This is a genomic window from Paraburkholderia fungorum (assembly GCF_046027605.1).
GTDB lineage: Bacteria > Pseudomonadota > Gammaproteobacteria > Burkholderiales > Burkholderiaceae > Paraburkholderia > Paraburkholderia fungorum_F.
In genome coordinates this window covers 1-57,671 of record NZ_JAQQEF010000021.1, presented here as the reverse complement: position 1 = coordinate 57,671, position 57,671 = coordinate 1, and the positions used below count along the sequence as shown (strand labels likewise).

Genomic DNA, 57,671 nt, shown 5'->3' with positions numbered 1-57,671 from the left:
CGATACCAAAGCCTGTACTTCCACGAGTAATTTTCAGGCAGATCGTAGATCCCAACGTCATGCATCATCACGATCTGCCGACGAACGAATAACGGGCCCATATTGCAAAGGCTGAGAAGCGTTCGGCCGCCAGCCGCGAACGGCAGCGCCAGTTGCTCCCACAGGGAACCTTTCAACCACCGGCCGACTGTTTTTGCCTTCGGCAAGACAACGTCAGTCCGTGCGTTGGCAGGAATCAACAATGGCAGTTCGGCATCCTCAGGAAACAGGCGCTGGAACGCCATCGCGAGTTCATAACCAACACGTTGCACCCCTGTTATGCGTTGAGACGCAAACTTGCCATTAATTGCAAACCCAGCGGAGGGACCTTGCCACTGAGAGTATTGCGCCGAGCTAGCGTCGGCCGGCAGCGCGGCGTCAACAACAGCTTCTTCCTGCCGCGCGTTGGACGGCTCCACTAACTGTTTCATCAGATATCGCTCCGGTATGCTGGTCGACGTGAGCATCGAGAAAAGGCTGTCAGCCGGCACAAGGTGCCCACACTGTGCAAGTTCTTCGACGTACCGCTCCCGGACCCGCTGAGTCAGATGCTCACACTACTCGGCTTTTCAGAGCGGCGTTTCACTCGCCAAGGTAGCAGGGAAATTCGCGCGAGAAGGTTTCCTCGACGCGCGGAATGCAAGTCATGGTGCAGTGCCTGCTGAAGCTCAGGGCGGCGGACCGTCGCGGTGCCCAATTTAGCAACGACGATGCCTGCCGCGACATTGGAAAGCACGACTGCTTCGTCCAGTGGCATACCGGCACCGAGCGCGGCACTTAGCGTGGCAACGACGGTGTCCCCCGCCCCCGTCACGTCGAACACCTCACGCGCGCGCGTCGGCAAATGCAACGGGGCATGGCCGCGAGCAATTAATGTCATGCCTTTCTCGCTGCGGGTGACGAGCACCGCTTCGAGTTCAAACGCGTCGCAAAGGGCGGCGCCTTTCCGTTCGATAGTGGCGTCACTCTCGCAGCACCCGACGACCGCCTCGAACTCGGAAAAATTCGGGGTAATGACAGTGGCGCCCCGATAACGCTCGAAGTCGGTTCCTTTCGGATCGACGATCACGGGTTTTCCTGCACGCCGGGCGGCGGAAATCAGGTTCTTTGAATCGTGCAGTGACCCTTTGGCGTAATCGGACAAGACGACGACATCAACTTCGCACAACTGCCGTTCGAACGCGAATATCAACTCGTCACCGTTCCGTTCGGGAAAATGGTCCTCAAAGTCCGCCCTGATCATCTGCTGATGGCGAGAAAGAATGCGAAGCTTCGTAATCGTCTTGCTGCCCACGACGCGTTGGAGCAAGCAGTCGACACCGCCTTCGCGCAGCAACTCTTCAATCCGATCGGCGTGCACATCCTGCCCGGCCAGGCCGAGAAGACGAACATGAGCCCCAAGTGCCGCCGCGTTCAGCGCTACGTTTCCCGCTCCACCGACACGCGTCTCTTCAGTTTGCACATGGACGACAGGAACGGGTGCCTCTGGCGAGATCCGGGAGGTCGAGCCGTGCCAGTACCAATCGAGCATGACATCGCCGACGACCATTAATTGAGCGCAGTCGAAATCAGGAGGCGAAAGCTTCACCGGCGGGTTTCTTGTCATGGCGGCCTAGATTGATCGAATAAACTTCACTCAAAACGTCGGCGACAGAAGCGACGCTTATTTTTTCCATCACGTACTTCGCATTTCTGGGGTATTCGAACCCGAGGTTCAGGAACATTCCGCCTTCTCGCCTGGACACCGCAATGACTCCAAGCTCTTTGTTGACAGGACCCCATCGAAACGGATTCGTAGGACCGTGCAGACTGATCATTGGGGTATCCAGCATGGCCGACAAATGCATGATTCCGGTATTGACACAAACTATGCACTCCGCCTGCCTTACGATCCCAACCACCTCAGTTAAACTCACCTTGGCTGCTACGCTTACGACCTTCTGGCTATCGATGAGGTCAACCAGTTGCTGAGCCCGTGTGGCGTCTTCCGGACCGCCGGTTATTACAATGGCATAGCCGTTATCAATCAATATACGTGCAAGGTTGCGCCAGTACTCCATGGGCCATTCGCGCATTTCGAAATTTGTTCCAGAGGCCCATGGATGAAAAACGATATATCTATCGGCAATGACGAATGGCAAACCAGTGGGGCGGATATCTTTGGTTATTCTCGGATATTCCGTCGACTCAATTCCTAGGGGGCACAATAGTCTTCTGAAATTATCGAGCTCATGAAGGCCGTCGCTATGTTCAATGCTGGCATCATAAGCATAGTGGCGAAATTGACGCCTCGTCTTGAAGCCAATAGTGAATTTCGCCCTCGTAAAAGCCGCCAATATGGCCGAAATCCTCGGCCATTGCGAAGTATCGATCAAGACATCAACTTCGTACTTTCTTATTTCCCGGAGCGCATCCAACGGGCTGGTCAAAGGGACTATTACAATTTCGTCGAGGCCATCGAACAAATCATAGATGCGTGCGTTGCTTCGCGATGCAAATATCACCACTCTGGAAATATTTTTTACTTTCTTCAGGTCAGAAATAATTATCGACGACAAAATCGAATCGCCGATTGCAGCGAAGGCAAAAATTCCTGCCGTCGCGCACTCGGTCGGCAGGCGTCGCTTTTTGCGGAACGCCCCTAACATGTACAGGAAGGCGCCACCAAAAATCAGGTCGACGCGCTTCAGAAGGTTCTGTCCACGCTCATTTTTCATCTCAGACCCGGCAACATTTCAACCCAGGAATCCTTTGACTCCCGATAGTCGTGACGACCTCGTGCTCGGGCAGATAGCCGTTGCGTGCCACCGCGCGTTTGTCGGCCGGTGTCTTCACGTTCTCGTACTGTTTGAGCAATGTCGCCAATTCCGCCTCGATCGCCTGCTGGATGATCTGACGGGCACCGCGCTGGATCAAGTCATCCAGGCTGCCCAACGTTGCTGCTGTAGATAGCTTTGAGGCATTTACACGCCAGAGCAGAAGGTCACAACGATCGGCGACGTCGAGCGCCGACAGCCTGCAATGGTCGATGATGCAGTTGACATGATCCGTGCAGGAAGGTCCGGTGTCTGTGCGGAGCCGAACGTTCGAATGTCCGCGTGAAAGATCGCGCCAATGGCCGTATATGACCGAGGTTGTGTCAAAACAGGAAATTCCCCGGTTTTCGGGAGCGCGTGCAAAACTGGGAGCCTCCCCAAGGTTTTGCGCGCCCTTCGCGTTCCGCATGGTCCTAAATCAAAGTCTGTGGGCGGTATCGCACAGAGGGCGGCAGTTTTGAATTTTAAGCTTCGTGCGAACACCATTCGCCGGCGTTTGGTTTGTGTAAGTTCTCTGTAAAGCCAGGAGCAACGTTGGGCACGTCCATCGCTGAGAGCGCGGTAGCCGAGCCGCATTAGCCAAACACGCGCCGACCGTCTGCACATAAGGTTCGGAAGAGCTGTAAGGCCAGGGCTAACTTGCGGCTTCGAGACTGCCCGACATGGACATCGTATCGAAGCCGAAGATTCGGAACGTTACCCAACGTAACCTTTGATAGATCGAGGCGTTCAAATGCTGCATACCTTCTTCTTCGATACCGCAGCTAGCCAGCCCGAGAGTCCGGCGCTATGGGTCGACGAGCGCCTTTACGAATACGGCGAAATTGAATCCCAGGCTCGTCGCGTGTCGGCAGGACTGAGAGCGGCCGCTCCGGCCGGGGGCGCAAACCGCTGTCTGCTGTTCGCTTATCGCACCGTCGACGCCTACATCGGCCTGCTGGGCATCCTGGACGCCGGCATGGCATATGTGCCGCTTATCCCAAAGTGGCCGGCCGCGCGGATCGCAGCAATCATCGAGCAATCCGGTGCTTCGATGATGCTTGTCGACCGCCGCTGCGTTGCCGCGCTCGATGAAGTGCTGTCCTTGCTAGATGAGTTCCCGCGGATTTTCCTGCTCGACCAGAACGCGGACGATCCGCACCTACCGCCCGTTGCCGATGGACTATCGCGGCTGCAGGACACGTCGTATGTGCAACATGAGGGCACGCCGCAGAGTCTCGCCTATATCCTCTTTACTTCCGGCTCCACGGGGGTTCCCAAGGGCGTACCGATCTCCCACGCGAACGCCGATGCGTATGTGCGAGGCCAATTGCAACTGGAAGATAAATACGAGAAATGGCCCGAAGCGCGCTACGTGCAGTTCTGCGAGTTGAGCTTCGATCCGTCTGTGCACGACATGTTTGTCTGCTGGGCGAACGGCGGCTGCCTGTACGTTCCTGAAACCGTCGATCCTGTCTATAACGCAGGCTTCATCAAGACTCACGCGATTACACATTGGAATAGCGTGCCTTCTGTGGCCGGCTTCATGCATCAACTGCGCAAATTGGGGCCGGGTGAATTTCCGAGTCTGCGTTTCACGTTGTTCGGCGGCGAGCCCTTGTCTCGCTCGCTGGCACTGGCATGGATGCGGGCCGCACCGAACAGCCGGCTCAGGAACATTTACGGGCCGACTGAAGCGACCGTATCCTGCACTTCCTTCGAGGTCACCGCCGAGTTCCTCGACGATCCGCGGCAAGTGTCCATACCGCTCGGCTGGGCGGTCCCGGGTATGGAGCTGGTGATAGTGGATGCCGAACTCGAACTGGTCGCCGCCGGGCAGACGGGCGAGTTACTGATCGGTGGCCCGCAGCTTGCTGCTGGCTACCTGCTACCCAGCGAAGCCGGTAACGGTCGGTTTGTTGCGAAGACCTTTCTGGGCCGGCGTGCACAACGTTGGTATCGAAGCTCTGACGCCGCGCGCGAATCGATGCGTCACGGAATCGTGTTTCAGGGACGACTCGATACGCAGGTCAAGATTCGCGGTAACCGGGTCGAACTGGAGGAAGTCGAACATGTCGTTCAGGCGTGCAGCCATGCTGCGCTATGCGCGGTAATCCCATGGCCGCTCGGTGAAGTCGGCAGTGCTATCGGCCTCACCGCCTTCGTGACGAATCCTCGCGTCGATAGCGTGCGGATTCTGCAGGCGTGCCGGCAGCACTTGCCGGTCTATGCCGTACCTGAACGGATTGTTGTCGTCGACACGTTACCCCTTAACGTGAACGGCAAGATCGACAGGAAGGTCCTCGCCGCACAGTACCTGCGCGACCAGACTGTCGGCTAACTGTTCAGCGGCCGAAGCTTCCAGGCGACATTGCAGCACATGGCATTTGCACATCGATCCTATGAACAGCGTTGGAATTTTTGGGAAGAAAGATGAAAGCCGACTTGCGCCGCGTTCTCTCGGAAACGGCATGCCTGAACGTTCCAATCGAGACCCTCAGCGATAGCGACGATCTCTACGCTGCCGGCTTGTCATCGCTTGGCTCGGTCCGCCTTGTGATGGCTATCGAAGAGGTGTTCGACATAGAGATGCCGGGTGAGTCGATTACCTACGACCTCTTTCGGAGTATCGATTCCCTCGTGAACACGATCGGGCAAGTTCGTGCCGGAGAAGTTAGGGGCGTGGAGGCAACCACGCGCCGGTGCGCCGACAAACCATGACAGGCAATCCAACAACGACGCCGGTAACGTTCAACGGCTGTTTGGGCTGGCTTCACCGGCCGGCAAACTCTCGGGCCACGATAGGCGCAGTGTTGTGCAGTCCTTTCGGCTACGAGGCGCTCTGCGCTTACCGTGGTTGGAGCGAGCTTGCGGAAGCACTGGCGGCGGGCGCTGGCATTCCCGCGCTGCGCTTCGACTATCCCGGAACTGGCGATTCGAAAGGCAATGAGGAAGACCCTCACCTCTTTCGCGCATGGATCGACAGCATCAAGGCCGCGGCAGCGTATCTGCGGGCCGCTACCGGTGTCGAACGCCTTATCTTTTGCGGTGTGCGCCTTGGGGCAACGCTGGCGGCCATCGCAGCGGACGAAATGGGCGGCGTCGACAGCCTGGTTATGGTGGCGCCCGTAATAACCGGCAAGCGTTATGTACGGGAACTGGGCATGCAGCATCAGAGCTGGCTCAGCACTCCCAACGGCCTCCAGGTCGCGCAATCGAATGACGACGGGCGCGCTGTTGGCGCCTATGGCTTTCAGTTGTATCCGGACACGCTCGAACAACTGGCCGCTGTCGACCTTGAGAAACACGCCGGGCATGTCGCGCGGCGTGTGCTGCTCCACGATACGTGGGACAACCCACACATAAACCGGCTGCTCGAGTGTTACCGTCGTCAGGGTGTCCAGGCGGACCTGCAGATCTTTCCCGAGTATGACAAGTTTCTGGTCGATCCCTGGTATAGCGTGCCTCCCAGGAATGCGTTCAACAGCGTGCTCGCGTGGCTGGGCTTGCCTCCCGGCATGCAGGCCCAGCCCGCGCTCGACGTGCTCGCACCCGCAGCCGACGCAAGAATCGATTTCGCGGCAGGCCATGAGACGCCTGTGGTGTTCGGCGGCGCGCGCTACGTCGGCGTGTTCTGCCGGCCTCGCCGCGCGCTCCGGGGCGCCCCTGCTGTGTTGTTCGTCAACACGGGCGGCGTTCATCGCATCGGCGAAGGACGTGTGGCCGTACTGATGGCGCGCCGGCTCGCCGCGCAGGGTATCGCCTCATTACGTATGGACCTGGGCGGCCTCGGCGATAGCCAGCGCCGCGACGATTCGCCGACGCTCGGCGTCGTGTACGCCCGTCACGGCGTCACAGACGCGAAGGCCGGCGTCGACTGGCTATTGGCGGCCGGCTACCCGAAAGTCGTCATGTTCGGCGTGTGCTCGGGTGCCTACGTCAGCATTCATACGGCCTTGGCGCATCCCGCCGTAGTGGGCTGCATGTCGGTCAATTTACCGTTCTTCGTGTGGCGCCGCTCGCAAATGCGACCGGGAGCCCGCCCTGTCGAATCCAGCCTCGTCTACTGGCGCTCAATCCGCGACCTGCGCAAGTGGTGCGGACTGCTGACGGGCCACGCGAACGGGATGACGATCTTCCTCGAGCTCGCGCGCCGTTGGTGTGCACGCGTAATTGCACGCACAAGCGGCCCGTTCGAACGCTGCATCGGCTTCACGACCTCGACCGGCGCCATCCGCCGGCTCGTGACGGGCCTTGAGCACAAAGGCGTGCAGACGTCGCTGGTATACGGCTCGCTCGACGCAGGATTAGAGGAGCTGGCGATTCATTTCGGACCCAACGGCAGCGAATTCGAGGAGCTGACGAACGTGACGGCGAAGGTGCTGGAGCGAGTGGATCACGCGCTCTTCTCGCGCTCGGCGCGTGAGGCGGTGATCAGTCATTTCGAGCAATTTCTCCGCGAGAGAATTCTCGATGCTGAGGACGTTGACGCGTTGTGCACTGCCGTTTTGCGCGCGAGTTAGCCGCAACGGTGGTGGAGCGTCATGAACGTCATCACGGCGGCCCTAAGTTGCGGCCGCTGCGCGGCCCGGTCTTGTGAGGAGTCGAACCCAAGCGGGGCGTCGGCGCCATTTTTGAGGACTTTTTTGGTGCGACGTGAGGCCGCACGTTTTTTGTTTTAGTCAACTTTCATCATCGGTATTTCTGGCCCTCACGCCGACACCGCACACAAAACACACCTTCGCAAACGCGCGCGCAGACTCCCGCCTGAAGCCTGTCAGCAGGCCGAAGCGGGCTGCGAGGCCGAGCAGCATCATGGAAAGCGTCGCCTCACTGATCACCCGCGCCAACGCCATGCCCATCGCACCATGTCGAGGAGCAAGATAGAGCGCCGCGGCGAGATTGGCGAGCCCGGACGTCACCCCGGCCAGAGCGAGCGAGCGGTCCTTTTCTAGCGGAACGAACACGTAAAAACTGATGAATTGATTGAACGCGGCAAAGGGGAACATCCACGCAAAGCACTGCAACACAGGAGCGCTCGGCGCGAACGCCTCGCCGAGAATCAGTGGCAACAGTAATGGCGATAGCGCGAGCGCGCCACAAAGTGCGAGCAGTCCGTAGCCGATCAGCAATGCACCACCCCGACGAGTCGTCGCCCGCGCGCCGTCATGGTCGTCTTGCGCAAGCTGCCGCGAGATGGTTGGAACGAAAACCTGCGCTGCCGGCCCCATGAGGCTCAGTCCAATGGTGGCAAAGCGCTCCGCAGCACCGAAGTAGCCGACTTGCGTCGGCGTCGACAGAAGCGTCAGAAGATAGGTGGAAAACGACATCAGAATGACTGATCCCGTGGAGTAACAGAACAGCATGGTGGAGCTACGGATCAGCTGACTGACCCCATTCAGTCGGATTCGCGGTAGTCCGATGTCGAAGATCGTCAGCCCATACGCAATCATCGAAGAGCTCACGCCTGCGATCAGCAGACTTCCCAATACCCATGACGAATCCAAAGGACTGCGGACGATCGACAACACTAAAACGAGACTCAGCGCGAATCCAACGACCTCAAGTATGATCGGAGTGCGGAATCGATGCCGCCCCTGGAAAAGCCAGCCGAGATTCGACCCGGAGACGATGCCCAGTACCGTCGCGAGGATACCAATAGTCGGACGTTCTGAAAGAACCGGGGAGCAGAACGTGGCGACCAGACCCACTATCCCGCCGAGTAACCCCATCAACACGCGGGCGCTCACTTGCAACGAAAAAATCGCGTTGTATTCGCAACGCGTGTGCGCTTTTGACACGTCTCGCATGCCGACAACGGTAAAGCCGTAGCTCACGAGCATCCAGATCACGTTCATCAGCGACATCGCCGCCAGCACGCGACCGTATTCGGTCAAACCAAGTACGCGCCCGTAGAAGGGGATCACAACAATGAGGTAGACGTACCTCATGATGTATCCGGCGTACACGAATACCAGTACTCGAGTATTCTCCGTCTTTTTCATAGCGGTTTCTCTCAAGCCTCTCCGAGTGTCCAGGCATGCCATAGCAAGCGCTGCCGCGACGACGAACAAGCAGGTTCGAAATATAGCGGACCGCGTGTTTCGAGACGGGCGAGCCGGAGAGGAGGTACTGATTGTGCAAAGCAATTTCTGCGTGCAGCACAGCGAGATTGATCGACAATATGCGCGCCACCCGTTGCATTAGCGCGCCGCTCGACCTCGGCGCACAGGCGTGGCAGCTCGTTCGTGGTGAACGTGAGCGTGGCGCTGTCGGCGTGCTCGCGGGTCGCCATGGCGGTCACAGTATGCAGTTGGGCATTGGCCAATTCGACGGCCCATTCGCGTAGTTCGTCGGAGTAGGGGACCTCGCCGAGACCGCTACTCTTATCCCTATCAGCATCCACAGCAAATTTTTTCGCGATTGCACCCCGAATCGGAAGCGACCTGGGAGTAGTCGATATGTCGTAATCGAAGCGCTGAATGATCGGCTCCGCAACCGAACGGCTTTGCATAACTGCTATCTCATTGGACAAGGATGGAGTCGGCGGCAGGCTTTGCCGGTCCAACGGCGAAACCCCAAGTTCATTGAGGTCGGGCGGATCCACACGGACGGGCGCGTCGGTCGTATACATTTGCGTTGCAAAAAACCACGTAGGCACTTGCGAGCGCAACCATTAGCACGGTGACAGCAGCAATCTCCGCCTAGCAATCACGCATCCGCTTCGCCATTTCGCGGGCAAATAGATAAGGACGTTCACTGTCCGATCGGACTGCAATCGAATGGGAAGGCAAGTAGTCCATCGACGTATTCCTCAAATTGGAACGGTGTTTCGTCTGCTGACTACACAAGTGCCCTCGCGAAAACGCATTGAATCAACTCGCTCGGCACTACGAGCGATTGCGACGTCTTAGATCAGGCCATTGAACGGGGCGAGAGCATGCTCAACATGCCTGCAGCGAGGAAATTGGACGGCGTTGCCGTTACCGGAACCTACTCGCCAGCACTTCATGCGTTTCCACGAAGATAGCGAGACGCATTCAGCCACACTGTGCGCAAGCGCACGCTCTCCAGCAGCATCGCTGAGTCCGCGGTGAATCAGGTAGTCAACTATGGCCAAGAAGCGACAAATGCGCTGGACTGACGGAAGGGGCGCACTGCATGGCGCAGGTCAGGGTAGTGTTTTTGAAAGGGGAATTTTCGCCCCGCCGCATCTCGGCGTTCGGGATAGGCGCCTCGCGTCACGGCAGATGGATGGGGGCAGCATAGCCAGGGCGGCACCGACCATCGAACAGAACCGACTGTGCAATCATGCCGTAAGCCAGCGCGGCCTGACGAAATTGACATCCCCAACTTTTGCACGCTCACGCCCGCCAACTCCTTGCGCGTCCCGAAGAAAGAATTATTTATCGTCTCGTGGCGTTCTGGACCGTGCGACACATAATGCGCATACAAACACGCCAATGAGCACACCGAATATGAAGCATAAGAAATGTGTCAAAACGCTCAACATTTACTTTGTCCTTTCAATTGAGGCGAGATTGACTTTATAACGATTCACCTCCTTCGCGATCTAGCGGAAACCACCGCACGCAGTCGGTAGCGCAACGTGCCGAACGTAAAGGACCCACGGGCAGGCGCGATGGCATGACGCTGCACTTGTCGCGCCAAACATCATACTTTACTAGAATCGCGACCAGGTCGAAAAACGGGCACTACTGAAGCAGTGCGTGTAGGGCATGGCATCGGCTGCGACAACGGACTCCAGCCGGGACGCGGATGATAGCGCCAGTTGGAGATCACAGCGGGAAACCAGCCGCGCATACGAGCATGGCAAAATTTGCAAAAGCGAGGATGTAGTGCGACGCGAGGCAAGAACCGCAGGCCGCCGCGGACCGATATAACGATACGTCGGGCTCGATTTGAACGATCGCGTGCAGCCGAACTTCATGGATGCGTTCAAGACGCGCTAACGAAGTTGGCTAAAGCGTGTTAGGCACTTTTGCGTCAGACCAGGTATCCTGGCGGCATGAGAAAAGCAGGCGGCAAAGAGGATCCGCGCGATGTGTCGGACGAAGACTGGAGCTTCGCGGTACGGTATCTGACGCTGATGGACATCGGCGCGCCGCAGCGCAAATATGAACTACTCGATATGTTCGATGCGTTACGCTGGATGGCTCGGGCCGCCGCCCCCTGGCGGATGCTACCCAATTACTTCCTGCCGCGCGGGAGTTGGTGTGCCGGCAGCCCCAACGTTGATTACAGGCAGGCTGTGTTGAGCACATGGTCTGCGACCTGCGCGAGATAATACGGCGTGGCACAGGGACGGCAGGGGTAACCCCGCGCCGTCATCCTGGATGGCCGCACAGTGCAGACCTGTTGTGATCAAGAACCAGCCGGCGTACTCTCCGCCGCGCTGCCTCAGCGCGTGACTTCCATCGCCGTGATGCGTGGCAATAGCCGGTCGAATTCGCGTCTGACGATCTCGTAGCATTCGCATGCCCGCGCCTCGAGCCCGGTTCGATCGACGATCCGGACATGGCCACGACTGTGATGGATGAGGTCGGCTTCGCAAAGTTTGCCAGACGCCTCAGTCACGCCTTCACGACGCACGCCGAGCATATCTGCAATCAGTTGCTGCGTCACTTGCAAATCACTTGTGCCCGAACGATCGATGTCGACCAGCAGCCACCGGCACAATTGCTCGTCCAGTCGATGCAGCCTGTTGCACGCCGCCGTCTGTGCGACCTGGGTGAGGAGAGCCTGCATGTACAACAGCATCAGCGAACGTAGAGAAGCACAATTGCGCAACGCTTCGCGCAGTGCTTTTGCGCTGATTCGATAAGCAAAACCCCGGCATTGAGCCTGAACGCTGGCTGGCATGGTGTCTCCGCCCGTCAGGATCGGTACGCCTGTCGTGCCATCCCTGCCGATGGCGGCGATTTCCACCGAACTGCCGTTTTCCATGGTCTGCAGCAGAGAAATGATCGCGGTGGCCGGAAAATAGACGGTTCGTATGAGTTCGCCGGATTGCGACAGCAGTTGTCCCGGACTTAATTCGACGAGTTCAAGATGAGGGGCCAGCACTTCCCATTCATGCGTCGGGAGCGCCTCGAGCAGACGGTTACCACGGTGGTACGACTGGAATGTCGTCATCATTTCCCTCACGTAAGTATCGCAGGGCGCGCCGGGTACGGCAGACCTTCGCCCGAATCGAGAAGCCAATGACGATGCATTACCATCACTCGCGAGGTCAGCAAATAGAAGCGGTAATGGAGACGATCAAAGCTTCGCATTGGTCCGCGCGTTACCTTCGCTGATGCAGTGCAGCGTAACCTCCAGGGGGGGCGCGCCAATAAAGCTGGCGGGATAGCCTGCACGATCGGCGGAATTGAGAGGAATAATTTGCGTTGAACGTTCGTTGCAACGCTGGACGCGCGGCTCACTTTGTTGTGGTCGAGTAGCCGCCGACGCTACCTGAAATGTCAACCAGGCGCAGTTTGAGATAGCAATATGTCCACTTTATTAAGGATTTCTATGGGACGAACTTCCGCGAGCGCGATACCTGGCACCACCGACTCGAGTCGGTGGGCCCGTTAGCCGGCACCATGAATCGCGGCACATGAGTGGGTCAGACAGACGGCAGGATGATCGTTATCCGGTTCGTACGCTGCCTGCGAGCGACATCTGATCGAAGCGTAACTATCGAACTGCCGCGCAACGCCTTGAGTTTTGAACACTTACGACGTTGCGCCTGGGGAAGGAAAAATTAACAGCGTTGGAGCGGTGACATTCAAATACGGATGGCATAACATTGACGCGTCGCATCTTGTTCCAGCCGGCGCTTCGGCAGCAGCTTTCGGTCCAGGCCGCCAGGTTTGCAGTCCTGCGTGCTCGCTAATTTGAAAATTTATCCAAGGGGCGATTATGTCGAACAATCTCTTTGATCATGTCGTCGCGAAGCTGGGGAAAGAGGATTCCACTGCATGCAAGATTTGTGGTGGCGCTGCTCAACCATTCGATTTCGTCGATTTCAACAAGACATGCGATAAGAGCCTCTATCCAAGCGGGCTGCGCGGAATTCCGGTTCTCTACAGGAAGTGTACCGATTGCGGTTTTATTTTCACGGATTTTTTCGACGACTTCACACCAGATCAGTGGCGAACTCATGTCTACAATGATGATTATGCAAAAGTTGATCCGGACTACGACAGTAAACGCCCTCGAAGCAACGTTATAAAAATAAACGTCCTTCTGATTGGTCGTAAAAAGAAAATCATCGGTCTGGACTATGGTGGTGGGAATGGAAAAACTTCCGCTCTTCTAAGAGCGCAGGGATGGGCATTCGATTCTTACGATCCGTTCGGCCACACCGATATGTCGCCAGAACGGTTAGGTCGCTACAATTTTTGCTCGGCAATGGAAGTTTTCGAACACTCGCCAAATCCAGTCTCATCGCTTCAGGATATCGTTGGGAAAATGGCATCCGGGCGCGCAATGATCGTGATCGGAACGGGTATACATGACGGCATCGTCTCGGCGCAAACAAGGCTTTCCTGGTGGTATGCTGCGCCGCGCAATGGGCACATCTCCCTCTTTTCGCGCAGATCAATCGAAATCCTGGCATCCAGATTCGGCTTGTCCTATGCGAGCATTTATCCGGGCACACACTTACTCACGCGGGATATTGGAAAGCGCGAGACGTTAGCGATGCGATCGCGCCTGAACCTGGTTTGGCGCGTACGGCACCCGCTCGGATCTGACCAATGAGGTGAGTGCCAATGCAGCCCTACAGCTATGTCTGGAGGGGAGTGTGGGGTCACGACGGCTGGTGGCTCCAGTGGAAAAGCGGCATTAGACGACGGCACAAGGTTGAGCGAAATGGTCAACTGGGGATGACCCGCGTCAACGGACACCCGTTAGCGCATCTCGTCATACGGCACTCCATCGTCCCGTCAGGATACGGTCCGAGCAGAAGTTGACATCGTTCGGCCAAACCACCGATGGCCAGATTTTGTTTGCCGAGAAACGCGCCTGTGTCGTCGCGATGATCGCTGCGACCTTCATGTTTTGCGGGAAACGCACCTGCCGATGTGCATCGAGGCGCCGCATGCTTGCGCGGACCGAACAACGGATTATTTATCGTCTCGTGGCGTTCTGGAGCGTGCGACACATAACGCGCATACGAAAACGCCAATGAGCACGCCGACTATAAAGCATAAGAAATGTGTCAAAACGCTCAACATTTGCCTTGTCCTTTCAATTGAGGCGAGATTGAATTTATAACGATTCACCTCCTTCGCGATTTACCGCAAACCATCGCATGCAGCAGGTAGATCAACATGCCGAACTTAAAAGACACACGGGCAGCGGCGATGGTATGACGCGGCGGTCGTCGCGCCAAACATCATACTTTACTAGAATCGCGACCAAGGCGAAAAACGAGCATATCTGACGCGTTACGTGTATGGCGTGGCATGGCATGCGGCAACGCATTCCAGCCGGAACACGGATGATCGCGCCAGCTGGGATTCACCGCGTCAAGCCAGCCGCGCATACGAGCATGGCGAAATAGGCAAAAAGCGCGAATGTTGCGCGAGGCGAGGCAAGAACTGCTGGGCGGTGACAATTAGCCCACACGATCGGCCGAATTGAGAGGACTTATTGGCGTTGAACGTTCGTTGCAGCACTGGACGCGCGGCTCACTTTGTCGCAGATCGAGTGGCAGCCGACGCTGCCTGAAATTTCAACCAGGCGCAGTTTGAGATAGCACTATGTCCAGTTTGCTAAAGATATCTATGGGACGAATTTCCGCGGGCGCTATACCTTGCGCTCAGCGACTCGAGTCGGTGGACCGGTAGCATTCGGGCTCCAGTGCGGCGCCTCGCAACTCGTCCAAGGTTCAATCCGTTTGTCGTGCCGTGCGAGCGCTCGTGTTAATCTGCGGCAGCCGCGACGCATCGGCGCCGGTTATCGTGAGCTCGCCGATCGCGGAGGCGCCCATCGGTTGCGGGAATACTTTGCCGTCAAGTGTGTTGGCACTGGAGACGATCTGGCTCGGCGCACAATTTGTACTCCGCACTGAAATCGGCGAGCCCCTTATCGAAGCGAACGCACTGTTGGTAACACGGTATTGGCAGACGTTGCCAAGCGCACGAAAGCCGCCGTAGTTCGCCCGCGATACTTTATTTCCCGTTATCAACACCCCCGAAACGGAGCCTGCGCCGGTGTTGATGTCGATCCCCGCATGCCGCGCTGCTGGCCAGCTCTTGACGGGGTTCGCCGCATTTTCGATGTCCGACACGGCGTTATTGCTGATGACAATATTCGTCGCGTTATAGGTTCGATAACCATCTTCCTGGGCGACCAGGATGCCGGCCGCTTTCTGCACGCCCTGCACTGTGTTGCCTGACAGTGTCACACTGGCCCCGCCGACCACCGACAGACCTCTGCCCCAGTAATTGCCCGACAGCCTGTTGTCGGTGACAAGTATGTTCCTGCTCAAGGCGCCGTCCTTCTCGTAGCTGACGATCGCGATCATGTCATCTCCGGTGCCGATCACAGTATTACCCGACACAAGAACGTTCTGCGATCCGCCAGTGATGTGTATCCCATCAGCGAGCGTCGCGCTAACGCTATTTCCTGCTAGCACGACACTAGTCGCGCCAGACACGAAAATGCCCCCGCTCGCGCCGCCCTCGATCCTGGTATCGAGAATCTGGATGCCTGTGCCGCGCACCACGACTTTCGCGGAACTCTCGGTTTCGAGCCTCTTGCCGCCCGTGCCGCGCAGCGTCAGACCAGCGACCGTCGCGTTCGCCCCGGTGACGACGAGTGATTGATCGTCAGGGTTCGTCGCGACCAGGGTGGCGCCATATCCCGACACCACCACGCCCTGCGTCTTGACAACCAGCGAATGGCTCACGACGTATGTGTCCGGCGCGATCACCAGCCGTTGGCCGATACTCAGCGCGTTGAGCGCGGCCTGAATGATACCGGCCTGATCGCTCCCGTCACCACGCGAATGGATCGTCACGTCGGCGAGCGCTGCGGTCGCGGGCAATTTCGCGTAGCGTGCCTCGCCCAGTCTTTTGTTCGCAGTCAGCGCCGACGACGTCTTCGCACTGTCCGGTTGCGCGTAAGCGAGCGTTGCACAACACGACACGATCGCAATGGCCGGCAACACTGCCTCAATTTTCTTGATCATGCGGCCTTTCTTTTGTGAACATTCCGACTCCGTCTTTCAGACGAAACGGCAATGAATAGACCGGGCATAAAGCGCTCACTATGCATGTCAGCTTTGTGTTGCTGCTGTGCCAGGAGCACTGACAGACTTCGTTCCACAGAAACGGAACACGATGAACAGCACGGCGATCGATACAAAGTTTCTGCCGCTAAACAGGATGGGAACCCGCAGAATCTCGCACAACGACACCAGGAACACCGAATGCGCGCAACACCAGAATCCGTTAGCGCTGCGCCATCCTGAGTAGCTTCTGTTAAATACCCAGCCGATGAAAGCAGCGACGAACAGCGCAAACCAGCCCCATTCATAGAAATACACGAAGATACCGGACGGATTGTTAAATTCCGGGTCGCCGTTGTTGCTCAGAAAGGCGAGGTAGTCTGCGCTGAAATCGTGCCCTGCCTGAAACAAATCGCCGAGCATCGGAAACCTGAACAACCAATCGAAGGTGAACACGGGTTCGCCCATACCCCAACCGAGAATCTTCAGAACCCCGGCGCCGTTGTTGAGCGCAGTGGAGTAGTACAGCGCAAGCCGATCGATCGCGAATTCGAAGATGTTGTTGTAGATGTTGATGTAGTAGCTCTCCCACGAGCGGTTGTATTCATTAATGATGAAGAACCCGACCAGCGGCACGATGGCGGCATAGGGCCCCAGCGCCAGAATTCTGGAAGGTCGATGTGAACGCCGGAATTTCAGAAACATTACAGTGAGCGGAATCGCGAGTTCGATCAGCGCCAGGCGTTCGGCAAAAATAAAGCTTCTTAGCAGCCCCAACCCGAGAAGGACAAGAAGGTAGATCTTGTACCGCGTAATACCTCGCACTGGTGTCCGGAACACATAGAAGTACAACGGCACGTAAGCGACGGCCACTTGCGTCAGTGTGCTTATCCCGGCGATCCGACCTTTCACCTCAAGCAGGTCGTACGCGTTTGCTTCGCCGTTGAAGAACGACAGGATGAGCGCCGGCTGGGTGATCACACCGCTCATCATGGTCAGATAGCCGATCAACGAGAGCACAAAGAGTACATCGAGCACCCGTCGCGATATCTCGACCGGCGCCTGAATTACCGTTGGGGTCAATGTTCGGCCGAAGTAGGAAGCCGCCGTGACGATAACAAGGAACAGCGCGCCGGCAAATGCATAGAAGCCGTTGAAATACAGTTGTCCGATTGCTTTCTGATCGCCCAGCAAGTCCATCGAAATCAGCGCGTAGAGCGGCAAGATGAAGAACAGCATCAGGCGCGCCGGGTCTTCCCACCAGTAACCGTTGAATGCAGGTCGTCCGCGCGTCGATATGCCGAGATACTCTTGTGCGGGGCCTGTCCAGCTGAATGGGTCGGCCGGCTCGCCAATCCTGTTTCGCATCATGTTTCTCCTGAGACTGGCTGCCCAGCACGGCAACGCATTCCGTTCAACTGACATCCGGCTGCAATTTGCCGGCATCGCGCGCTCTCGCCAGCGGATTGGCGATGTAGCGCACGGCGCGATCGCTGAGCGATGCCAGCGGAATCAGGCAAAGGGCCGTTAAACAGGACACCGCAAATTTCTTGCGGATGCTCCAGAACGGATTCGCAAGCACCGTATGGAAATAGCTCCCCGATTCGCGCATGAACCATCTCCATCGGCGCGCGAGCGGCGCTTGATACAGCTGGCTGGCAAAGTGTGCTTTTTCAATTGAGAAGTCGAAAAACGCCACAGGGAGCGATTCACCGAGCCTTTGTTGCACGACATCGCGCAGCATCGACCAGCGGAATGCAGCCTTTCTTGCGGAGGCAAGTGGATCTTCGGAATTGGCAAATGCGAGCTGCGCCGCAGAACTGCTCGCCCCGCTCGCTGCAGATCGGTGAACCCGATATCCGCCTAGGGGTAGATCAAGCATGTATACGTGGCCCAACAGCGCAATACCGTAGATCGCATAGAAATCTGCGCCATAGAGATTGTCGGTTGTGACGGGAATGGGAAATATCCGCTTCAGTGCGTCAGCCCGGTAAGCGTTGCCTGAACCAGGGGGCGACGGATAGAGCCAACCCGCGCGCAGCAACTTGCCGCAGTCGGCGAGCGTCGCGGTTTGCGGTACGGTGACCCCCGTTCTGGCGCCTTCGTGAGTTACTACATCCAGCGGGAACTGCACCTTGACGTAGTCGCCGGATTCGAATGCTGCGACGACGCGATTCACCGCGTCCGGATACAGCAGGTCGTCAGCGTCGAGAAAAATCACGTAAGTGCTATCGATCTGCGCCAGCGCGCGATTGTAGGCGGCCACCTGGCCGCTGTTTTCCTGAAAGATCGCGGTGATACGCTCGCCGTATGAACGGATGATGTCGCGTGAATCGTCTGTCGACCCGTCGTCGATTACGAGCACCTGAGGCGCGCCGACCGTCTGCTTCAGCGCGGAATCTATCGCACAGCGTAGATACTCACCGTAGTTGTAGTTACAGATCACCACTGTCATATTCGACATGGTCCCCTCATGGAACTATGGTCCGATAGATGCTTCCCGCGAAGCGCTGTCACAACGAGTAGTCAAGTTGCAGTCCCGCCCGGCATGCGTCGCCATTCGCAAGCGCGCTCCAGTAACGTGATCCTCGCCGCCACATGCTTTCGCTCGCTGGTGAGGTTGCGCGCTTGTGCAGTGCGACTGCCACGCATGGATAGCTCAGCGCGCGATCATTGTTACGCTCGCTGCTCTGTAGAGCCACCGCGTGTGTAACCTCCCGAGGCACTATCCCCGTAACCGTAACCGTAACCATATCGGCCCGGCAGTGCCTTGAAGTCGTTGAGCACCACGCCGCGGACCGGCACGCCTGCCTGCGCCAGTCTACGAGCGCTCTCACGGATATCGGGCAAAGTGGTCACGCCATGGCGAGCTACCATGAAGACCGCGCCGGCGGCGTGCCCCAGCACGATCGCATCGGAGGCCATCAACAGCGGGGGGCCGTCAATCACCACCATGTCGTATTGCAAACTGAGTTGCCCAATCAAATTCGCGAATTCGGGTCGCGACAGCAACTCACTCGGACCGGACGGCGCTTCTCCCGTGGACAGAAAGTCGAGTCCCGGCGACACGTTGCGTTGTAATACTGCTTCGAAGGGGGACGTGCCCGCCACAACTTCTGACAGCCCCTGTCCGCGTTCGACTTTGAAGTATTGATGCAAACCGCCCTTGCGCAGATCGGCATCGATCAGCAGCACGCGTTTATTCGACGCACCTGCCAGCATCGCAAGATTCGCCGAAACGAACGACTTGCCAATGCCGGCCGTTGGCCCGGTGATCAGCACAGCCCGGTTACGCGCCTCCGGTAGCCTGAATTGCAGTATCGTGCAGAAGCTGCGCAGGCTTTCGATGGTTGCACTATTGCTGAAGGCATGGGTCAGCATGAGCGGTTCGATTGGCTTCGCCGGTGCGTCGCGACGCGTGTAATCGGGCAGACGGCCGTGCGGCGGCACCGTGGCGTACACGGGCAGACCGACCGATGCTTCAATTTCCTGCGGGTCCCCCCCCACCAAGCCGTTCACGCGCCGCCGGAAAAGCACAAGACCCGCGCCGACCAGCAGACCAGAAAGTATCGAGCCGCCAATCACGACGCCGACGCGCGGCTGAATCGGGTTCTCCGTCGGCATGGCGGAGTCGATCAGCCGAACGTTACTCACCTTACCCGCGCCCACGAGCGTGAGTTGCTGACGGGTATCGAGCAAAATCCTGTACAGGTCGGTGTGCACCTGCACGTCACGCTTGAGTTGCACAACTTGTTGTTCGAGTATCGGCAACGCTCGGGTGGCCTCCAGCACCACTGCAAGCGCCGCTTGCGCGTCCTGCAACTGGCGGTCGATTGCCTGCACCTGGGGATGCCCCTCAGTGAAGCGCGACATTAAATCGTCGCGGCGCTGCTTCAGGTCGAACACCTTGACCTGATCTGCCACCGATTGTTGCAACAGGGTCGTACCGTACTGACTCGTATCAATCGTGCCGTGCTCCGCGCGGAACGCGTTGAATCGGGTTTCGGCCGCATCCAGTTGTGCCTTTAGCACCGGCAGTTGCGCGTCCAGAAAGTGGATCGACTTGTTCGCCGCTGCAGATTTGTGCTGCACGTTCTGTTCGATATAGGCACGCCCGATTTCATTCAGGATCCGGCTGTCCTCCTTCGGATCTGCGCCATCGAGCGTCGCGCCGATGATGTTGGACTGTTTGCCTCTCTCAAGGACCGAAACGGTATTCTGCAACCACTCGATCGTACCGGCTTCCGAATAACGTTTTAGATTAAAGGTAGCACCCGGCCGCCCGTCCACGCGCTGCACCAGCAGCTCAACCAGGCCGTAAGGCGTCTGCCCGTGCAGCATCTGACCGACACGACCCTGTAGCTGAAAACTGTCCCCGAACATGGATGCCTTGCCCACGAGCGTGTAGCCTCCGCCCGGTTCCAGCGTCAGACTAAAGGTCTTGCCATATAAGCGCTGCGGGGTGTTGAAAGTTGCGACGTCGATCCCTTCCGTGCCGCTCACAAAGCCGCCAGGCAACGGAGTAGACAACTCATCCGAACGCGCAGAGAGCCACCAGCCGATGACTGGGATATAGCGCGGCCCAGCCTCGATATAGAGCTTCAGGTTGTTGACCGCCCGCGATGTGACCATCCGCGACTTCAACACTTCGATCTCGGATGCCACATCGGTCTTCACGTCGAACATCGACGATACGTCGCTTAGCGCACCCTTTTGCTGTTCCGGGCTCCCCTCGACCTGAATCAGGATATCGGAGCGATACAAAGGCTGCTTGAACGTCGCGTAGCCAACGCCTGCTAGCGTAAACAGAAGTGTCGAACCGACGATGAGCCAACGCCCGCGATAGAGGGCGCCTGGAAAGTAGCTTGTCGACACGGGTTGCTGAAGTGCCGGCTCGAAGCTCGATGTTGACCAATTCGCGTGGTTCACTGTCATAGACTCCTCAACCCTCTGGATTTCTCGATCATTGCGCAGGTACCGCGCGGAAAAGCAGATTTCATTGCATAATCAACTTCCTTGCCGCGTCCGCCTGCAGTCCTGGTCGTCGGAAGTCTACAGTTCAACAATGGGTCTCCAGTGAGAGCTTTCCTGTCGGGGTCGATTCGACGACGTGAGAAAGTTTCATATGCATTCCATATAAATAGATTCGCTTCTGCTGGGTGCATGCTGTTCAGTACGCCCCACATCCGTCAAAGACTACTTTGAACGTTTTCAGCAGAATGCTGATGTCGAGCATAGTTGAACGCTCTTTTACGTAAGTGACGTCCAGTGCGACTCTCGTTGCATAGTCAACATCGTTTCGTCCGCTTACCTGCCACAATCCTGTCAACCCGGGTCTTACCTGCAGGTAGTAGTGGGCGTCGGCGCCATATCGTTCCAGTTCCTCGTTGACGATGGGTCGAGGGCCGACCAGGCTCATGTCGCCGAGAAGGACATTCCAGAGTTGAGGCAGTTCATCGAGGCTCGTCTTGCGCAGAACCCGGCCAACTGAAGTGATACGCACATCGTTCTTAAGCTTGAAATCGCAGTTCCATTCCTCACGCGCGTGGGCGTCGGTGGCAAGGAGTTGGGCGAGAACGAGGTCGGCCTTCGGTACCATGGAGCGAAACTTTAAACAGCGAAACGGCCGGCCGCCTTTTCCAACCCGGTGATGCCCGAAGAAAGCTGACCCGCCGTCGCTCAGTACGACGCAACCGATTACGAGGAAAATCGGGAATAGGATGACGAGCAAGGCGGACGCACCAACGATATCGAGGGCGCGCTTTGTGACGTCGCCTTTCCTGAGCGGAATGTCAGGATCGTTCGCCGCAGACAAGGTGCGGCAAGCCATAGGGCTTGCCGTTGTCTCCGTTGACGCGTCCGAAGGAAACGATTCTTCGCTGCGATCGAATTCCGCGGTGCCATCCATATGAGAAGCTGAAAAGCCGCAACCGCCGTGTTCCGTATGTTCGACTTGCGGACGACTTACGTGGCGAGTATCGAAAGTATCGACGTCCTTTGACACTGATTCCGAATGCTTGCCGACTAAAGCCATTGCTGCCCCCGGATCGCGGTTCGTTGACGGTTACATCAGTGTTTGGTATTTCAGGTTGTGCCAGTATTTCAAACAAAAATCAGAATAAAAAATCTCTCCATACGATATGAGAAATGTATTCCTCGCGCGCAATCTGGCGTAATACATGGGAAATCGAATTCTAATTGTCCGCGTATGAAGTATAGGTTTGAGATTTGACGTCAATCTGCGGAAAAGTCGTAAAATGCCGATGTCTTGGCCGACTCAGATCGGGAGAAATCAGGTAGTGCTAAACCTCAGACTTTCATTATTGGCAATGCGAAAACGATCGTCGGCAGCGCCTGCCGGCTATCCAGGTGTCGAAATAATGAGTGACGAATTCGATAGATAAGTCGATTTTCTGTCTCTTGCATTTTTCCATCCGGTCAACATGGCCTTTAATGCAAAGACACAGTCTGCCTGCTCCGCTGTTTGCCGAGCTTGTTTAGACGTAGCGTATCCGTACGAATATGGCTACACCGTTCGGTACAGCACATAACGCGTGGTTAGGGAATGCTCCAATGACCGCGTCCATGTATGTGATTAAAGAGGTTCGTCGCGCCGATGCCCGGCGTGGTTGAGATGACGGTGAAGTGCCGACGCGCTTTCGTTTGGCGATTGCGAATGCAGGCCGGCGGTCGGTGAACGCGTCAACCCGGATGCGTGGCCGACATTTTATGCAGCATGGTGTAGCCAGGGTCGGCCACATTGGGCGTTACGGCCGCGAACTGCTCGACCAGCAGCATCATGCCTTCGGCGATCATGTCGCCGTCGAATTTGAATCTACCTTGGCAGCGAATCCCTGCGGATCATCCAGGTTAATTAGGAGCCACGCGGTCCTCGGCCGGTAACGCCGCGTACGCAGTGGCGAGATGATAGGGCGTGGTGGACGGCATGTCGGCGCGCGATACATCGCCAGCGCCCGTCTTGCATTCGAACCAGCCTTGCGGATGCAAAAAGCGCTGGCGGAAGCGCTCGATTTGCCCGGGCAACGCGCGGCGCGCCGCATCATCGTCAACGGTAACGAGCGCGCGCAGATATTCGCTTTGCGCCCAGATCCGCTGCGTGGCGTCCTTGATCCTGCCGGCTTCGTCGAGTGATGCGCATACGCCGCCCGTGACCGGGTCCACGCCATGTTGCTGCGCAAATCCAAACGCGCGCGAGAGTGCCTCCTCGAGTCCCGATCCGTCCATTAGCGTGCCCGCCCGCTTGACCAGCCAGAACCATTCGAACTGATGGCCGGGCTCCAGGCGATTGCCGTCGGCACCCGACGGCAGTTCCGCGATGCAGCCGGTCGGCGCATGCAGGAAGGTGCGTTCGATAGCGTCAGCCAGCTTACGCAGTCTGGAATCGAACGCGCTGTCCTGCGTCGCCTCGCGCGCGACGAGCCACGCTTCGGTGAGATGCATCAACGGGTTCTGCACAGGTGTGCCGGTCACTGTAGAGAAATCCGCGTCGAGCGACGCGTTGAACAACCCGTGTTGCGCGGCGAAACGCGCTTCGATCAGCGCCGACGTGCTGTGGACGAGGTCAAGCGCATCGCGATTACCGAAACGCGCGGCATACTCGGCGCACGCGAAGACCAGGAACGCGTGCGTATAGAGATCCTTGGTGGTATCGAGCGGCGCACCTTGCGCATCCACACTGTAGAACCAACCGCCTCGTCGCTTGTCCTGGAAGTAGTGCAGCAGTGCTTCGAACAGCACATGCGCATGGACTGCTTCGCCGGCCTGCGAGAAAACGAACAACTGCCGCGCACATGCCATAGCGCGATAGCGCTCAACCGGCATCGGGCGATGGCTCGCGTCGGCGCTGACGGCCTCGTAGGGCAGATGCATTGTGGTATTGAAGCCAGGTCCGCGCCAGATCGGCAGGAGGACTCGAGCGAAGTGATCTCGTAGCGTGGCGGCGAGTGCGATCGTGGAGGCGGGCATGTTCATGCTGCGAATCTCCTTCGATGAGGTCGTAAAACGGGTATCGGCCACCGGTTCGCGAAAACCCTTGACAACTTTCTGCTCATAGAAGGGGCACCCTCTCAACAGAAGGCGCAATGATCAACTCCACACACACGGGTGTTTATTGATCCGGCCTCCGGTATTGGCATGTCAAGCAATCGAAGCACAGCGTGGGCTGCTGCGGCCCAATCGTTCGCCTTCACCTCGTAGCGCGCCATGCCAGGAACCATCGCGCGAGTCCGCCACGCCGATTCGCGACCCATTTGTCGAGGCGGTTCACACCTACGGCGCTGTCCGCAAGCGCCTGTGCGCTGTGATGGTCCGCATCCGGAATTTGAGCCGCCACACTTCCCACGCGATAAAGGCTTTCGACATAGGCATCAATACTGGCGCATAGAACTACCACGAATCCGACATACAGCAAGCTGAAGTTGCGCAGCTCATCACGAAAGCAGAATGCGAGAAACAACGGTACATTGACCACGACGCCGATCATCAGCGACTGCCGCACTGATGGCGCAAGGCGGGACCACGCCGTCTTCACGAGCACTGCAATTAACAGGAGGTTGATGACGTTGAAACCCTTCGGGGTCAGCACGCCGTAGTTGTATTCGAAATGTAGATAGCTGAGAGGATTGACCAGGAACCGCAGGTTATCCATCAAATGAATCTGCACCAGCCCGCCAGTATTCTGTGCGTATTTGAGCTTGATCAACACGTTGACGGCCGTGGCCACGGCAAGCAACACCACCTGGATGCGCAGGGTCGACTTGATCGACAGCGTGCCCCGCAAGAACGGATACAACGTGAGCGTGAAGAACAGAAACGACTCTTTGTTCCACGTCGCGAGCGCCGTCAAGACGATCAGCGGCAGCATTCTTCCCTTCAACGCCAAATGCACCGCGAGCGCCATGAAGAGAAGCTCAGACATGTCGTAGTAATAGCCGCCTTCGGTCAGCAGCAGTGGCAAGCCGGCCGCGAACGCGAGCGGGGCGAGTGTCGCGCCGACGCGATTTGACTGCAGGTCCAGACAAACGGTACGCAGCGCGAACAGCGCAAGCAGCAGCGACCCGAACGACATCGCATAAATCAGGTAGTAACGTAGCGCATAGCGCGGATCGCGTGAGTCTGGCGTATTCGAGTACAACCGCGAGATCGGATGATGAGACGGATCGTCGTCGAGTAACAGCGCGTCCGCGCGCTGCTTTAAGCGCGCCGGCAGCGCGCGCTCGATGCCGTTTGCGATGGCCGGCAACAACTGCCGGTAGACGTACGGGCGATCCGCCGTACCGTCGAGCATCTTCGGCAACGATGCTTCCGGCATGTTGTCTCGAAAATGCCACTTTGAGAAATAACCGCTGAATGATGCCGCCGCTGCCAGGAAATAAATGGCCACGAGCAGCATTCGTCGAATGCCGGAACTGGAAAGCGGGTCATTCAGCATAGCTTCCTCTCTTCGATATCCTGGTCGACGCAGCCCATCGACGACGGCACGTCTGAATATTCTCAAAACCCGCATGGAGCACGCCTCTGATGTTATTCGGTTTTCGCACGATATGAAGGTGGTCTAACGCACAGAAAAGAAAAAACGCTCGACGTAGTATCTGCGTGGGACCGCTTACGCGGGCCGATACGCGAGATGCCGCGCCCCCAAGTGGCAGACAAGATCACGTTCGAGGTGAGGTATGGCCGAGGCAAGTGTTCCTCTTTGTGTGGATCTCGATATGGCCGAGGCAAGTATTCCTCTTTGTGTGGATCTCGATGGAACGCTTACGCATACAGACCTTCTGGTCGAATCCTTCCTCTTGCTGTTGAAGCGCAATCCTCTTTACATCTTTCTGTGCTTTGCGTGGCTGCTGCACGGCAAGGCCAATCTGAAGGCGCAGATCGCATCGCGCGTCGCGATTGACGTTTCGCTGTTGCCGTACAACGCGAAACTGCTCGAGTTTCTTTACTCGCAGAAATCGAGCGGCCGCGATTTGTATTTATGTACGTCGTCGCACAAACAATTCGCCGAACAGGTTGCCACACACTTCGGGTTCTTCAAGGGTGTGATGGCGAGCGACGGAGAACACAATCTAACCGGCGCGAACAAGGCGGGCGCATTGTCCGCGGAATTTGGGACGCACGGTTTCGACTATTGCGGCAACGCTCGCGCCGATGTGCCGGTATGGAAAAAATGCCGGTACGCGATCGTTGTCGGCAGTCAGCATATCGCGGCCGCCGCGGAGAAGGTCAGTTCCACGATCCTGCATATCGATGACAAGCGTTCGCTTGTGGGCCTGGTTGTCCGTGAAATGCGCGTGTATCAGTGGATCAAGAATCTGCTTATCTTCGTGCCGTTCCTCGCTTCACACCGATTTTTCGACATACATACGATCGTCTCCGAAACGATTGCGTTCGTCTCTTTTAGTATGTGCGCGTCATCAATTTATCTGATGAACGACATGCTGGATCTCGAAGCCGACAGACGTCACACACGCAAACGGAATCGTCCATTTGCGTCTGGGCAACTGCCGCTCGTGTTCGGCGTCTTCGTGATGACTGTGCTGATTGCGATCGCCGTCTGTCTCGCGGCACTCCTGTCTCCGCTGTTCCAGCTCGTGTTGGCAGGTTATTTTGCAATCACGCTTGCGTATTCGTTTTGTCTGAAAAGAATGATGCTCGTCGACGTCTTCACACTCGCGGCACTCTATACGACACGAATCGTCGCCGGCGGCGCGGCAGGCAATATTCCACTGTCGAACTGGCTGATCATGTTCTCGGTGCTGATTTTTCTGAGCCTCGCAATGATCAAGCGCTACACGGAACTTGACGCGCTGCTGCGCGAGGGCAAGGGCTCCGCTGCCGGCCGCGGCTATATCACGCAAGACCTGGGCATCCTGCGTTCGTTTGGTACCGCGTCGGGCTACGTCGCGGTGTTGGTGCTGGCGTTGTACATGGACTCGTCCGACGTAAAGGTGTTGTACCGTCATCCGCAGGCGCTGTGGCTACTATTCGGTTTGCTGCTGTTCTGGATCAGCCGCATGTGGATGATGGCGTTCCGCGGGCAGATGCTTGATGACCCGATCGTGTTCGCGATCCGCAATCGGGTAAGCGTGCTGATAATCAGTCTGTGCGTCGCTACGGTTGTCATCGCTTCGAGATAAGGTCAAGGACGGGCAGTTTGATGGGCGGCGACGTCGGGCGGCGAGTTTCTGCCCGGTTGATCGTCTTGCACCGGTTCGCCCTCCCTGAAGGCAATGCCCTCCAGCAATAGCTTGATCTGTGGGGGGCCGGCGATGCGGCGTCAGGTTTTTCGGCTTCCTCGATTACCTTGAAATGCCAGACACAGGAAGGTCGGTCGCGACACGCAGTTGTGCGTACGCGTCGTCCGGTGGCCCACGGTCGCGAACGTCGACTCGATCGCATTCGTGGTCCGCAAATGCTGCCAATTTCGGCTGGGAATGCGTAAATGGCTAACAGGCGCTCCCGGTCCTTCTTCAGCGTTTCCGTCGCCTTCGGATATTTTGCAGCATAGATCGACACGAACCGGTCGAACGCCGCATATGCTTCGGCGCGCGTGGCCGCCACCGGTACTTATCCACTCTAAGATTTTGCGGCATCCAACCTGGAGGATAAATGAGCATCCTGAGTTTTGTTCTAATCGTGAGTGGCGTCCTGCTGAATGCGATGGCGCAACTCTGGTTGAAAGCCGGAACCAATGCGCTGGGTGCACTCAGTTTCAGCCGCGAAGCAGCGCTCTCAACTGTGTTCAGAGTGGGATTTGAGCCTCATATCATGGCAGGGCTGACGTGTTACGTGCTGAGCGTCGCGATTTGGATCGTGGCCTTGTCCAAGGTGCCGGTGAGCGTGGCGTATCCGATGCTGTCGATCGGATATGTGGTCAACGCGATAGCCGCCTGGTACTTGTTTGGAGAATATCTCTCGACGCAGAAATTGATCGGCATCGCCGTCATTGTCGTCGGGGTTTATCTCGTCGCGAAATCGTAACGCTCGAATTCGGAGTCACACTATGCGAGTACTGGTAACCGGCGCGTCGGGCTTTCTTGGGACTGAGTGCGTCAAGCAGTTCAACGCGGCCGCTCATGAGGTGACTACTACTGACAAGACCGGACCGGTCGATCTGCGAGGAGATCTTTCCGATTCGGCGTTCACGGCTTCGCTGCCGGACGTTGACGTGGTGGTCAACTGTGCCGCGGTTCAATACGTCACCAGGGACCTGCCGCTCTTCTTCAGAAAGTCGTTTTTTGAACGGAACAACGTGCGCGCGGCGGAAAACCTGTGCGAGCGCTATCGCGGTCAGGCCGCGCATTTCGTTCATGTCGGCACGAGCATGATGTACCGGCAGACCGGGCAGGAAACCTACGACGTGTGCAGCCCGATGAGCGGAGAGGGCGTTTATAGTCGCTCGAAGATGGCCGCGCAGGCCTTCGTGAACAGCATGCCGGGCGCGGCCACCGTCCTGCCCTGCATCATTGGCGGTGAAGGTCGCGAGGGCCTCTTCAGGGGCTTCGTCAAGATGATGACGCGGTTCGGGTTCGTCGCATTTCCAGGGCGCGGCGATCACAAGATCCAGATGGTGCACGTCGTGGATGTGGCGAGCCTGATCTGCCGAATCGCCGAAGTCCGCGCGGGCGGGCTCTTCAACGCCGCCGATCCGGAGCCTCTGTCCATTCGTCAATGGATCGACGAGATCGGAGACGAGCTCGGCATTCCGCATGCAAGGAAGATATCCATTCCCCTCATGCCGGTGAGATGCCTGTCCTGGCTCACCGGTTACCGACTGCTTGCCCGCGAGCAATTGCTGATGCTCGAACTGCCACACGTACTTTCGATAGACGAATCGCTCGCCATTGGCTGGCGTCCCATGTTTTCGAATGCAAGGATCGCGCGTGACATTGCCGTGCACATCAGCCGCGGCGCGGCGCGGCGACCGGGCTCGTTACGCTCCGAGTGATGCTCCCTTGCACGTGCCGCGCAGGAGCGGAGAAATGCACGCATGCCGCATTTCGCGGCATGCGTGTGACATTGCTGCGATAGTGATCAGTTAAAGCCGTTCGGATTCGCCGACTGCCACCGCCAGTGATCCGCACACATCTGCTCAATCCCATACTCCGCGCGCCAGCCGATCACCCTCTCAGCCGCCGCCGGATCGGCAAAGCACGAAGCCACATCGCCCGGCCGCCGCGCCACGATTTCATACGGCACGGGCCGGCCGGCGGCTTTCTCGAATGCCTTGACCACGTCGATCACGCTATAGCCCTGACCCGTACCGAGGTTCACGACGAAGCTGGCGTCGCGTTTGACCAGCGCGTCGAGCGCGGCCAGATGCCCGCGCGCCAGATCGACGACGTGGATATAGTCGCGCACGCCCGTGCCGTCGGGCGTTTCATAGTCGCCACCAAACACCCGCAGCTTTTCCAGCTTGCCCACCGCAACCTGCGCCACATACGGCATCAGGTTGTTCGGAATTCCGGCCGGATCCTCGCCAATCAATCCGCTCTCATGCGCGCCAACGGGATTGAAATAGCGCAGCGTCGCAATCCGCCATGAAGCATCCGCCACTTCCAGGTCACGCAAAACCTGCTCGGCAATCAGCTTCGACTGCCCATAAGGATTGGTCGCCGAGAGCGGAAACGATTCATCGATCGGCGAGCTCTTCGGCACGCCATACACCGTTGCCGACGAACTGAACACGAACTGCTTCACGTTGCGATCGCGCATCACGCCGAGCACCGTCAGCAAGCTGCCGACGTTATTGTTGTAGTACTCGATCGGTTTGGCGACCGATTCGCCCACCGCCTTCAGTGCGGCAAAGTGAATCGCGCCGGTGATCGGGTGGGCGTCGAAAATACGGTTGAGCGCCGCTTCGTCGCGCGCGTCGGCTTCGTAGAAGGTCACAGTCTTGCCGGTGATTTCCTCCACGCGCCGCAGCGATTCGCGGCTGCTGTTCACGAGATTGTCGATTACCACGACGTCGTAACCGCCGTTCAGCAGTTCGACACAGGTGTGCGAGCCGATAAATCCTGCACCACCTGTTACCAGAATCGTACCCTTCGTGGTCATGCTGTTGCTCCGTTAAAGTAAAACGCCCGTCATTTTCTGCACCAGGTCTTTATATGTTTCGACGACGACGCGTTCGTCGAACTCTTGCGCGACTTTCTGCCGACCGCGTTCAGCCATTGCACGGCGCTCGGCGCCGCTCATGTCGAGCATCTGCGCCAGCTTCGCTGCGAGACTCTCTGCATTGCGTACTTCGCACAGCAATCCATTGACGCCGTCCGCCACCACCTCACGGCAGCCGGGCACATCCGTCGTCACGATCGGCCGGCCCATTGCCGATGCTTCCATCAGCGTGCGAGGCACGCCTTCCCGATAGGACGGCAGGACCACGCAGTCCGCGTCGGCGATGAAGGGCCGTACGTCGTGCGCCTCGCCAAGATACTCGATGATGCCATCCCGCTCCCACATGGCCACCTCTTCGCGCGTGATCGCACTCGGGTTGTCGACGCCGACCGGACCGAGCAACTGGAACCGCGCCTGCGGGTAACGTTCACGCACACGCCGCGCCGCTTCGACATATTCGCCGACGCCCTTGTCCCACAAGAGCCGCCCGATCAGCACGAACCTGTATTCCGCCCGCTCCGGCAGCGGCGTGAAGGTGAACTGTTCGAGATCGACGCCTTCGCCATGCAACAGCCTCGCACGCTCAGGATGCACCAACAAATTCTGCTCGACAAACGCGGCCTGGTCGTCGCGGTTCAAAAACCAGACTTCACGTGGGAAACGGAAGGCAAAACGGTACAGTTTTTTGGCGACAAGCGCCGCGCGGCTCTGCTGGATGAACACGTAACCGAGCCCGGTAGTCACCGCCACCGACTGCACGCCCGCCAGTTTCGCGGCGACCGAGCCGTAGATGTTCGGCTTGATCGTGTAGTGGAACACGACATGCGGGCGGATGCTTCGATACAAACGATACAACGACAAAAGCGTGCGCAGGTCGTCACGCGGACTGGTGCCTTTGGACGCCACCGGCAATTCGATGCAGCGGCACCCCATCGCGGTGAGCAGGTCGAACGTGCGGTCGCGCGGCGCGAGGACGGTCACGTCGACGCCGCGTCCAACCAGCATGCGGATCAACCCTTGCCGATACGTATAGATTGCCCAGGCGGTGTTACAGACGAGTGTAATGCGTAGCGCGGGCGTCGACTTCAAGGCAGGCTTCATGCGGGAACGGGCTCGACGGTGAATGACGGGATGAAATGACGGGGTGAGTGACGCAATGTGAGTGACGCAATGGAATCAACGGCTGGCACGCGGCGCAAGCAGCATGCGTTTAACCCGCTGCAATGCGCTGTAAGGCGTCACCAGATGCAGCAGGTTTTTGGCGAGACCCAGCCAGTCGTACAGATTGGCGGCGTTGAAGTAGCGCAGTTGCAGCCGCAGCGTCGAGTTGACCTGGCGGCGCCGTTTGGTCGCGCTAATTCCGCCTTCGTTCAGTTCGTAATAGAGCCCGAGCTCCGGCAGATTCGCGCAGTCGTGGCGTTCCATCAAACGCAGGAACAGGTCGAGGTCTTCGGCGGAAGGATACGTCGCGCGATAGTTGCCGGCCGCGCGCACGGCGTCGACGCGCAACATCATCGAAGGATGCGCGAGGCAAGAACGGAAGAAGCGCAGACGACGAATCTGGTTCGGTTCGGCGGGCGGCGTCAGCATGAAAAGCGGTTTCCCTTCACGCGTGACGACCTGTGTCCACATGCCGAGGCCGGCCACTTGCGGATGCAGTCCCATGAACATGCGTTGTTTGGCGAGCCGTTGCGGCACGCTGCGGTCGCCCGCGTCGATGCGGGCCGCGTAGCGAAAACCGCGCTGGGCGAGGGCGTCGATGCCGGTTTGCAGCGCGCGTTCAATGCCGCTGTTGCGCGGCATGCGCAGCACTTCGATCTTCATGTTCGGGATTGCCGGCGCGACGATCGGTGTCGTGCTGCCGTCGTCGACGATCAGTACGTGGACCAGCGCGCTTTCGCTGAACGAGGCGAGCGTGAGATCGACGTCGGCCTGACCGTTATACGCGGGCATCAGGACGGCGACGTCGTCGAGGGAGTGCGCTGTGGCGGATGAATTCGTCATGGGCGCAATTTAAAACGAATGTAATAAAGATTGACTGACGCGGCGGCGAGATAGCCGGCCGCGAGTCCGACCAGCGCACCATAAGCGCCGAGGCGGGGAATTGCCAGCAGATTGACGGCGAACGCGACCGCAAGCGCCAACAGCCACTTGGAAAGCAACACGAACTTGGCCTGATATTTCAGCACGATCAGATTGCCGATCGCTTCGATTCCGGCCGGCACGGAAAGCCACACGGCCCAGCGGAAAATCTCGATGGCGCCTTCAAAGCCCGGCCCGAACACGCGGCGGATGATGAAGCCAGCCAGCAGATCCAGCACGATCGCGCCGCTTACCATCAGCGCGGCGGTCATCGCCGTGAGCCGCCACACGTTGCGGCGCAATTGCGCCGCATCCTGCACGCGATAGACGAAGGCCGGCGCAATGGTTTGCGCGAGCATCAGCGCGAGCGTGATCCAGTTTTCGTTCAACTGCTGCGCGGCGGAATAACGGCCGAGGTCGGCGAACGAAATCGCCCGCTCGAGCATCAGTCTGTCCAGTTTCAGGAACAGATACATACAGATCAGCCCGAGCCAGAACACCGTACCCGCGGTCGCGAAGTGCTTGAAGAGTGAACGGTCGAGATGCCAGCCGAGCTTGCCGCCGTGACGGCGGATGTAATAGATCAGAAGAACCGCGCCGATCGCCGCGGATTCGGCGGCCCACAACCAGCCAAAGCGCGCGGGCGTTGCCATCGCGCGTACTAGCAGATAGACAAAACCCGCTTTTACCACCGCGGTGCTCATGCTGGTAAGCAGCTGCGGCTTGCTGTACGTCATGCTTTGCAGCCACGCGTTGATCACGCCGACGAACGGCTCGCGAAACAGCATCGTCACCGCAAGACCCGCGAGCATCGCGCCCGCCAGCGGGTCGAAGAAGTGCAACGCGATGCCGAGCCATGTGATCAGCAGCGCCGCGACGGAAACCGAAAAGCGCAGCGTGAAGGCGCTGCCGAGCACGGTGCCCAATTGAGTGGGCGGCCGGGCGACGATGGCGGGCACCAGAATTTCGGCGCCGCACACCCAGGTGATCGGCGAAAGCACTAGCAGCAGCGTGTTCGCGTACTGCCATTTGCCGAAGGTGTCGGGTCCGAAGTAGCGCGCCAGCATGCCGCTGATCACGATCGCCACGCCGATCTGCGTGAGCCGCTCCAGCCCGAGCCAGGCGATATTGCTGAAGGCGCGCGTGACGTCGGGGTTGGCGAAGCGTTTGAGCGTCAGCATCCGGCGGCCGCTCGGCAATGCAACGGCGCTTGTTGTACGGCTTGCGCCAATTGCATGGGCGGCACCGGCGACGCGAGGCGTGCGCTGTGCGTATGGCGCGCACTGCGCGCAACCGCCCACCTGGCCGCCTGTCGCGGCAACTTTACAAAAGGAGGGCGTCTAAGCATTAGAATGGCGGTTATAAGACTGGTCCGAAAAGCGTAATTATAAGTTGGAACCGGATCGCTTCCGGCATAAGCGCTTCGCGAGGTCTTGTCAGTCGGTGAAGAGCGAATTCGCTGCTCAATTTACCGATCCCCCAGCGACGCGCCGGTCAAAATTTTCCATTGCACGCAAGTGAGCCAATATGATCTCCAAATCTATTTTCAAGGCGTATGACATTCGCGGCGTGATTGGCAAGACGCTCGACGCCGATGCAGCGCGTTCGATCGGCCGTGCCTTCGGCAGCGAAGTACGGGCGCAAGGCGGCGACGCCGTGGTGGTCGCGCGTGACGGGCGCCTGTCGGGTCCCGAACTGATCCAGGCGCTGTCGGACGGGCTGCGTGCAGCCGGCGTCGACGTGGTCAACGTCGGCATGGTGCCCACACCGGTCGGCTACTTCGCGGCCAGCGTGCCGTTGCAGCTCGACGGTGGCGAGCGCCGCGTCGATTCGTGCATCGTCGTGACGGGTAGTCACAATCCGCCTGACTACAACGGCTTCAAGATGGTCCTGCGCAGCGCGGCTATTTACGGCGAGCAGATCCTGGCGCTGCATCAGCGTATCGTCGACGAAAACTTCTCTGATGGTAGCGGCACGTACACTGAGTACGATATCGCCGACGCCTATCTCGAGCGCATTGCCAGCGACGTCAAGCTGGCGCGCCCGATCAAGATCGTGGTCGATACCGGCAATGGTGTCGCAGGCGGCCTCGCGCCGAAGCTCTTCAAGAAGCTCGGTTGCGAACTGGTCGAACTGTTCACCGAGATCGACGGCAACTTCCCGAATCACCACCCGGACCCGGCTCACCCGGAAAACCTCCAGGACGTGATCCGCGCGCTGAAGGAGACCGACGCTGAAATCGGCTTCGCATTCGACGGCGACGGCGACCGCCTCGGCGTCGTCACCAAAGACGGCCAGATCATCTATCCGGACCGCCAACTCATGCTGTTCGCCGAAGAAGTGCTGTCGCGCAACAAGGGCGCGCAGATCATTTACGACGTGAAGTGCACGCGCAATCTGGCCAAGTGGGTCAAGGACAAGGGCGGTGAACCGCTGATGTGGAAGACCGGCCACTCGCTCGTGAAGGCGAAGTTGCGCGAAACCGGCGCGCCGCTGGCAGGCGAAATGAGCGGCCACGTGTTCTTCAAGGACCGCTGGTATGGTTTCGACGACGGCCTTTACACCGGCGCGCGTCTACTGGAAATCCTCACGCGGGTGGCCGATCCGAGCCAGCTGCTCAACTCGCTGCCGAATTCGAATTCCACGCCGGAGCTGCAATTGAAGCTCGAAGAAGGCGAAAACTTCGAACTGATCGCGCGCTTGCAGCAGAACGCGAAGTTCACCGGCGCGGACGACATCGTGAAGATCGACGGTCTGCGTGTCGAGTATCCGGACGGTTTTGGCCTCGCGCGTTCGTCGAACACCACGCCGGTCGTGGTGATGCGTTTCGAAGCCGACAGCGACGAAGCGCTTAAGCGCATCCAGGAAGACTTCCGCCGCGTGATCATGGCGGAGAAGCCTGACGCGAAGCTGCCGTTCTAAAAGCTTGAGCGGCGCCGTGGTTCGTCATGAGCTGCGGCAGCCGTCGAACGCGGCGCGGGTTTCACTTACCGCGCCGCGTTTTTTCATGTCATTTACCTGGGGCGCGCTAGAATTGCGCTCCTCTCCTCGTGAGAAAACGCCGGGCCTGGCGCGAAGCGACAGGTTTGGGGGCTCTCTCAACGCACTTCGGGCCGGATAGCCGGTTTTCCCACACTTGAGCGTGCAAAAGATACTGATCGTGAGGGTGTCGTCATTGGGCGACGTGGTTCACAACATGCCGGTGATCGCCGACATCCGCCGCCGTCATCCCGACGCCCAGATCGACTGGCTCGTCGAAGAAAGCTTCGTGGGGCTCGTGGAGCTGGTCAGCGGCGTGCGGCGGGCGATTCCCGTTTCGCTGCGCCGTTGGCGCAAGCGCATCCTCTCGGTCGACAACTGGCGCGAGATCGGCGCGTTTCGCCGCGCGCTCGCCGCCGAGAATTACGACCTCGTGATCGACTGCCAGGGGCTCATCAAGACCGCGTGGGTCGCGAGCATGGCGCGCGGACCCGTGGTCGGCCTCGCGAACCGTACCGACGGCGCAGGCTTCGAATGGCCGGTGCGCTTCTTCTACGAAAAGCGCGTGCCGATCGAGGCGCGCACCCATGTGGTCGAGCGTACGCGCCAACTGGTGGCCGCGGCGCTGAACGACCCGCCGCCGCAACCCACCGACGATATCGACTTCGGCCTCGACACCGGGCGCGCGGCGCTGGCTTTGTCGGAGGCGAATCTGAACCTGCCGGTGCCCTACGTCGTGTTCGTGCATGCGACCTCACGCGCCGACAAGCAGTGGCCCGATACCGCCTGGATCGAACTCGGTCAGTCTCTGGTGCGGCGCGGGGCGTCGATCGTGCTGCCGTGGGGCAGCGAGGAAGAACGCATCACCAGCGAACGTCTGGCGAAGGAATTCGGCGCTGCCGCAATCGTGCCGCCCAGATTGGCGTTGCCGGCCGTGGTCGGCCTGATCGAAGGCGCTGCCGCGACAGTCGGCGTTGACACAGGGCTAGTCCACATCGCGGCGGCGCTGAAGCGGCCCACGGTCGAGTTGTACAATTTCGCCACCGCGTGGCGTACCGGCGGCTACTGGTCGCCGAATGTCATCAATCTCGGTACGGCCGGCAAGCCGCCCACGCTGCAGGAAGTCAAGTCCGCGCTGGCCGGTTTCGGCCTGCTCTAATGTTGTAGCGCTGTAATGCGGTGTGCTTCGCCTTCCGCTCCATCCGTTTTCAAGGGCGACCATGAACGAAACCCAGATCATCGAAGTAGCGAACGCTGACTGGCACGGACGCAATCTGTCCGTGCCGCGCGAGATGCTGCTGGCCGGCGTCGAACGCGGCAAGGTGCTGTATTTCCCGAACCTGCGCTTTGCGATCGAAGGCGGCGAACAGGCCTTGCTCGATCCCGCGCTCGCCGATCCGAATCGCAAGAACATCAGTCTCGAACCGAATGGCGGCGCGCTGCATGGCGTGGCCGGCGACGCCGTCACGCAATCGGCGGTGCGCGCGTTGATCGCGCGTTATCAGGCCAATGCGCGCACGCTCGTCGATGGGCTGTTCCCCGAATACAACGGCAGGTTGCGCGTCGCGCCCACGAGCCTGCGGCTGCACCAGGTGGAAGGGCGTGAGACGTCGTGGCGTAAGGACGATAGCCGTTTGCATGTGGATGCATTCCCGTCGCGGCCGAACTATGGCGAGCGCATTCTGCGCGTGTTCACCAACGTCAATCCGCATGGTGCGCCGCGCGTGTGGCGCGTCGGCGAACCGTTCGAGGATATGGCCACGCGTTTCCTGCCGCGCATCAAACCGCAAATGCCGGGCTCGGCGTGGCTGCTGAATCTGCTGCATGTCACCAAATCTCAGCGCAGCGAATACGATCATCTGATGCTGAATCTGCACGACAGCATGAAGGCCGACCTCGAGTATCAGAAGTCGAGCCCGCAGGAGACCATGCCGTTTCCGCCGGGCAGCGTCTGGGTCTGTTTCTCCGATCAGACCTCGCATGCGGTGATGTCCGGCCAGTTCATGCTGGAGCAGACCTTCTTCCTGCCGGTCAAGGCGATGGCGCAGCCCGACTGCGCGCCGCTCGGCATTCTCGAGCGCCTGAAGGGCAGGGCGCTGGTTTGAGCGCCGCTGCCGCTTTGGATTGCGCACGCGCGCTCGACGCGAAGCTCACGACGAAAGTCACATCGACCCTTGCGCCGAAGCCCAGCTTTAGACGCACGGAGTCTCGATGCTGAGGGCGATCTATAACGCGCTCTGGTGGATCATCGCGCCGCTTGCCGTGTTGCGTCTGCTGATCCGTTCGCGCAAGGAGCGTGGCTATCGTGAGCATATCGGCGAGCGGTTCGGTTACTCGCGCGGACGCTTGCCGGAAGACAATGCGCCGTTGATCTGGGTGCATGCGGTGTCGGTGGGCGAGACGCGTGCCGCGCAACCGCTGATCGAAGCGCTGATGAAAGCGCGTCCCGATGCGCGGATTCTTTTGACGCATATGACGCCGAGTGGCCGTGCCACCGGCGAGCAGATTTTCGGCGACCGCGTGTTACGCAGCTATTTGCCGTACGACATGCCGCACGCCGTGCGGCGGTTTCTGCGGGCATGGCGGCCGTCGCTCGGCCTGGTGATGGAAACTGAAGTATGGCCGACGCTGATCGACGAATGCCGTCGCGCGGATGTGCCGCTGGTGCTGACCAATGCGCGCATGTCGGCGCGCTCGTTCAAGCGCGCGGCCAAATTCGGCCATGCGACCAAGGACGTGTTCGGTGGGTTTGCGCGCGTGCTGGCGCAGAGTCCGTCGGATGCGGAACGGCTCACTGCACTCGGTGCGCGTAACGTCGCGGTGCTCGGCAATCTGAAGTTCGATATGAGCACGCCGGCGGAACTGGCGGCGCGCGGTCATGCGTGGCGTGCGGCGATCGGCACGCGGCCCGTGTGGGTCGCGGCGAGTACGCGCGAAGGTGAAGAAGAATTGGTGCTGCAGGCGTTCGCGGCGTTTGGCGTCGACGCCGCGTTGCTGATTCTGGTGCCGCGTCATCCGCAACGGTTTAACGAAGTGGCGGCCTTGGTTGAAAAGGCGGGCTTGCGTCTTGAGCGGCGCTCGACGTGGGCGCCTGCCGCGGCGGTGGCATCGGCTGCTGCCTCAATCGCGGGCGGTGGTGTACCCGCTTTGCCAGCGGATGTGAACGTGCTGCTCGGTGATTCGATGGGCGAGTTGGGCGCTTACTATGCCGCTTCGGATCTGGCGTTTATCGGCGGGAGCTTGCTGCCGCTGGGCGGGCAGAATCTGATTGAGGCGTGTGCGGTCGGTGTGCCGGTGCTGATTGGGCCGCATGTGTTCAATTTCACGCAAGCCACCGCGGATGCGGTCGCAGCTGGGGCGGCGGTGCAGGTGCAAGATCCTGCTGAGTTGGCGAGGGCACTTCGCGAGCTGTTCGGCGACAAGGCGCGCAGGCTGGCGATGGGCGGCGCGGCTTCGGCGTTTGCCGCGCGGCACCGCGGCGCGACGGCACGCACGGTGGATGTGTTGATGGCGTTGTTGCCGGAGTGAAGGGGGAGGCGCGAAAGCGCCCCGGCTTCAAAGCTTGGGGGCGTTCCCTACGGCCTCAAACCTTCAACAACCCCTTCTTCTCGATAAACTTCACCACCACGTCCAGTCCATCGAGCGCCTTCAGATTACACATCACGAAGGGCCGCTCGCCGCGCATCTTTTTCGCGTCTGACGCCATCACTTCCAGGTTCGCGCCGACCATCGGTGCGAGGTCGGTCTTGTTGATCACCAGCAGATCCGACTTCGTGATTCCAGGTCCGCCTTTGCGCGGAATCTTCTCGCCGCCGGCCACGTCGATCACATAGATCGTCAGGTCCGACAGTTCCGGGCTGAAGGTCGCCGCGAGGTTATCGCCGCCCGATTCGATGAACACGATGTCCGCATCGGGAAAGCGCGTCAGCATGCGGTCGACGGCTTCGAGGTTGATCGAAGCGTCTTCGCGAATCGCCGTGTGCGGGCAGCCGCCCGTTTCCACGCCCATGATCCGCTCGGCCGGCAACGCGCCTGCCACGGTCAACAAACGCTGGTCTTCCTTCGTATAGATGTCGTTGGTGATCGCGACGAGGTCGTACTGTTCGCGCATCGCCTTGCAGAGCATTTCGAGCAGCGTGGTCTTGCCCGAGCCGACCGGGCCGCCGACGCCCACGCGCAGCGGCGGCAGTTTCTTCGTGCGGACAGACGAATGAGTGGCTTGATGAGGTGCGTTCATGAGGGATCTTTTTACGAGCGGAAGAGCCGCGAATACTGCGACTCGTGACGTGCCGACAGAATGCCGAGTTGCGGCGCGAAGGTGTTGATGTTGTCGGGCGAGGTGGCCAAGGCTTGCGTGACGGCGGCATCGATCGGCTCGCGTAGCGCGACGATGATGCGCTGGCCGGCGAGCTGGCCGAGCGGCACGGCCTTCAATGCGGCGGCGGCCTGATTCTCCACCCAGCTGAATGCGTAGGCGGCGAGCGCGGCGTCAGGCGCTGCGTCGTGGGCGAATGCGGCGAAGGCGAAAGCCGTGGGTTGGGCCAAGGGCTTGAGCGATGCCAGCGTGATGCGTCGATCGGCATCGCCCCATTCCAGCGAAACGCACAACTGTCGCAGCGACCAGCCCATCTGTTCCGTCTCGCGTCTTAGTTCCGCGGACTCGCGGCTTGCCAGGAATTCGCTGTTCGCTTCCTTCAAGCCGTCTGCGTCGTGCGCACGCCAGCGTTCCATTTGATGCGCGAGAAACGGCAACTCGCCACGCGCCAGCACGTCGGTCAGGCCGCTCGCGATCCAGGCGCGTGCGGAATCGGCGTCGGTGATGAGTTGCGCTTCAATCGCCGCTTCGAGACCTTGCGAGTAGCTGAACGCGCCAATCGGCAATGCCGGCGACGCAAGATGCAGCAGCGCTGTGAGCTCAGCGATGCGCATGGTGGTGATGATGCCCGTGGCCGCACGATTCGTCGTGGACGTGATCGTCGTCTTTGTGGTCGTGCTCTTGCGAGTGACCCTGCGCGTGGCTATGACCGTGCTCATGGTCCGCGTGATCATGCGAGTGACCGTGCGCATGTCCATGGGCATGATCATGCGAATGCTCATGCCCATGATGCTCACCAAACACCTGCTGCGCGATCGCATAGTCTTCAGCAAAGGTCTCATCGTGACCATGCTTGTGACCCCCGCCATACGCGCCGGATTCCGGTTGGAACGGCATCGACACCTGATCGACACTCGCGCCGATGCGCTTGAGCATATCGGCCAGCACCGGATCGTATTCGAGCTTCAGATAATCCGCGCCGACTTCGACTGGCGTGTGACGATTGCCGAGGTGGTAGGCGGCGCGGGTCAACGTCAACGCATTTTTCGCACGGACATACAGCACCGTTTCCGGCGCAGCGACCACGCGTACCAAACCGCCGTCGTCGGCGACCAGCACATCGCCGTCGCGCAGCACCGTGCCGCGCGGCAACAGCAGCGCAACTTCCTCGCCGTTATCGAGCGTCGCGGCGAGGCGGCTCTTGCGGCGGTCATCGAAAGCGAGCGTCAAGGTCGGCGCGCGCTTCACCAGCACAGGCGCGAGCTTCAGATGCGGTGCGATCAGTTTGTCGATAGTACGCATGGTTAGAACAGAAAGTAGCGTTGCGCCATCGGCAACACGGTGGCGGGCTCGCAGGTCAGCAACTGGCCGTCGGCGATCACCTGATAGGTTTCCGGATCGACGCTGATCGCCGGACGCCACGCATTGTGAATCATGTCGGCCTTCGAGATGTTGCGGCAGTTCTTCACGGCAACGATACGCTTGTTCAGCCCATAGCGCTCGCCGACGCCCGCATCGGCAGCCATCTGCGAAACGAAGGTCAGGGACGTGCGTCCCAGCGCACCGCCACGCGTCGCGAACATCTCACGATAATGGACTGGTTGCGGCGTTGGAATCGACGCATTCGGGTCGCCCATCTGCGCCATCGCGATCATCCCGCCCTTCAGAATCAACGACGGCTTGATGCCGAAAAACGCCGGCTCCCAGAACACCAGATCGGCCCATTTACCCGGCTCGATCGAGCCGACTTCGTGTGAGATGCCGTGCGTGATCGCCGGGTTGATCGTGTACTTCGCGACATAACGCTTCGCGCGAAAATTGTCGTGACGCGCGTTGTCTTCCGGCAGTGCGCCGCGTTGCACCTTCATCTTGTGCGCGGTCTGCCATGTGCGGATGATGACTTCACCCACGCGTCCCATCGCCTGCGAATCCGACGATAGCATCGACAACGCGCCGAGGTCGTGCAGGATATCTTCCGCCGCGATCGTCTCGCGACGAATACGCGACTCGGCGAACGCGATATCTTCCGCGATCGATGGGTCCAGGTGATGGCACACCATCAACATGTCCAGATGCTCTTCGAGCGTGTTGACGGTGTACGGGCGTGTCGGATTGGTGGACGAGGGCAGCACGTTCGCTTCGCCGCACACCTTGATGATGTCCGGCGCGTGGCCGCCGCCCGCGCCTTCCGTGTGATACGTGTGGATCGTGCGGCCCTTGAATGCGGCCACGGTCGCTTCGACAAAGCCCGCTTCGTTCAGCGTATCCGTGTGGATCGCGACCTGCGTGTCGGTAGCGTCGGCGACGCAGAGGCAGTTGTCGATGGCAGCCGGCGTGGTGCCCCAGTCTTCGTGCAGTTTCAGGCCAATGGCACCCGCGGCGATCTGCTCCAGAGCCGGTTGCGGCTGGCTCACATTGCCTTTGCCGAGAAAACCGAGATTCATCGGATAACCGTCGGCGGCTTGCAGCATGCGTTCGAGATGCCACGGACCCGGCGTGCACGTTGTCGCATTCGTGCCGGTTGCCGGACCCGTGCCGCCGCCGAGCATTGTCGTGACGCCGCTCGCGAGCGCTTCTTCGATCTGCTGCGGGCTGATGAAGTGGATGTGCGTGTCGATGCCGCCCGCCGTCACGATCAGGCCTTCGCCGGCGATCACTTCAGTGGACGCGCCGATCGCGATCGTCACGTCCGGTTGAATATCGGGGTTGCCCGCTTTGCCGATCGCGAAGATGCGGCCGTTCTTGATGCCGATGTCAGCCTTGACGATGCCCCAGTGATCGAGAATCACCGCATTCGTCACGACCGTATCGACGACGTCGGCGTGCACGCGTTGCGACTGGCCCATGCCGTCGCGGATCACTTTGCCGCCGCCGAATTTCACTTCTTCGCCGTAGGTCGTGAAGTCGCGTTCGACTTCGATCAGCAGCTCGGTATCGGCGAGGCGGATACGGTCGCCGGTGGTGGGGCCGAACATTTCCGCGTATGCGCGGCGGCCAATGCGTAAGGTCATGGTGTGGATCCGGAAATGAGCAGGGCGATCGGTGCAAGCGTGCGCGGGTCGCGCATCAGAGCTTGCCCATCACCTTGCCGTTGAAGCCGTAGACGACGCGCTCGCCGGCCAGTTCGACCAGCTCGACGGTACGTTCCTGGCCGGGTTCGAAACGCACGGCGGTGCCCGCTGCGATGTTCAGCCGGAAGCCGCGCGCCGCTTCACGGTCGAAGGAGAGCGCTTCATTCACTTCGTAGAAGTGATAGTGCGAGCCGATCTGCACTGGCCGGTCGCCGGTATTCGACACGATCACCGTGACGGTGACGCGGCCCGCGTTGAGTTCGTGTTCGCCGTCGTCGATGAGGAGTTCGCCGGGAATCATGGGGCGTGCCTTACGTGATTAAAGCGTGATTAGGGGATCGGGTGATGAACGGTAACGAGCTTGGTGCCGTCGGGGAACGTGGCTTCGACCTGGATGTCGGGGATCATTTCCGGCACGCCTTCCATCACGTCCGCGCGCGTCAGCAGCGTGGTGCCGTAGTGCATGACCTCGGCGACCGTTTTGCCGTCACGGGCGGCTTCCATCAGCGCGGCGGTGATGAAGGCAATCGCTTCCGGGTAGTTCAGTTTGAGGCCGCGAGCGCGGCGCCGTTCAGCGAGCAGCGCGGCGGTAAAGATCAGCAGCTTGTCCTTCTCGCGAGGTGTCAGCTTCATCGAATGTGTGCGTTGGTGTGCGTTGGGTTGCGCCGGACCTGAGGGCCGGCTGCGAAATGATAGGCGCTGCATGTCATGGCCACGATCGCGTGCGGCGCACGGGATGAGTCCATGACAACTGCAATGCCGGATAAGCCAGCCACGGTATCAAGTCCGGCTAACGGCACGCTTACAGATCGGTGGGCAGCGGCGCGCCGAACCACTTCTTCGACATCATATTCAGCGTGCCGTCCTGTTTGGCCGCCGCGATCGCCGCATTGACCTTCTGTTGCAGGCGAGGCTCGTTCTTGTTCATGCCGACGAAGCACGGCGAATTCTTGATGACGAACTTCGGTTCCGGCCGGCGCGGCGGATTTTTCGCGAGGATCGCTGCGGCGACAATGTTGCCCGCGGCGATCAACTGCACCTGGCCGGACAGGAACGCGGCGATGGTCGCGTTGTTGTCTTCGAAGCGCTTGATGGTGGCGTTCGGCGCCATTTGCGTGAGACCGATTTCCTCGAGCGCACCGCGCGTGGCGCCGACCGTCTTGCCGGTGAGATCGGCGGGGCCGGTGACCTTGATGTCGGCGGGGCCGAACACGCCCTGATAGTACGGCGCATAGGCCGTCGAAAAATCGATGACCTTGTCGCGCTCAGGCGTTTTGCCGAGCGACGAGATCACCAGATCGACCTTACCGGTTTGCAGATACGGAATGCGGTTCGCGCTGTTGACCGGCACGAGTTCGAGCTTCACGTTCATCGACTTCGCGAGCAGGGCGGCCGTGTCGATGTCGTAGCCTTGCGGCTTCATATCCGCGCCGACCGAGCCGAACGGCGGATAGTCTTCGGGAACCGCGACTTTCAGCACGCCTGCCTTGGCGATGTTGTCGAGCGTATCGGCGTGAGCCAAGGGCGCCGTGACTGCGAGGACGGGCGAGAGCAGCAATGCGGCGAGCCAGGCGCGGCGCGCGGGGCGAAGAGTCGATCGGGTCATGTTATATGAGCGGTGGTGGCGAGAAGCGGTCGGCTGCCGTCAGGACGCGGCAACATCGTGGGGGAATTTGATGCAAGGTGTGTGCCATGGCGGTGCAGCATCGGCTGGCGCGGCGAGAAAGCGGGTATGCACTGAGTTGGAGCGCGTACGTGCTCCAGACTGGTGCGTTAGCGGTCTCGCGAAAGCTTGAGGCTGCTCAACGGATTTCGGGAAACCGCCGAAGTGTGCGCGGGCTTGTCTCGCGGCCCTTGAGGCGTACCTCAGTGAGGCGAGTACAGGTTGCGCGGACTGGGGACGTAGCTGACAGGTGTACGGGGCCATGATTGACACTTTTGTGCGATCGACCGTCCGGATCCGTCCACGAAAGGCTGGGCGCCGGGTGCGGGCGTCAGGTAGACCAGATACGCAGCGGCACGGCGTCGACGCGATGCACGAGGGGCCGCAACTGGAGCCAGCATTGTGTTAACTCCCGCTGCAGCGTCTCCATCGAGCGTGCCACCGCTCGCACGAGCAACACGCCTGACGTGACGCAGGAAGCCCCTGCCCGGATCGAGTCGTTGAACGGAAGCTGTGCCGTCAGTGTCTCGGCGAGCGCGTCGTCGCAAGCCGGGCCGACGGCCCACAGCGTTCCATAAGCCGGGAAACCGGCGAGCCCCTGTGCGGCATCCCGGAGCGGGTCGCTCGCGCTCAGGCTGGCACGTTCTAGCCAGAGCAACTCGCCGTTGACGCCGACGATCCGCGACACGGCACTCAGACGGCCGTCCGACCAACGTTCGCCGGCCGCTTGCCGCCCGAGCTGGGTCGCATCCCAACCAATCGCGCTCGCGCCTTCAGCAAGCGTCAGCGTGAATTGAAGTTGGGCGTTGGCGTGATCGAACACGATGTTGTTTTGCGGCAGCCAATCGAGCCTGGCGTGGGCGCCGACTCGCACTGCGATATTCTGCTGCGCCGCGCGTCCATTGGACTTGTACCACTTGGTTGCGCCGGGCGTGGTGATGACGGCATGAGCGTTATCGCCGACTGACACGTCGATATCGAGTTGATCGCCGCCCGCGATACCGCCGGGCGGATGCACGATCACTGCGTGACAGATCGCGTGGCCTTCCGGATAGAGCGGTCGTTGCACGCGCAACGGCCCCTCGTGCAGCCGATGCTTGAGCGTGGTCCGCTCGTCCTCCTTGACGAAGCCGAGTTCGAGGCGCGCGCGCCATTGCGAGTGTGCTGTGGGATGCGCGGTAGCCAGCGTGACGTGGTTTTCGTGAAGCGACATGCGGATGGGCGTGCGAATGAATGAGCGCGTGGGCGCGGTATTGGACGCAGTAATAGCTGCTTTGTGCGTAGCGTGTCGGAGCGTTAGGCAACGACGAGCCGGGTTGCCACGGGATGCGGCGAGAATAGCATGCTGAACCGCTGAACCGCTGAACCGCTGAACCGCTGAATCGCTGAACCGCTGAACCGCTGAACCGCTGAACCGCTGAACCGCTGAACCGCTGAACCGCGGTGGCGTTGTGCCGCTGCATCGCTGTAGCTGTGTCGGCGCACTGCGGGTTGCGGGTACGGCTGCGTTGCCATCTTGTCGTGCCGATGCGGCTCAGACTGCGATTAGTGCGCGCACGCCATCCACGTCCATGTTGGCGCCTTCGCCGCCCGCGACGATTTCACCGCGGCTCATGACCCAATAGCGGTCGGCGATTTCCTTGGCGAAGTCGTAATACTGTTCGACCAGCAGCACGGTCATGCTCATTTCCTCGACGAGTTGACGCAGCGTGCGGCCGATGTCCTGAATGATGGATGGCTGAATACCTTCGGTGGGTTCATCGAGGATGAGCAATTGCGGATCGCTCATTAGTGCGCGGCCGATTGCGAGTTGTTGTTGTTGACCGCCGGAGAGGTCGCCGCCGCGGCGGGCGCGCATGTCTTTCAGGACTGGGAAGAGTTCGTAGATGCGGTCGGGGATTTTCTTGGGGGCTTTTTTGCTGGCGGCGCCGACCAGCAGGTTTTCTTCGACGGTCAGGCGCGGGAAGATGTCACGTCCTTGCGGGACGTAGGCGAGGCCTTGCTCGACTCGCGAGTAGGTCGGGAGCTTTGTTATTGGCGTTCCACGCCAGGCGATGGAGCCGCTCTTTGTCTGGACGACGCCCATCAGGCATCGGAGCAGGGTCGTTTTGCCGACGCCGTTGCGGCCAAGCAGGACGGTGAGCTTGCCGTCCGGGACTGTGAGTTTTACATCACGGAGGATGTGGCTGCCGCCGTAGTACTGGTTCAGGTTTTCTACTTCTAGCATTTGGGTGTTCCTATCGGGTTTTGCCTGTGCGGCGCCTTGTCTGTATGCCTACGGCGTGGGCGTTTCCTTGATCTGGGTTTTTTGGCCTTTCCTTGATCTGGCTTTTTTTTGGCCTTTCCTTGATTTCTTATTGGTCTATTAGCGTTGCCCCTGTGCGGGGCGGCACTTACTTTCTTTGCCGCGGCAAAGAAAGATAAGCAAAGAAAGCCGCTCACACCGCCAGCTCATAACGGGTCCCCCGCACAGTCGCGGTAGTGGAGCATCTGGAATCCGTGCTCTCGCACATTCAGCGCGAGTGACAAGGCCGTCATACTTCCGGCGGCGCTGCGCGCGCCGAAGCTTATTTCATGACACCATTGGGTCATTTCGCATCTACTCCTGTCAGCGCATAAAGGTGTCGAACGCTCGGCGGCCACCACCGCATTTCACATCTTCAAATCTGTCACTGCTTCACTTGGCACCCACTCCCACTCCCACTCCCACTCCCACGCCCATGCACATTGTTGGACGTCGCTGTGTTTGTTAGCGAACTGTCCATGGAGCAACTGGGCGCGGTGCCGAGGCGAAGCCGATGGCCCACCACGCACGAACGAAGCGGCTGGTTTCCCATGCAAACCCGTCCGCGACGCACGCAGTGCGGAGTGGGTGCTGATGAGCGCTTTGTCGCTGACGTCGAATATGCGAGGGCACAGATTCCAGATGCACCACTACCGAGACTGTGCGGGGGGGCCGCTTATGAGCTAGCGGGTTGAGCCGCTTTCTTTGCTTATCTTTCTTTGCGGCGGCAAAGAAAGTAAGTGCCGCCCCGCACAGGGGCAACGCTAATAGACCAATATCAATTCAAGGAAGGGCCAAAGAATCCAGTTCAAGGAAGGGCCAAAGAATCCAATTCAAGGAAGGACCAAAGAATCCAGTTCAAGGAAAGCCCAACACCGCAGGCAGACAGACAAAGCGCCGCGCGGGCAAAAAAAACCACTCACCTCCCAAGATAAGACTCAATCACAGTCTCATCCCTCTTAACGTCATCAAGCGTGCCATGCGCGAGCACGCGCCCCTCAGCCATAACGGTGACCTTCCCAGCGTCACCCGACAAAGCAGCAACAAACTCCATATCGTGCTCGACGACCATCATCGAACACGTGCCGCGCAGATGATTGAGCAATTCGGCGAGCTGCATGGTTTCGTCGTCGGTCATGCCGGCGGCAGGTTCATCGAGCAGCAGCAGCGCCGGTTGCTGCATCAGCAGCATGCCGATTTCGAGCCGTTGTTTCTGACCGTGCGAGAGTTCGCCGGCAAGCCGCCGTGCTTCACTCTCCAAACCGATAAGCGCTAACGTTTCTTCGATACGCGCTTGCGCCTCGCGATCCAGACGCGCGCGCAACGAGGCCCACCAGCCCTTGTCGGCCTTCATCGCCAGTTCGAGGTTTTCCCACACGGGATGCTGCTCGAACACCGTCGGCTTCTGAAACTTGCGGCCAATGCCCGCGCGAGCAATAGACGGCTCGTTCATCCGCGTCAGGTCGATCGACTGCCCGAGGTACACCTTGCCGGAATCCGGCTCGGTCTTCCCGGTGATGACGTCCATCATCGTCGTCTTGCCCGCGCCGTTCGGCCCGATGATGCAGCGCAATTCCCCGGCGTCGATAGTCAGCGTCAGTGCATTCAACGCACGAAAACCGTCGAAGCTCACGGTCACGTCTTCGAGGTACAGGATCGTGCCGTGCGACACGTCGATCTCTCCGGGCACGACCGCACGGCCCATGCTCGCGACGCCGCTCAACGAGGTTTCAGCGGGTTCTTCAGGCAACGCGAGATCTGCAACCATCGGATTTTCGTTCATGAACGGTTCCTCTTGCGCGTCACGATGTCGATCAGCCCCATGATGCCGTTCGGCAACAACAACGGAACCAGAACGAAAATCAGACCCAGGAAGAACAGCCAGTATTCAGGGAAGTTCGCCGTAAAAAAGCTCTTCGCGCCATTCACCGCGAACGCGCCGATGATCGGCCCGATCAACGTGCCGCGTCCGCCCACGGCGACCCAGATCGCCATCTCGATCGAGTTGCCCGGCGACATCTCGCCCGGGTTGATGATGCCGACCTGCGGCACGTACAACGCGCCGGCAATCCCGCACAAAATAGCGGACACGGTCCACACAAAAAGCTTGTACGCGAGCGGGCTGTAGCCAAGGAACATCAGACGCGTTTCGCCGTCGCGCACCGCGGTGACCACGCGGCCGAGCTTCGAGGTGACGATGGCCCGCGCGCCAATGAAGGCCAGAATCAACACGGCGAACGTGATGAGCAGCAGAGCAGTGCGCGTACCTGGATGAGTAATCGGAAAACCGCCAATGCGCTTGAAGTCGGTGAAGCCGTTATTGCCGCCGAAGCCGGTTTCGTTGCGGTAGAACAGCAGCATGGCCGCAAACGTCATCGCCTGCGTAATGATCGACAGATAGACGCCTTTCACCCGCGAGCGGAACGTGAAGAAGCCGAACACCCACGCGACAACGGCGGGCACCAGCACCACCAGCAGCAGCGCATAACCGAGATGCTGCGTGCCTTGCCAATACCATGGCAGCTGATGCCAGTCGAGAAACACCATGAAGTCGGGCAGATCGCTGCCGTATTTGCCGTCGTGCCCGATTGATCGCATCAGGTACATGCCGATGGCGTAGCCACCCAATGCAAAGAACAACGCATGTCCCAGGCTCAGAATGCCGCAATAGCCCCACACCAGATCGAGTGCGAGCGCGGCGATCGCATAGCACATGAACTTGCCGGTGATCGTCATCGCGTAAGCGGACAGATGCAGCGTGCTCGTCTCGGGCACCACCAGGGTCGCGAACGGCACGCCGAGACCGAACACGATGATCAGGGCGATCAGCGCGAGCCACGCACGGCGCGACAGCAGCGCGGGACGCGGCGGCAAGCCGAGTGCGAAGCCGGGCTGCGTGTCGCGTCCGACAGCGCCGCCACCACCCGTTGCGCCGACGTGAGCCGATGAGGTTGCAGATGTCATCTCATGCCTCCGCGCTTCGGCCCTTGAGGGCGAACATGCCCTGCGGACGCTTCTGGATGAACAGCACGATCAGCACGAGCACCGCGATCTTCGCGAGCACCGCGCCCCAGAACGGTTCGATCGCCTTGCTGACGAGCCCGAGACCGAAGCCGCCGATCACCGTGCCGGCCAGTTGGCCGACACCGCCGAGCACCACGGCCATGAACGAATCGATGATGTAGCTCTGGCCGAGGTCGGGTCCGACATTGCCAATCTGCGACAACGCACAGCCGCCCAAACCTGCAATGCCCGCGCCGAACGCGAACGCGTACGAATCGACGCGCGCGGTCTTCACACCGACGCACGCCGCCATCCGCCGATTCTGCGTGACGGCACGCACGAACAGTCCGAGGCGCGTTTTAGTCAGGACAGCCCAGGCGATCCCCACGACGATCAACGAGAACGCGAGAATCGCCAGCCGGTTGTACGGCAGGATCAGATTGGGCAACACGGTCACGCCGCCGCTCATCCACGCCGGGTTGATCACTTGCACGTTTTGCGCGCCGAACAGCATGCGCGTCGCCTGAATCAGGATCAGGCTGACGCCGAAAGTGGTCAGCAGCGTTTCGAGCGGACGGCCGTACAGATGCTTCAACACCAGCCGTTCGAGCACGATGCCGACTAACCCGGCTGCCGCGAATGAGGCCGGCACGGCAAGCAGCGGATACCAGTCGAACGCACCCGGCGCAAAACGCTGGAACAGGTTCTGCACGACGTAGGTGGCATAGGCGCCGATCATCAGGAATTCACCGTGCGCCATGTTGATGACGCCGATCAGCCCGTAGGTGATCGCGAGACCGAGTGCGGCGAGCAGCAGCACGCTGCCGAGCGACAAGCCCGCGAACAGCGTGCCGGCAATCTGGCTGCGACGCTGGATCGAATCGAGTTCGTCGATGCCGCTTTGCGCGGCGGCGCGTACGCGATCATCCGCTTCGTTGAAGCTGCCGTCCGGCTTCTTGGCAACCAGCGGGCGGAGCAGTTCGTTCATGTCGAGATCGTGGCGCGCGGCGACCAGTTGTACCGCCTCGAGCCGCTTGGCCGGGTCGGCGTCATGCAACGCCGTCATGGCCCATAGCGTGTCGAGACGTTTCTTCAACGCGGGGTCGGTTTCTCTCGCGCGAGCCGCATCGACGAGCGGTTTGATCGACGGATCAGGGTTTTGCAACAGCGCGGTGATGGCGGCGTCGCGTGTGGCGGCGTCGGGCGAATCGAGTTGCAGGCCTGAAAGTGCGCCCGCTACTTTCGAGCGCAGCAGGTTGTTCAGCGTCACGGGTTGCGCGTCGCCCGCGGCGACCGTTTTGCCGGTGACCGCATCGCGCGCGGTGTCGCCGTCTTGCAGGACGACGCCGCCGGAGTCGGTAGCGAGCGCGCTGTCCTCGGAGAGGGCTTTGAGGATCGCGAGCGATTCTTTGTCGTGGTTGGCAATCAGTTTGTCGATTGCCGCGGATTTCGCGTCGAAGTCATCGCCGGCGAGCGGTGCGACATCGGCCGGGGTGAGCGCGAAGGCGGCAAGTGGCGTGCTGACCAGCGCGAGCGCAAGCGCGAGGCCGCCGATGCTGCTCCGTGCGAATGTCGGAAATGAAAACGCCATGATGGCCTTTGAAGAAAACCGGCGGGGCGGCGCGGCATCGGTGTACTGCACCGACGCCGCGCCGTTGACTTGCGTCTTGCAATGTCCTGCGGGGCAGAGCCGCGGTGGTGTTAGCCACGGCTCTGTCCAGATGCAGACTCAGGCAACGCGCGAGCGCTTCAGGAATGCGGGAATCGAGCTGACCACATCCGGCTTGCTCGAATTGCCGGCGATGAACGGGCTCCACGGCTGCGCGCGAATCGCGGTCTTGGTCCGCCACACCACGTTGAACTGACCGTCGGCGCGCACTTCGCCGATCATCACCGGCTTGTGCAGATGGTGATTACCGTCCATTTCGAGCGTGAAGCCCGACGGCGCCGCAAACGTCTGGCCGACCATCGCCACGCGCACCTTGTCCACCTCCGTGCTCTTTGCTTTCTCGACGGCCTGCTTCCACATATGGATGCCGACGAAGGTCGCTTCCATCGGGTCATTGGTCACGCGCTTGGTACCGCCCGGCAAGTTGTTGTCCTTGACCCATGCAGCCCATTGCTTCTTGAACTTCTCGTTGGTCGGGTTGCGCAGCGACATGAAGTAGTTCCATGCCGCGAGATTGCCGACCAGCGGCTTCGTATCGATGCCGCGCAGTTCTTCTTCGCCCACCGAGAACGCGACGACCGGCACGTCGGACGCCTTCAGCCCCTGGTTGCCCAGTTCCTTGTAAAACGGCACGTTCGAGTCGCCGTTGACGGTCGAGATCACCGCGGTCTTGCCGCCCTGCGAGAAGGTCTTGATGTTCGCGACGATGGTCTGATAGTCGCTGTGGCCGAACGGGGTGTAGACCTCCTGGATATCGGCCTCCTGCACGCCTTTCGACGTGAGGAACGCGCGCAGGATCTTGTTGGTCGTGCGGGGGTACACATAGTCGGTGCCCAGCAGGAAGAAGCGCTTGGCGCCGCCGCCTTCCGTGCTCATCAGATATTCGGTGGCCGGAATCGCCTGTTGATTTGGTGCGGCGCCGGTGTAGAACACGTTGCGCGACATTTCTTCGCCTTCGTATTGCACCGGATAGAACAAGAGGCCGTTCAGCTCTTCGAACACCGGCAGCACCGACTTGCGTGACACCGAGGTCCAGCAACCGAACACGACCGCGCACTTTTCCTGGGTGATCAGCTGGCGCGCCTTTTCGGCGAACAGCGGCCAGTTCGACGCCGGGTCCACGACCACCGGCTGCAACTGGCGGCCCATGACGCCGCCGTTCTTGTTGATATCCGCGATGGTCATCAACGCAGTGTCTTTGAGCGATGTCTCCGAGATCGCCATCGTGCCAGAGAGGGAATGTAGAACGCCTACCTTGATCGGGCCGCTGCTCGATTGCGCCTGAGCAAACGGAACCTGACCTGCAAGCGCCAATGCGCCCGACATGGAGCCGAACTTCAACAGACTACGACGTTTCATGTGTTTCCCCTTGCCATTGATGGTGAATGTTTTATGGGCGTCGATTTCAGCCAGCAGGGCTTGTCCCGCATGACTTGCCGCTTGTGTACTGCAAGGCACATGCCATGCAGTAATTTCGACTTGAAGTCCGGCAATTGCATGGTGCGACGCGGGGGTGCGTCGTGTCGGTTATGCGGAACGCGGCGCGAAATTGGTGCAACAGTAGGGCGCGCGCCTCGTTCAGGTGCGTGTCGCGCCGCAACGAAGCGTGTCCATCGGCCAGCGGGCGTGAGCGGTGCATCACTGCCGCCCCTTTGTGCATGGGTAGCGCTCTGCCTACGCTGAAGGACCGCACACTCACGAGGAGAGACGATATGAATGAGCGCGCCAGCGTCAATCCACCCGATATGTCCGCTTTCTGGATGTCCTTTACCGCGAACCGTCAGTTCAAGAGCGCGCTGCGGCTGCTGTCGAGCGCGAAGGGGATCCACTACACGTCGCACGATGGTCGGCGCATTCTCGACGGTACAGCTGGGCTGTGGTGCGTCAACGCCGGTCACTGCCGCGACGAAATCGTGGCCGCTGTGCAGGCCCAAGCGGCCAAAATGGATTTCGCACCGACCTTCCAGATGGGCCATCCGAAGGCTTTCGAAGCAGCGACGAAAATCGCGCGGCATACGCCCGGCGATTGACCTGTATGAGCGCGAGCGGTTGTTCGAACGCGCTGCGCGGATGGCGCCGATCTTCTAGAACGCGATTCATAAGCTGCGCGGCGAAAAGTATGTGATCGATGTGCGCAATCTCGGACTCATTGGCGTTGTGGAATTGGCGCCGCGCGCTGGAGCGCCCGGGGCGCGTGCTTATGATGTGTTCGTGCGGTGTTTCGAGAAGGGCATGTTGACGCGTTATACCGGGGATATTCTGGCGTTCTCGCCACTGATTATTGAAGAGGAGCAGATTGATGAGATCTTCAGCACGGCGGCGGGGGTTTTGAAGGAGATGGAGTAGGGGCGGGCGGGACGGTGTTTTTTTGATGGCAAGCCGGCTTGCAAGGTAAGAGGTCGTCTATGAGACGCCGACCCCTTGTTTGATTCACGTTCGCTCTACGACGTCGACACAGTACCCTAGTAGCAACGGAGCGGTTCAGCAGATAAGAGAAGGCGCGAGCAATTGCGCCTTTTTTATTGTGTCTCCCGTTCGCAAAGTCCTCGTCATCACGGGGAAATTTCCTGGTCATGACTGGATAAGGCTGATTGTTCCTCTGGATACCTCTGCTTAGGCTCGTGAACACTACGAATATTTCAGTTACATAAACATAACCTATACAGAAAAATGCACAAAAAGTTAGGGAAGAGACGCACTTTCACAGCATCGCACCGCGTGACGGAGCAGGAGACATCCGGAAAAAAATCTCACTCAGGAATAAGAATTATGTGGGCTACGAGACGTAAAACAATGAAGGGTCTGCGATTAGAAAGTGGTCCGCTTCGCGTTAGTGGCGCAACAGAAAAGCGACGCTGCGTTGTGGCGGGTCTTGCCGGTGTTTTCCTTTCTCTCGCGCTTGGCGCGTGCGGCGGAAGTGGCACTGGCGACACAACCGAACAGGCAGCGCACCATTCGAAAGAGCCGCAAACGCTCGAACAAACAGCATCACTGGCGGCGGCGAACCCAGCTACACCGTTGACGCTTTCCCTGAAGATGAACACTAGCAGCCTGGGCGCAGACGCCTCTGTTGATCGTTTCATCATCAAGTACAAGGACGGCACTGATGAAAGTGGCTCAACGACGGCGGTGCAGTCAAGACTCGACCGGCTTGCGGGTTCCTTCCTCTCGAAGGCGCACTATCTGCGGCGCATGGGCCGTGGCTCAAACGTCGTCACTACGGAGCGCAAACTAAAAGGAAATGAAGTGAAGGCATTCATGCGTGCTATCGCTTCGGACCCTAACGTTGAGTTCGTCGAACCAGACACCGTGATGACCATAGGGTCGTCGCCCAATGACCCCCTATACAGCAAGCAATGGGCTCTGAGTTCGAATCAGATGCCAGTAACGACCACAGCGGGGATCCGCGCGGAAGGTGCATGGGACATAGCGACCGGCGCAGGGGTGGTAATCGGTGTGGTGGATAGCGGTATTACAAGTCATAGCGATTTGAACCCGAACGTTCTTCCAGGCTACGAATTTACTAGCGGCTCCTATAGCAACCGAGGAGGAGACGGCACGCAATCGGCCAATAAGACCGGAGAGAACTGCAACGTAACGTGGCATGGAACGCACGTCGCGGGCATCATGGCCGCAGTGACAAACAACGGTAGGGGTATTGCCGGAATTGCACCAGCCGCCAAGATGGTCTCTGTACGGACGGTCAAAAACTGCGACGGCGGCTTGATGTCCGATATGGCGGACGGTATTACATGGGCTGCGGGCGGAGTCGTGTCGGATGCACCTGTCAATCGAAACCCCGCGAAGGTGATAAACATAAGTCTTTATGCGTAGGGGGACTGCCAACGGTCGCTGCAAGATGCTATCGACTATGCAACCAGTAAAGGGACCGTTGTTGTCGTGATCGCGGGCAATTACTCAACCGACGCCGCGAAGGTTCAACCCGCTAACTGTCGTAACGTTATTACGGTCGGCGCCATTAACGCCGATTCGACCAAATGGGTGAGTTCAGACTTCGGCCCGACCGTTGATATTGCAGCGCCAGGCAATAACATATGGTCCACCTATAACGATGGGAAGACAGCGCCTGGTGCCGAGGGTTACGGCCTGTTGGGTGGTACATCACAGGCCGCGCCGATGGTCAGCGGCGTGGCCGCACTGGTGCAATCCATTGCCCCTGTGCAGCTAACCGTTGCGGAAATGCGGTCGCTCATACAGCAAACCGCACAGCCATTTACGCCCCAAAAACCGGATCAACAGATTGGCCCGGGGATTGTCGATGCGACTGCGGCGGTAAAGGCTGCGAAGTCTGGAAAACTACCAGCGGCAGCGGACTTCACATGCACGCAAAGCCCGAACCTTATGCAATTGATTTGCAAAGACCTGTCTACGGCGCGGGGTGGCGTCCCAATCCGGTCATGGAGCTGGAATTTCGGTGACAGAAAGGCTGCGACGGTCGTTTCGCGTTCCACCAATCCGGTAGTGGACTATGACTTTCCTGGGGTGTACCAGATTACATTGACCACAACCGACGCGAATGGGGCAGTCAGCACCACGTCGCTCCCTGTTAGCGTCGCTGCACTTTTGATCACCGATATTACTGACTATGACTACGGAGTGAGGTTTCCGCTAATAAAGGGGGACGTAGTGTATTTTTCGATCACCGTCCCGCCTAGTCCGGTGAGAGGTCTGCGCATTCCACTTCCTGGGACGACTACAACCTTTACCCTCAGGTCGGGGTCATCAAAAGATGTCGTAACGCTGGAGACTGAAGGTGACACAGCATCAATGGTTTCGCCTGACTGTTCTTCCACACTGTTGGATGGAGTGCCCGCTACCTGTTCGGGGCGCAGCACCAGTTACGGGAGAACCTTTTACGCCAGGGTAACAGCCAAGACAGCGGTGGACGACGCGAAAATCGAGCGATTTTTCGTTAGCGAAATGGACCCTTCCTGTAGGTTGATATCACTGCACACTACAGTTACATGCTTGGGGGATGTTTGTAGTTGTCCCCAGTAACACGGGAATCCTGCATTGAGTACGTTGCCGGCAGGGGAGACGGATGATCTGCTAGGGCGTGCCGTGACGGGCGCGCATGGCGCTTTCCATGACATGAGGCCGACGCTGCGAAACGCCGACCTCATGCCACGGATTACGCACGTATGGCTGTCGAGGTCAGAAAGCGACGAACGGCCCGGACTGCGTGCCGATCTTGGCGCCTTGCAGCACCGTGTACACATTGCGGCCGAAGAAGAATGGTAGGCCCCACATGAAACCTCCGGAATATCTCGCGCCGAGATTATCGTAGGCTGCGTTCAGGTTTGCCCGCAAGCTGAGCCCATTGCCGACCGAGAACGGCACCGTAACAGGTGTTCCGGCTCCGCTAGTGGCCTTCAAGATGGCGGACAGGCTAAGAGAGGGCGACGGTGTGTACCAATCGCCCGCGTAGGGAATAGTGGAATCCGGAAAGTTATACACATTCGTGCCACTGTCAAACACGCCAGTGAGCGTATTTCCCTTGTAGACGGTTGTGAAAAAGCCGTTCTGATCCACCGGCACGATATTCGCCGTTGACGACAGCGAATTGTTCTGACGCGTCCCGACGCCGAACACGAGTTCGCCCGTGGCCGTCGCCTGACCGTCTGCGGGCAATGCCGGCAAACGAATGATGGTGCCGTTGTTGTCGGAGGTAAAGTCGGCGACAGGATTCATGACTTGCGTGTCGAGCGGTACGCGCGTGCTCGTGCAGGAGCCCGTGGAGGGACAGTAGTAGTAGACCGCCGGCAATACTTGCTGCGCTGCAAGCGGGAAATCGCGCGCCGTATGGCCGATGCCGATCACGCCGTTGGCGCCAAGCGCGGCTGCTGTATTGAGGTCGATCACGCCGCGGGAATTGCACGCCGCCGGTATGGCATATGCGCCGTCGCCAATCACCTGGACTGGCAGATTGCCCGCTGTTTTGCCTCCGATTGTCACGTCGGCACGTTTGATCGAGCCCCACGTGTAGCCGCCCATGAAAGTTGCGCACTGGGCAATTGGAGCGCCTCCCGTCGGATCGTTGGATGCGCCGCTCTGTGCCGGCAGGCGGGACGCTACCGTAGAACCCAACGCGCTGGCCATCACGCGCACGCCGACCGAGCCGGTGTCGAGCAACATGTGATCGACGGTCGAGCATTGGGTGCTGCCTTGCGAGCCGGGGATGCATATGGTCGCGCTCACGTAGAGCATGTTGGTCTCGCCCATCGTCCGATCGACGACGATCGGCACGGTGTTCACATCGGCGACCGGAGTCGGAGTCGGAGTCGGCGTTGGTGTCGGAGTCGGAGTCGGCGTCGGAGTCGGAGTCGGAGTTGGCGTCGGAGTTGGCGTCGGAGTTGGCGTCGGAGTTG

43 protein-coding genes and 5 pseudogenes (1 of these 48 running past the window's edge) are annotated in these 57,671 nt (G+C 59.5%); 15 read left to right on the top strand and 33 right to left on the bottom strand.

Translation table 11 applies throughout. The annotated features are described in order from the left end of the window. The 4 genes and pseudogenes from PQR53_RS28395 to PQR53_RS28380 form a co-directional block, all read right to left on the bottom strand. Positions 1-470, bottom strand: partial view of a glycosyltransferase family 4 protein gene (locus PQR53_RS28395; RefSeq protein WP_408461499.1) — the start only. It extends 766 nt beyond the left edge of the window; 470 of the gene's 1,236 nt are visible here — the first part of the coding sequence; it begins with the start codon at positions 468-470; its stop codon lies off the left edge, out of view. Between the two features lie 113 nt (positions 471-583). Next, a complete protein-coding gene (gene rfaE1 / locus PQR53_RS28390) occupies positions 584-1,645 on the bottom strand; it encodes a D-glycero-beta-D-manno-heptose-7-phosphate kinase (RefSeq protein WP_408461496.1) in 1,062 nt (353 codons plus the stop codon). Further along, positions 1,608-2,756 carry a glycosyltransferase family 9 protein gene (locus tag PQR53_RS28385; protein ID WP_408461493.1) on the bottom strand — a complete coding sequence of 383 codons (1,149 nt, stop codon included), beginning with the start codon at positions 2,754-2,756 and terminating at the stop codon, positions 1,608-1,610. The genes rfaE1 and PQR53_RS28385 overlap by 38 nt, the downstream gene beginning before the upstream one ends. 40 nt (positions 2,757-2,796) lie before the next feature. Beyond that, positions 2,797-3,018: pseudogene (locus PQR53_RS28380) on the bottom strand (IS256 family transposase); the annotation flags it as partial. 570 nt (positions 3,019-3,588) lie between these two features. On the opposite strand from PQR53_RS28380, the gene PQR53_RS28375 reads away from it, so the two are divergent. From PQR53_RS28375 to PQR53_RS28365, 3 genes are all read left to right on the top strand, one after another. After that, positions 3,589-5,175, top strand: coding sequence for an amino acid adenylation domain-containing protein (locus PQR53_RS28375; protein WP_408461490.1), 1,587 nt, complete (start codon positions 3,589-3,591; stop codon positions 5,173-5,175). A gap of 92 nt (positions 5,176-5,267) precedes the next feature. Further along, entirely contained in the window at positions 5,268-5,555 is a 288-nt protein-coding gene (locus tag PQR53_RS28370) for an acyl carrier protein (protein WP_408461488.1), read from the top strand. An 89-nt stretch (positions 5,556-5,644) separates the two neighbouring features. Beyond that, a complete protein-coding gene (locus PQR53_RS28365; protein ID WP_408461485.1) occupies positions 5,645-7,357 on the top strand; it encodes a serine aminopeptidase domain-containing protein in 1,713 nt (570 codons plus the stop codon). A gap of 159 nt (positions 7,358-7,516) precedes the next feature. Here PQR53_RS28365 and PQR53_RS28360 read toward each other — a convergent pair whose 3' ends face one another. After that, complete coding sequence (locus PQR53_RS28360) at positions 7,517-8,839, bottom strand: lipopolysaccharide biosynthesis protein (protein WP_408461483.1); 1,323 nt, start codon at positions 8,837-8,839, stop codon at positions 7,517-7,519. Between the two features lie 11 nt (positions 8,840-8,850). After that, entirely contained in the window at positions 8,851-9,468 is a 618-nt protein-coding gene (locus PQR53_RS28355; RefSeq protein WP_408461480.1) for a GumC domain-containing protein, read from the bottom strand. A 1,395-nt stretch (positions 9,469-10,863) separates the two neighbouring features. On the opposite strand from PQR53_RS28355, the pseudogene PQR53_RS28350 reads away from it, so the two are divergent. Further along, a pseudogene (locus PQR53_RS28350) lies at positions 10,864-11,169 on the top strand (transposase); the annotation flags it as partial. Positions 11,170-11,255: 86 nt separating this feature from the next. Here the strand turns inward: PQR53_RS28350 and PQR53_RS28345 are convergent. Continuing rightward, positions 11,256-11,990 carry a Crp/Fnr family transcriptional regulator gene (locus PQR53_RS28345; RefSeq protein ID WP_408461635.1) on the bottom strand — a complete coding sequence of 245 codons (735 nt, stop codon included), beginning with the start codon at positions 11,988-11,990 and terminating at the stop codon, positions 11,256-11,258. Between the two features lie 771 nt (positions 11,991-12,761). On the opposite strand from PQR53_RS28345, the gene PQR53_RS28340 reads away from it, so the two are divergent. After that, positions 12,762-13,604, top strand: a complete 843-nt coding sequence (locus tag PQR53_RS28340; RefSeq protein ID WP_408461477.1) for a class I SAM-dependent methyltransferase — start codon at positions 12,762-12,764, stop codon at positions 13,602-13,604. A gap of 1,132 nt (positions 13,605-14,736) precedes the next feature. Here PQR53_RS28340 and PQR53_RS28335 read toward each other — a convergent pair. The 7 genes from PQR53_RS28335 to PQR53_RS28305 all read right to left on the bottom strand — a co-directional run bounded on the left by PQR53_RS28335 (position 14,737) and on the right by PQR53_RS28305 (position 25,411). Next, positions 14,737-16,041, bottom strand: coding sequence for a right-handed parallel beta-helix repeat-containing protein (locus tag PQR53_RS28335; RefSeq protein WP_408461474.1), 1,305 nt, complete (start codon positions 16,039-16,041; stop codon positions 14,737-14,739). 87 nt (positions 16,042-16,128) lie between these two features. Next, a complete protein-coding gene (locus PQR53_RS28330) occupies positions 16,129-17,505 on the bottom strand; it encodes an O-antigen polymerase (RefSeq protein WP_408461471.1) in 1,377 nt (458 codons plus the stop codon). Beyond that, entirely contained in the window at positions 17,495-18,544 is a 1,050-nt protein-coding gene (locus tag PQR53_RS28325) for a glycosyltransferase family 2 protein (RefSeq protein ID WP_408461468.1), read from the bottom strand. The genes PQR53_RS28330 and PQR53_RS28325 overlap by 11 nt, the downstream gene beginning before the upstream one ends. A gap of 212 nt (positions 18,545-18,756) precedes the next feature. Beyond that, positions 18,757-21,015: a polysaccharide biosynthesis tyrosine autokinase gene (locus PQR53_RS28320; protein ID WP_408461465.1), complete on the bottom strand. Its 2,259-nt coding sequence runs from the start codon at positions 21,013-21,015 to the stop codon at positions 18,757-18,759. 235 nt (positions 21,016-21,250) lie between these two features. Next, positions 21,251-22,114 carry a sugar transferase gene (locus PQR53_RS28315; protein WP_408461463.1) on the bottom strand — a complete coding sequence of 288 codons (864 nt, stop codon included), beginning with the start codon at positions 22,112-22,114 and terminating at the stop codon, positions 21,251-21,253. An 836-nt stretch (positions 22,115-22,950) separates the two neighbouring features. Then, the gene (locus tag PQR53_RS28310; protein ID WP_408461460.1) at positions 22,951-24,072 is read right to left on the bottom strand and encodes an AGE family epimerase/isomerase; all 1,122 of its coding nucleotides are present in this window, start codon (positions 24,070-24,072) and stop codon (positions 22,951-22,953) included. Positions 24,073-24,286: 214 nt separating this feature from the next. Continuing rightward, positions 24,287-25,411, bottom strand: a complete 1,125-nt coding sequence (locus PQR53_RS28305) for a hypothetical protein (protein ID WP_408461457.1) — start codon at positions 25,409-25,411, stop codon at positions 24,287-24,289. Between the two features lie 400 nt (positions 25,412-25,811). Here PQR53_RS28305 and PQR53_RS28300 point away from each other — a divergent pair, with 400 nt between their 5' ends. Continuing rightward, positions 25,812-27,236, top strand: a complete 1,425-nt coding sequence (locus PQR53_RS28300; protein WP_408461454.1) for a UbiA family prenyltransferase — start codon at positions 25,812-25,814, stop codon at positions 27,234-27,236. Positions 27,237-27,238: 2 nt separating this feature from the next. On the opposite strand, the pseudogene PQR53_RS28295 reads toward PQR53_RS28300, so the two are convergent. Further along, positions 27,239-27,660 (bottom strand): annotated as a pseudogene (locus PQR53_RS28295) (transposase); the annotation flags it as partial. A 48-nt stretch (positions 27,661-27,708) separates the two neighbouring features. Between PQR53_RS28295 and PQR53_RS28290 the strand changes: the two are divergent. Both PQR53_RS28290 and PQR53_RS28285 read left to right on the top strand, forming a co-directional pair. Next, a complete protein-coding gene (locus PQR53_RS28290) occupies positions 27,709-28,080 on the top strand; it encodes an SMR family transporter (protein ID WP_408461451.1) in 372 nt (123 codons plus the stop codon). Positions 28,081-28,102: 22 nt separating this feature from the next. Next, positions 28,103-29,047: an NAD-dependent epimerase/dehydratase family protein gene (locus PQR53_RS28285; protein ID WP_408461449.1), complete on the top strand. Its 945-nt coding sequence runs from the start codon at positions 28,103-28,105 to the stop codon at positions 29,045-29,047. 86 nt (positions 29,048-29,133) lie between these two features. On the opposite strand, the gene galE is transcribed toward PQR53_RS28285, so the two are convergent. The 4 genes from galE to PQR53_RS28265 all read right to left on the bottom strand — a co-directional run bounded on the left by galE (position 29,134) and on the right by PQR53_RS28265 (position 33,479). After that, positions 29,134-30,156 (bottom strand): UDP-glucose 4-epimerase GalE, encoded by a 1,023-nt coding sequence (gene galE / locus PQR53_RS28280; protein WP_408461446.1) that lies wholly within the window; start codon positions 30,154-30,156, stop codon positions 29,134-29,136. A gap of 12 nt (positions 30,157-30,168) precedes the next feature. Further along, positions 30,169-31,317, bottom strand: a complete 1,149-nt coding sequence (locus PQR53_RS28275) for a glycosyltransferase family 4 protein (RefSeq protein WP_408461443.1) — start codon at positions 31,315-31,317, stop codon at positions 30,169-30,171. Positions 31,318-31,392: 75 nt separating this feature from the next. Continuing rightward, positions 31,393-32,220, bottom strand: a complete 828-nt coding sequence (locus PQR53_RS28270; protein ID WP_408461440.1) for a glycosyltransferase — start codon at positions 32,218-32,220, stop codon at positions 31,393-31,395. Continuing rightward, positions 32,217-33,479, bottom strand: a complete 1,263-nt coding sequence (locus tag PQR53_RS28265; protein WP_408461437.1) for an oligosaccharide flippase family protein — start codon at positions 33,477-33,479, stop codon at positions 32,217-32,219. The genes PQR53_RS28270 and PQR53_RS28265 overlap by 4 nt, the downstream gene beginning before the upstream one ends. 346 nt (positions 33,480-33,825) lie before the next feature. Between PQR53_RS28265 and PQR53_RS28260 the strand changes: the two genes are divergently transcribed. The 4 genes from PQR53_RS28260 (at position 33,826) to waaA (ending at position 38,805) form a co-directional block, all read left to right on the top strand. Beyond that, positions 33,826-35,220, top strand: a complete 1,395-nt coding sequence (locus PQR53_RS28260; protein WP_408461434.1) for a phosphomannomutase/phosphoglucomutase — start codon at positions 33,826-33,828, stop codon at positions 35,218-35,220. Between the two features lie 220 nt (positions 35,221-35,440). Further along, entirely contained in the window at positions 35,441-36,436 is a 996-nt protein-coding gene (gene waaC, locus PQR53_RS28255) for a lipopolysaccharide heptosyltransferase I (protein ID WP_408461431.1), read from the top strand. Positions 36,437-36,497: 61 nt separating this feature from the next. Further along, entirely contained in the window at positions 36,498-37,382 is an 885-nt protein-coding gene (gene kdoO / locus PQR53_RS28250) for a Kdo hydroxylase KdoO (protein ID WP_408461428.1), read from the top strand. A 106-nt stretch (positions 37,383-37,488) separates the two neighbouring features. Further along, positions 37,489-38,805, top strand: a complete 1,317-nt coding sequence (gene waaA, locus PQR53_RS28245; RefSeq protein ID WP_408461425.1) for a lipid IV(A) 3-deoxy-D-manno-octulosonic acid transferase — start codon at positions 37,489-37,491, stop codon at positions 38,803-38,805. A gap of 55 nt (positions 38,806-38,860) precedes the next feature. On the opposite strand, the gene ureG is transcribed toward waaA, so the two are convergent. The 13 genes from ureG to urtA all read right to left on the bottom strand — a co-directional run bounded on the left by ureG (position 38,861) and on the right by urtA (position 52,641). Next, positions 38,861-39,514 (bottom strand): urease accessory protein UreG, encoded by a 654-nt coding sequence (gene ureG, locus PQR53_RS28240; RefSeq protein WP_408461422.1) that lies wholly within the window; start codon positions 39,512-39,514, stop codon positions 38,861-38,863. An 11-nt stretch (positions 39,515-39,525) separates the two neighbouring features. After that, complete coding sequence (locus tag PQR53_RS28235) at positions 39,526-40,206, bottom strand: urease accessory protein UreF (protein ID WP_408461632.1); 681 nt, start codon at positions 40,204-40,206, stop codon at positions 39,526-39,528. After that, positions 40,193-40,894, bottom strand: coding sequence for an urease accessory protein UreE (gene ureE, locus PQR53_RS28230; RefSeq protein ID WP_408461420.1), 702 nt, complete (start codon positions 40,892-40,894; stop codon positions 40,193-40,195). Before ureE ends, PQR53_RS28235 begins: the two co-directional genes overlap by 14 nt. A gap of 2 nt (positions 40,895-40,896) precedes the next feature. Then, the gene (gene ureC / locus PQR53_RS28225; protein ID WP_408461417.1) at positions 40,897-42,603 is read right to left on the bottom strand and encodes an urease subunit alpha; all 1,707 of its coding nucleotides are present in this window, start codon (positions 42,601-42,603) and stop codon (positions 40,897-40,899) included. A gap of 55 nt (positions 42,604-42,658) precedes the next feature. Then, entirely contained in the window at positions 42,659-42,964 is a 306-nt protein-coding gene (locus tag PQR53_RS28220; protein ID WP_408461414.1) for an urease subunit beta, read from the bottom strand. A 29-nt stretch (positions 42,965-42,993) separates the two neighbouring features. Further along, complete coding sequence (ureA, locus tag PQR53_RS28215; protein WP_054041799.1) at positions 42,994-43,296, bottom strand: urease subunit gamma; 303 nt, start codon at positions 43,294-43,296, stop codon at positions 42,994-42,996. A gap of 169 nt (positions 43,297-43,465) precedes the next feature. Then, the gene (locus PQR53_RS28210) at positions 43,466-44,269 is read right to left on the bottom strand and encodes a transporter substrate-binding domain-containing protein (protein ID WP_408461411.1); all 804 of its coding nucleotides are present in this window, start codon (positions 44,267-44,269) and stop codon (positions 43,466-43,468) included. Between the two features lie 388 nt (positions 44,270-44,657). Beyond that, complete coding sequence (locus PQR53_RS28205; protein WP_408461408.1) at positions 44,658-45,539, bottom strand: urease accessory protein UreD; 882 nt, start codon at positions 45,537-45,539, stop codon at positions 44,658-44,660. Between the two features lie 321 nt (positions 45,540-45,860). Then, positions 45,861-46,553 (bottom strand): urea ABC transporter ATP-binding subunit UrtE, encoded by a 693-nt coding sequence (gene urtE / locus PQR53_RS28200; RefSeq protein WP_408461405.1) that lies wholly within the window; start codon positions 46,551-46,553, stop codon positions 45,861-45,863. 976 nt (positions 46,554-47,529) lie between these two features. After that, positions 47,530-48,393 carry an urea ABC transporter ATP-binding protein UrtD gene (gene urtD / locus PQR53_RS28195; RefSeq protein ID WP_408461402.1) on the bottom strand — a complete coding sequence of 288 codons (864 nt, stop codon included), beginning with the start codon at positions 48,391-48,393 and terminating at the stop codon, positions 47,530-47,532. Next, positions 48,390-49,574 carry an urea ABC transporter permease subunit UrtC gene (gene urtC, locus PQR53_RS28190; protein ID WP_408461399.1) on the bottom strand — a complete coding sequence of 395 codons (1,185 nt, stop codon included), beginning with the start codon at positions 49,572-49,574 and terminating at the stop codon, positions 48,390-48,392. The genes urtD and urtC overlap by 4 nt, the downstream gene beginning before the upstream one ends. Before the next feature lies 1 nt (position 49,575). Further along, positions 49,576-51,204: an urea ABC transporter permease subunit UrtB gene (gene urtB, locus PQR53_RS28185; RefSeq protein ID WP_408461396.1), complete on the bottom strand. Its 1,629-nt coding sequence runs from the start codon at positions 51,202-51,204 to the stop codon at positions 49,576-49,578. 138 nt (positions 51,205-51,342) lie between these two features. Further along, positions 51,343-52,641: an urea ABC transporter substrate-binding protein gene (gene urtA / locus PQR53_RS28180; RefSeq protein ID WP_408461393.1), complete on the bottom strand. Its 1,299-nt coding sequence runs from the start codon at positions 52,639-52,641 to the stop codon at positions 51,343-51,345. A gap of 353 nt (positions 52,642-52,994) precedes the next feature. Between urtA and PQR53_RS28175 the strand changes: the two are divergent. The 3 genes and pseudogenes from PQR53_RS28175 (at position 52,995) to PQR53_RS28165 (ending at position 56,301) form a co-directional block, all read left to right on the top strand. Then, a pseudogene (locus PQR53_RS28175) lies at positions 52,995-53,628 on the top strand (aminotransferase class III-fold pyridoxal phosphate-dependent enzyme). 324 nt (positions 53,629-53,952) lie between these two features. After that, positions 53,953-55,542: pseudogene (locus PQR53_RS28170) on the top strand (S8 family serine peptidase); the annotation flags it as partial. Positions 55,543-55,644: 102 nt separating this feature from the next. Beyond that, positions 55,645-56,301, top strand: a complete 657-nt coding sequence (locus PQR53_RS28165) for a PKD domain-containing protein (protein WP_408461630.1) — start codon at positions 55,645-55,647, stop codon at positions 56,299-56,301. A gap of 156 nt (positions 56,302-56,457) precedes the next feature. Here the strand turns inward: PQR53_RS28165 and PQR53_RS28160 are convergent, their stop codons facing one another. Further along, the gene (locus PQR53_RS28160) at positions 56,458-57,558 is read right to left on the bottom strand and encodes a DUF3443 domain-containing protein (protein WP_408461390.1); all 1,101 of its coding nucleotides are present in this window, start codon (positions 57,556-57,558) and stop codon (positions 56,458-56,460) included. Positions 57,559-57,671: the final 113 nt, after the last annotated feature.

What these genes read in the sequence shown, in the direction of transcription:
- PQR53_RS28360 (WP_408461483.1), bottom strand. Translation starts at nt 8,839, where the DNA reads ATGAAAAAGACGGAGAATACTCGAGTACTGGTATTCGTGTACGCCGGA.
- ureA (WP_054041799.1), bottom strand. Translation starts at nt 43,296, where the DNA reads ATGAAGCTGACACCTCGCGAGAAGGACAAGCTGCTGATCTTTACCGCC.
- kdoO (WP_408461428.1), top strand. Translation starts at nt 36,498, where the DNA reads ATGAACGAAACCCAGATCATCGAAGTAGCGAACGCTGACTGGCACGGA.
- PQR53_RS28235 (WP_408461632.1), bottom strand. Translation starts at nt 40,206, where the DNA reads ATGCGCATCGCTGAGCTCACAGCGCTGCTGCATCTTGCGTCGCCGGCA.
- PQR53_RS28305 (WP_408461457.1), bottom strand. Translation starts at nt 25,411, where the DNA reads ATGCCGGAAGCATCGTTGCCGAAGATGCTCGACGGTACGGCGGATCGC.
- galE (WP_408461446.1), bottom strand. Translation starts at nt 30,156, where the DNA reads ATGACCACGAAGGGTACGATTCTGGTAACAGGTGGTGCAGGATTTATC.
- PQR53_RS28275 (WP_408461443.1), bottom strand. Translation starts at nt 31,317, where the DNA reads ATGAAGCCTGCCTTGAAGTCGACGCCCGCGCTACGCATTACACTCGTC.
- PQR53_RS28300 (WP_408461454.1), top strand. Translation starts at nt 25,812, where the DNA reads ATGGCCGAGGCAAGTATTCCTCTTTGTGTGGATCTCGATGGAACGCTT.
- PQR53_RS28205 (WP_408461408.1), bottom strand. Translation starts at nt 45,539, where the DNA reads ATGTCGCTTCACGAAAACCACGTCACGCTGGCTACCGCGCATCCCACA.
- PQR53_RS28385 (WP_408461493.1), bottom strand. Translation starts at nt 2,756, where the DNA reads ATGAAAAATGAGCGTGGACAGAACCTTCTGAAGCGCGTCGACCTGATT.
- rfaE1 (WP_408461496.1), bottom strand. Translation starts at nt 1,645, where the DNA reads ATGACAAGAAACCCGCCGGTGAAGCTTTCGCCTCCTGATTTCGACTGC.
- PQR53_RS28315 (WP_408461463.1), bottom strand. Translation starts at nt 22,114, where the DNA reads ATGGCTTTAGTCGGCAAGCATTCGGAATCAGTGTCAAAGGACGTCGAT.
- PQR53_RS28210 (WP_408461411.1), bottom strand. Translation starts at nt 44,269, where the DNA reads ATGACCCGATCGACTCTTCGCCCCGCGCGCCGCGCCTGGCTCGCCGCA.
- urtC (WP_408461399.1), bottom strand. Translation starts at nt 49,574, where the DNA reads ATGACATCTGCAACCTCATCGGCTCACGTCGGCGCAACGGGTGGTGGC.
- PQR53_RS28260 (WP_408461434.1), top strand. Translation starts at nt 33,826, where the DNA reads ATGATCTCCAAATCTATTTTCAAGGCGTATGACATTCGCGGCGTGATT.
- PQR53_RS28345 (WP_408461635.1), bottom strand. Translation starts at nt 11,990, where the DNA reads ATGACGACATTCCAGTCGTACCACCGTGGTAACCGTCTGCTCGAGGCG.
- urtA (WP_408461393.1), bottom strand. Translation starts at nt 52,641, where the DNA reads ATGAAACGTCGTAGTCTGTTGAAGTTCGGCTCCATGTCGGGCGCATTG.
- urtE (WP_408461405.1), bottom strand. Translation starts at nt 46,553, where the DNA reads ATGCTAGAAGTAGAAAACCTGAACCAGTACTACGGCGGCAGCCACATC.
- PQR53_RS28325 (WP_408461468.1), bottom strand. Translation starts at nt 18,544, where the DNA reads ATGTCGAATATGACAGTGGTGATCTGTAACTACAACTACGGTGAGTAT.
- PQR53_RS28335 (WP_408461474.1), bottom strand. Translation starts at nt 16,041, where the DNA reads ATGATCAAGAAAATTGAGGCAGTGTTGCCGGCCATTGCGATCGTGTCG.
- PQR53_RS28285 (WP_408461449.1), top strand. Translation starts at nt 28,103, where the DNA reads ATGCGAGTACTGGTAACCGGCGCGTCGGGCTTTCTTGGGACTGAGTGC.
- PQR53_RS28375 (WP_408461490.1), top strand. Translation starts at nt 3,589, where the DNA reads ATGCTGCATACCTTCTTCTTCGATACCGCAGCTAGCCAGCCCGAGAGT.
- PQR53_RS28310 (WP_408461460.1), bottom strand. Translation starts at nt 24,072, where the DNA reads ATGAACATGCCCGCCTCCACGATCGCACTCGCCGCCACGCTACGAGAT.
- PQR53_RS28370 (WP_408461488.1), top strand. Translation starts at nt 5,268, where the DNA reads ATGAAAGCCGACTTGCGCCGCGTTCTCTCGGAAACGGCATGCCTGAAC.
- PQR53_RS28290 (WP_408461451.1), top strand. Translation starts at nt 27,709, where the DNA reads ATGAGCATCCTGAGTTTTGTTCTAATCGTGAGTGGCGTCCTGCTGAAT.
- waaA (WP_408461425.1), top strand. Translation starts at nt 37,489, where the DNA reads ATGCTGAGGGCGATCTATAACGCGCTCTGGTGGATCATCGCGCCGCTT.
- PQR53_RS28220 (WP_408461414.1), bottom strand. Translation starts at nt 42,964, where the DNA reads ATGATTCCCGGCGAACTCCTCATCGACGACGGCGAACACGAACTCAAC.
- ureE (WP_408461420.1), bottom strand. Translation starts at nt 40,894, where the DNA reads ATGCGTACTATCGACAAACTGATCGCACCGCATCTGAAGCTCGCGCCT.
- PQR53_RS28330 (WP_408461471.1), bottom strand. Translation starts at nt 17,505, where the DNA reads ATGTCAGTTGAACGGAATGCGTTGCCGTGCTGGGCAGCCAGTCTCAGG.
- PQR53_RS28340 (WP_408461477.1), top strand. Translation starts at nt 12,762, where the DNA reads ATGTCGAACAATCTCTTTGATCATGTCGTCGCGAAGCTGGGGAAAGAG.
- PQR53_RS28355 (WP_408461480.1), bottom strand. Translation starts at nt 9,468, where the DNA reads ATGTATACGACCGACGCGCCCGTCCGTGTGGATCCGCCCGACCTCAAT.
- PQR53_RS28265 (WP_408461437.1), bottom strand. Translation starts at nt 33,479, where the DNA reads ATGCTGACGCTCAAACGCTTCGCCAACCCCGACGTCACGCGCGCCTTC.
- PQR53_RS28320 (WP_408461465.1), bottom strand. Translation starts at nt 21,015, where the DNA reads ATGACAGTGAACCACGCGAATTGGTCAACATCGAGCTTCGAGCCGGCA.
- urtB (WP_408461396.1), bottom strand. Translation starts at nt 51,204, where the DNA reads ATGGCGTTTTCATTTCCGACATTCGCACGGAGCAGCATCGGCGGCCTC.
- ureG (WP_408461422.1), bottom strand. Translation starts at nt 39,514, where the DNA reads ATGAACGCACCTCATCAAGCCACTCATTCGTCTGTCCGCACGAAGAAA.
- PQR53_RS28270 (WP_408461440.1), bottom strand. Translation starts at nt 32,220, where the DNA reads ATGACGAATTCATCCGCCACAGCGCACTCCCTCGACGACGTCGCCGTC.
- urtD (WP_408461402.1), bottom strand. Translation starts at nt 48,393, where the DNA reads ATGAACGAAAATCCGATGGTTGCAGATCTCGCGTTGCCTGAAGAACCC.
- PQR53_RS28165 (WP_408461630.1), top strand. Translation starts at nt 55,645, where the DNA reads ATGCAATTGATTTGCAAAGACCTGTCTACGGCGCGGGGTGGCGTCCCA.
- ureC (WP_408461417.1), bottom strand. Translation starts at nt 42,603, where the DNA reads ATGACCTTACGCATTGGCCGCCGCGCATACGCGGAAATGTTCGGCCCC.